Annotated in this window: 56 protein-coding genes and 1 pseudogene (1 of these 57 only partly in view); 24 read left to right on the top strand and 33 right to left on the bottom strand. The window is 60.6% G+C overall.

The annotated features are described in order from the left end of the window. Nucleotides 1-34, bottom strand: the start of a protein-coding gene (gene rdgB / locus AB7E19_RS08370) for an RdgB/HAM1 family non-canonical purine NTP pyrophosphatase (protein ID WP_010675605.1). Its footprint begins 563 nt before the window's first position; the window shows 34 of its 597 coding nt (coding positions 1-34); it begins with the start codon at nucleotides 32-34; its stop codon lies beyond the left edge, outside the window. A 234-nt stretch (nucleotides 35-268) separates the two neighbouring features. On the opposite strand from rdgB, the gene AB7E19_RS08365 reads away from it, so the two are divergent. The 3 genes from AB7E19_RS08365 to AB7E19_RS08355 all read left to right on the top strand — a co-directional run bounded on the left by AB7E19_RS08365 (nucleotide 269) and on the right by AB7E19_RS08355 (nucleotide 3136). After that, entirely contained in the window at nucleotides 269-1432 is a 1164-nt protein-coding gene (locus AB7E19_RS08365; RefSeq protein ID WP_427934943.1) for a multidrug effflux MFS transporter, read from the top strand. Between the two features lie 102 nt (nucleotides 1433-1534). Next, nucleotides 1535-2584, top strand: coding sequence for an oxidoreductase (locus tag AB7E19_RS08360; protein ID WP_316286524.1), 1050 nt, complete (start codon nucleotides 1535-1537; stop codon nucleotides 2582-2584). Nucleotides 2585-2890: 306 nt separating this feature from the next. Beyond that, a complete protein-coding gene (locus AB7E19_RS08355; RefSeq protein WP_010675602.1) occupies nucleotides 2891-3136 on the top strand; it encodes a hypothetical protein in 246 nt (81 codons plus the stop codon). 80 nt (nucleotides 3137-3216) lie between these two features. Here AB7E19_RS08355 and AB7E19_RS08350 read toward each other — a convergent pair whose 3' ends face one another. Together AB7E19_RS08350 and AB7E19_RS08345 are read right to left on the bottom strand one after the other, a co-directional pair. Beyond that, nucleotides 3217-3672, bottom strand: coding sequence for an NfeD family protein (locus AB7E19_RS08350; RefSeq protein WP_010675601.1), 456 nt, complete (start codon nucleotides 3670-3672; stop codon nucleotides 3217-3219). After that, nucleotides 3669-4592, bottom strand: a complete 924-nt coding sequence (locus tag AB7E19_RS08345) for an SPFH domain-containing protein (RefSeq protein WP_029314806.1) — start codon at nucleotides 4590-4592, stop codon at nucleotides 3669-3671. Before AB7E19_RS08345 ends, AB7E19_RS08350 begins: the two co-directional genes overlap by 4 nt. Nucleotides 4593-4789: 197 nt before the next feature. On the opposite strand from AB7E19_RS08345, the gene cysG reads away from it, so the two are divergent. From cysG to cysC, 5 genes are all read left to right on the top strand, one after another. Further along, nucleotides 4790-6208 (top strand): siroheme synthase CysG, encoded by a 1419-nt coding sequence (gene cysG, locus AB7E19_RS08340; protein WP_322131819.1) that lies wholly within the window; start codon nucleotides 4790-4792, stop codon nucleotides 6206-6208. A gap of 104 nt (nucleotides 6209-6312) precedes the next feature. Beyond that, a complete protein-coding gene (cysD, locus tag AB7E19_RS08335) occupies nucleotides 6313-7281 on the top strand; it encodes a sulfate adenylyltransferase subunit CysD (RefSeq protein ID WP_010675598.1) in 969 nt (322 codons plus the stop codon). Nucleotides 7282-7304: 23 nt separating this feature from the next. Continuing rightward, nucleotides 7305-8732 (top strand): sulfate adenylyltransferase subunit CysN, encoded by a 1428-nt coding sequence (gene cysN / locus AB7E19_RS08330; protein WP_042878193.1) that lies wholly within the window; start codon nucleotides 7305-7307, stop codon nucleotides 8730-8732. Between the two features lie 4 nt (nucleotides 8733-8736). Then, nucleotides 8737-10461, top strand: a complete 1725-nt coding sequence (locus AB7E19_RS08325) for an SLC13 family permease (protein WP_322131820.1) — start codon at nucleotides 8737-8739, stop codon at nucleotides 10459-10461. Between the two features lie 233 nt (nucleotides 10462-10694). Next, a complete protein-coding gene (gene cysC, locus AB7E19_RS08320) occupies nucleotides 10695-11288 on the top strand; it encodes an adenylyl-sulfate kinase (protein WP_322131821.1) in 594 nt (197 codons plus the stop codon). A 330-nt stretch (nucleotides 11289-11618) separates the two neighbouring features. On the opposite strand, the gene AB7E19_RS08315 is transcribed toward cysC, so the two are convergent. Further along, entirely contained in the window at nucleotides 11619-11942 is a 324-nt protein-coding gene (locus tag AB7E19_RS08315; protein WP_226044687.1) for a hypothetical protein, read from the bottom strand. 284 nt (nucleotides 11943-12226) lie between these two features. After that, nucleotides 12227-12634, bottom strand: coding sequence for a hypothetical protein (locus AB7E19_RS08310; RefSeq protein ID WP_129146497.1), 408 nt, complete (start codon nucleotides 12632-12634; stop codon nucleotides 12227-12229). Between the two features lie 165 nt (nucleotides 12635-12799). Here AB7E19_RS08310 and AB7E19_RS08305 point away from each other — a divergent pair. Then, nucleotides 12800-12997: pseudogene (locus AB7E19_RS08305) on the top strand (adenylyl-sulfate kinase); the annotation flags it as partial. Nucleotides 12998-13442: 445 nt separating this feature from the next. On the opposite strand, the gene AB7E19_RS08300 reads toward AB7E19_RS08305, so the two are convergent. The 12 genes from AB7E19_RS08300 to AB7E19_RS08245 all read right to left on the bottom strand — a co-directional run bounded on the left by AB7E19_RS08300 (nucleotide 13443) and on the right by AB7E19_RS08245 (nucleotide 25912). After that, nucleotides 13443-15518 carry a pentapeptide repeat-containing protein gene (locus AB7E19_RS08300; protein WP_322131822.1) on the bottom strand — a complete coding sequence of 692 codons (2076 nt, stop codon included), beginning with the start codon at nucleotides 15516-15518 and terminating at the stop codon, nucleotides 13443-13445. Nucleotides 15519-15898: 380 nt separating this feature from the next. Next, on the bottom strand, nucleotides 15899-16786 hold the full coding sequence (locus AB7E19_RS08295; protein ID WP_322131823.1) for an alpha/beta hydrolase family protein: 888 nt from the start codon (nucleotides 16784-16786) through the stop codon (nucleotides 15899-15901). A 171-nt stretch (nucleotides 16787-16957) separates the two neighbouring features. Further along, nucleotides 16958-17356 carry a hypothetical protein gene (locus AB7E19_RS08290; protein WP_322131824.1) on the bottom strand — a complete coding sequence of 133 codons (399 nt, stop codon included), beginning with the start codon at nucleotides 17354-17356 and terminating at the stop codon, nucleotides 16958-16960. Between the two features lie 633 nt (nucleotides 17357-17989). Then, nucleotides 17990-19618, bottom strand: a complete 1629-nt coding sequence (locus AB7E19_RS08285; RefSeq protein WP_322131825.1) for a PAS domain-containing methyl-accepting chemotaxis protein — start codon at nucleotides 19616-19618, stop codon at nucleotides 17990-17992. A gap of 237 nt (nucleotides 19619-19855) precedes the next feature. After that, entirely contained in the window at nucleotides 19856-20704 is an 849-nt protein-coding gene (locus tag AB7E19_RS08280) for a TIGR03899 family protein (RefSeq protein ID WP_042016317.1), read from the bottom strand. 121 nt (nucleotides 20705-20825) lie between these two features. Then, nucleotides 20826-21302 carry a DUF3299 domain-containing protein gene (locus AB7E19_RS08275; RefSeq protein ID WP_010675589.1) on the bottom strand — a complete coding sequence of 159 codons (477 nt, stop codon included), beginning with the start codon at nucleotides 21300-21302 and terminating at the stop codon, nucleotides 20826-20828. Between the two features lie 31 nt (nucleotides 21303-21333). Then, on the bottom strand, nucleotides 21334-22581 hold the full coding sequence (locus tag AB7E19_RS08270) for an ABC transporter permease (RefSeq protein WP_052815241.1): 1248 nt from the start codon (nucleotides 22579-22581) through the stop codon (nucleotides 21334-21336). A 58-nt stretch (nucleotides 22582-22639) separates the two neighbouring features. Further along, on the bottom strand, nucleotides 22640-23326 hold the full coding sequence (locus AB7E19_RS08265; RefSeq protein WP_322131826.1) for an ABC transporter ATP-binding protein: 687 nt from the start codon (nucleotides 23324-23326) through the stop codon (nucleotides 22640-22642). Between the two features lie 4 nt (nucleotides 23327-23330). Then, nucleotides 23331-23915 (bottom strand): DUF2796 domain-containing protein, encoded by a 585-nt coding sequence (locus AB7E19_RS08260; RefSeq protein ID WP_322131827.1) that lies wholly within the window; start codon nucleotides 23913-23915, stop codon nucleotides 23331-23333. 36 nt (nucleotides 23916-23951) lie between these two features. After that, nucleotides 23952-24242 carry a hypothetical protein gene (locus AB7E19_RS08255; RefSeq protein ID WP_080768013.1) on the bottom strand — a complete coding sequence of 97 codons (291 nt, stop codon included), beginning with the start codon at nucleotides 24240-24242 and terminating at the stop codon, nucleotides 23952-23954. Between the two features lie 43 nt (nucleotides 24243-24285). Beyond that, nucleotides 24286-24828 carry a YtfJ family protein gene (locus AB7E19_RS08250; protein WP_010675585.1) on the bottom strand — a complete coding sequence of 181 codons (543 nt, stop codon included), beginning with the start codon at nucleotides 24826-24828 and terminating at the stop codon, nucleotides 24286-24288. Nucleotides 24829-25033: 205 nt separating this feature from the next. Beyond that, nucleotides 25034-25912 (bottom strand): hypothetical protein, encoded by an 879-nt coding sequence (locus tag AB7E19_RS08245; protein WP_010675584.1) that lies wholly within the window; start codon nucleotides 25910-25912, stop codon nucleotides 25034-25036. Nucleotides 25913-26035: 123 nt separating this feature from the next. Here AB7E19_RS08245 and AB7E19_RS08240 point away from each other — a divergent pair, with 123 nt between their 5' ends. Next, nucleotides 26036-26386 (top strand): hypothetical protein, encoded by a 351-nt coding sequence (locus AB7E19_RS08240; RefSeq protein WP_010675583.1) that lies wholly within the window; start codon nucleotides 26036-26038, stop codon nucleotides 26384-26386. Between the two features lie 25 nt (nucleotides 26387-26411). Here the strand turns inward: AB7E19_RS08240 and ppa are convergent, their stop codons facing one another. Beyond that, a complete protein-coding gene (ppa, locus tag AB7E19_RS08235; protein ID WP_005335667.1) occupies nucleotides 26412-26942 on the bottom strand; it encodes an inorganic diphosphatase in 531 nt (176 codons plus the stop codon). Nucleotides 26943-27175: 233 nt separating this feature from the next. On the opposite strand from ppa, the gene mpl reads away from it, so the two are divergent. Continuing rightward, nucleotides 27176-28546, top strand: a complete 1371-nt coding sequence (gene mpl, locus AB7E19_RS08230; protein WP_322131828.1) for a UDP-N-acetylmuramate:L-alanyl-gamma-D-glutamyl-meso-diaminopimelate ligase — start codon at nucleotides 27176-27178, stop codon at nucleotides 28544-28546. Further along, a complete protein-coding gene (locus AB7E19_RS08225; protein ID WP_167826065.1) occupies nucleotides 28543-29154 on the top strand; it encodes a flavin prenyltransferase UbiX in 612 nt (203 codons plus the stop codon). The genes mpl and AB7E19_RS08225 overlap by 4 nt, the downstream gene beginning before the upstream one ends. A gap of 73 nt (nucleotides 29155-29227) precedes the next feature. On the opposite strand, the gene AB7E19_RS08220 is transcribed toward AB7E19_RS08225, so the two are convergent. Continuing rightward, the gene (locus AB7E19_RS08220; protein ID WP_029314803.1) at nucleotides 29228-29842 is read right to left on the bottom strand and encodes a TetR/AcrR family transcriptional regulator; all 615 of its coding nucleotides are present in this window, start codon (nucleotides 29840-29842) and stop codon (nucleotides 29228-29230) included. A 201-nt stretch (nucleotides 29843-30043) separates the two neighbouring features. Here AB7E19_RS08220 and hpt point away from each other — a divergent pair, with 201 nt between their 5' ends. From hpt to AB7E19_RS08205, 3 genes are all read left to right on the top strand, one after another. Then, the gene (gene hpt / locus AB7E19_RS08215) at nucleotides 30044-30574 is read left to right on the top strand and encodes a hypoxanthine phosphoribosyltransferase (RefSeq protein WP_010675579.1); all 531 of its coding nucleotides are present in this window, start codon (nucleotides 30044-30046) and stop codon (nucleotides 30572-30574) included. A 112-nt stretch (nucleotides 30575-30686) separates the two neighbouring features. Then, nucleotides 30687-31604: an ABC transporter ATP-binding protein gene (locus tag AB7E19_RS08210; RefSeq protein WP_045521939.1), complete on the top strand. Its 918-nt coding sequence runs from the start codon at nucleotides 30687-30689 to the stop codon at nucleotides 31602-31604. Beyond that, nucleotides 31601-32374, top strand: coding sequence for an ABC transporter permease (locus AB7E19_RS08205; RefSeq protein WP_010675577.1), 774 nt, complete (start codon nucleotides 31601-31603; stop codon nucleotides 32372-32374). Before AB7E19_RS08210 ends, AB7E19_RS08205 begins: the two co-directional genes overlap by 4 nt. 60 nt (nucleotides 32375-32434) lie before the next feature. On the opposite strand, the gene AB7E19_RS08200 is transcribed toward AB7E19_RS08205, so the two are convergent. The 9 genes from AB7E19_RS08200 to thpR form a co-directional block, all read right to left on the bottom strand. Further along, complete coding sequence (locus AB7E19_RS08200; RefSeq protein WP_010675576.1) at nucleotides 32435-32782, bottom strand: putative quinol monooxygenase; 348 nt, start codon at nucleotides 32780-32782, stop codon at nucleotides 32435-32437. 20 nt (nucleotides 32783-32802) lie between these two features. Next, the gene (gene panC / locus AB7E19_RS08195) at nucleotides 32803-33657 is read right to left on the bottom strand and encodes a pantoate--beta-alanine ligase (protein WP_322131848.1); all 855 of its coding nucleotides are present in this window, start codon (nucleotides 33655-33657) and stop codon (nucleotides 32803-32805) included. Nucleotides 33658-33753: 96 nt separating this feature from the next. After that, a complete protein-coding gene (gene panB / locus AB7E19_RS08190; protein ID WP_042864977.1) occupies nucleotides 33754-34548 on the bottom strand; it encodes a 3-methyl-2-oxobutanoate hydroxymethyltransferase in 795 nt (264 codons plus the stop codon). A 20-nt stretch (nucleotides 34549-34568) separates the two neighbouring features. Then, on the bottom strand, nucleotides 34569-35066 hold the full coding sequence (gene folK / locus AB7E19_RS08185; protein WP_103243684.1) for a 2-amino-4-hydroxy-6-hydroxymethyldihydropteridine diphosphokinase: 498 nt from the start codon (nucleotides 35064-35066) through the stop codon (nucleotides 34569-34571). Between the two features lie 10 nt (nucleotides 35067-35076). Then, on the bottom strand, nucleotides 35077-36576 hold the full coding sequence (pcnB, locus tag AB7E19_RS08180; protein ID WP_052815237.1) for a polynucleotide adenylyltransferase PcnB: 1500 nt from the start codon (nucleotides 36574-36576) through the stop codon (nucleotides 35077-35079). A gap of 101 nt (nucleotides 36577-36677) precedes the next feature. Then, a complete protein-coding gene (gene gluQRS / locus AB7E19_RS08175) occupies nucleotides 36678-37580 on the bottom strand; it encodes a tRNA glutamyl-Q(34) synthetase GluQRS (RefSeq protein ID WP_322131850.1) in 903 nt (300 codons plus the stop codon). 109 nt (nucleotides 37581-37689) lie between these two features. Then, nucleotides 37690-38139: an RNA polymerase-binding protein DksA gene (dksA, locus tag AB7E19_RS08170; protein ID WP_029314801.1), complete on the bottom strand. Its 450-nt coding sequence runs from the start codon at nucleotides 38137-38139 to the stop codon at nucleotides 37690-37692. 119 nt (nucleotides 38140-38258) lie between these two features. Then, a complete protein-coding gene (gene sfsA, locus AB7E19_RS08165; RefSeq protein ID WP_049635991.1) occupies nucleotides 38259-39002 on the bottom strand; it encodes a DNA/RNA nuclease SfsA in 744 nt (247 codons plus the stop codon). After that, the gene (thpR, locus tag AB7E19_RS08160) at nucleotides 38999-39544 is read right to left on the bottom strand and encodes an RNA 2',3'-cyclic phosphodiesterase (protein ID WP_039040852.1); all 546 of its coding nucleotides are present in this window, start codon (nucleotides 39542-39544) and stop codon (nucleotides 38999-39001) included. The genes sfsA and thpR overlap by 4 nt, the downstream gene beginning before the upstream one ends. 184 nt (nucleotides 39545-39728) lie before the next feature. Here thpR and hrpB point away from each other — a divergent pair, with 184 nt between their 5' ends. The 3 genes from hrpB (at nucleotide 39729) to gloA2 (ending at nucleotide 45071) form a co-directional block, all read left to right on the top strand. After that, complete coding sequence (gene hrpB / locus AB7E19_RS08155) at nucleotides 39729-42182, top strand: ATP-dependent helicase HrpB (protein ID WP_322131854.1); 2454 nt, start codon at nucleotides 39729-39731, stop codon at nucleotides 42180-42182. A 123-nt stretch (nucleotides 42183-42305) separates the two neighbouring features. Then, nucleotides 42306-44627, top strand: coding sequence for a penicillin-binding protein 1B (gene mrcB / locus AB7E19_RS08150; protein WP_010675566.1), 2322 nt, complete (start codon nucleotides 42306-42308; stop codon nucleotides 44625-44627). A gap of 42 nt (nucleotides 44628-44669) precedes the next feature. Further along, nucleotides 44670-45071, top strand: a complete 402-nt coding sequence (gene gloA2 / locus AB7E19_RS08145; RefSeq protein WP_042016298.1) for an SMU1112c/YaeR family gloxylase I-like metalloprotein — start codon at nucleotides 44670-44672, stop codon at nucleotides 45069-45071. Nucleotides 45072-45160: 89 nt separating this feature from the next. Here the strand turns inward: gloA2 and AB7E19_RS08140 are convergent, their stop codons facing one another. Both AB7E19_RS08140 and AB7E19_RS08135 read right to left on the bottom strand, forming a co-directional pair. Further along, nucleotides 45161-45481, bottom strand: a complete 321-nt coding sequence (locus AB7E19_RS08140; protein ID WP_042016297.1) for an SMR family transporter — start codon at nucleotides 45479-45481, stop codon at nucleotides 45161-45163. Continuing rightward, nucleotides 45469-45861 (bottom strand): DMT family transporter, encoded by a 393-nt coding sequence (locus tag AB7E19_RS08135; RefSeq protein ID WP_322131851.1) that lies wholly within the window; start codon nucleotides 45859-45861, stop codon nucleotides 45469-45471. The genes AB7E19_RS08140 and AB7E19_RS08135 overlap by 13 nt, the downstream gene beginning before the upstream one ends. Before the next feature lie 157 nt (nucleotides 45862-46018). Between AB7E19_RS08135 and AB7E19_RS08130 the strand changes: the two genes are divergently transcribed. Beyond that, a complete protein-coding gene (locus AB7E19_RS08130; protein ID WP_039040858.1) occupies nucleotides 46019-46900 on the top strand; it encodes a LysR family transcriptional regulator in 882 nt (293 codons plus the stop codon). 42 nt (nucleotides 46901-46942) lie between these two features. On the opposite strand, the gene AB7E19_RS08125 is transcribed toward AB7E19_RS08130, so the two are convergent. Then, nucleotides 46943-47458, bottom strand: a complete 516-nt coding sequence (locus AB7E19_RS08125) for a DUF2937 family protein (RefSeq protein WP_010675561.1) — start codon at nucleotides 47456-47458, stop codon at nucleotides 46943-46945. A gap of 202 nt (nucleotides 47459-47660) precedes the next feature. Here AB7E19_RS08125 and AB7E19_RS08120 point away from each other — a divergent pair, with 202 nt between their 5' ends. After that, nucleotides 47661-48344, top strand: a complete 684-nt coding sequence (locus tag AB7E19_RS08120) for a phosphatase PAP2 family protein (RefSeq protein WP_322131852.1) — start codon at nucleotides 47661-47663, stop codon at nucleotides 48342-48344. Between the two features lie 259 nt (nucleotides 48345-48603). Further along, on the top strand, nucleotides 48604-49506 hold the full coding sequence (locus tag AB7E19_RS08115; RefSeq protein ID WP_042878447.1) for a sulfite exporter TauE/SafE family protein: 903 nt from the start codon (nucleotides 48604-48606) through the stop codon (nucleotides 49504-49506). 46 nt (nucleotides 49507-49552) lie between these two features. On the opposite strand, the gene AB7E19_RS08110 is transcribed toward AB7E19_RS08115, so the two are convergent. Continuing rightward, the gene (locus AB7E19_RS08110) at nucleotides 49553-50365 is read right to left on the bottom strand and encodes a hypothetical protein (RefSeq protein WP_042016292.1); all 813 of its coding nucleotides are present in this window, start codon (nucleotides 50363-50365) and stop codon (nucleotides 49553-49555) included. A gap of 199 nt (nucleotides 50366-50564) precedes the next feature. Further along, nucleotides 50565-51851, bottom strand: coding sequence for a glutamate-1-semialdehyde 2,1-aminomutase (gene hemL, locus AB7E19_RS08105; RefSeq protein ID WP_319892408.1), 1287 nt, complete (start codon nucleotides 51849-51851; stop codon nucleotides 50565-50567). 209 nt (nucleotides 51852-52060) lie between these two features. Between hemL and clcA the strand changes: the two genes are divergently transcribed. From clcA to erpA, 3 genes are all read left to right on the top strand, one after another. Beyond that, a complete protein-coding gene (clcA, locus tag AB7E19_RS08100) occupies nucleotides 52061-53455 on the top strand; it encodes a H(+)/Cl(-) exchange transporter ClcA (RefSeq protein WP_427934921.1) in 1395 nt (464 codons plus the stop codon). Between the two features lie 87 nt (nucleotides 53456-53542). Beyond that, nucleotides 53543-54235 carry a DUF6776 family protein gene (locus tag AB7E19_RS08095; RefSeq protein WP_128343817.1) on the top strand — a complete coding sequence of 231 codons (693 nt, stop codon included), beginning with the start codon at nucleotides 53543-53545 and terminating at the stop codon, nucleotides 54233-54235. An 89-nt stretch (nucleotides 54236-54324) separates the two neighbouring features. Continuing rightward, a complete protein-coding gene (gene erpA / locus AB7E19_RS08090; RefSeq protein WP_427934919.1) occupies nucleotides 54325-54681 on the top strand; it encodes an iron-sulfur cluster insertion protein ErpA in 357 nt (118 codons plus the stop codon). Nucleotides 54682-55137 lie beyond the last annotated feature (456 nt).

Here is a 55137-nt window from a genome sequence, read left to right as displayed (position 1 = left end):
TCTGGTTCCCTGTTGCCAGGACAAGCTTGTTCATCACACACCTCCGCAAAAATAATCTGCGCATTCTATGCGGGGGAGGGGTTTAGTAAAAGCGCCAATTGCCCGGGATCCGGTGCCAACGGGGGATCCTGGTTCCACCCCCTGAGAGGTAGAAGAGATACATGTTTCCAGCAGGGAATAACCGAAGTGATTAAATACCATTTCAATTCATTACTCTGAGTCAGTAGACTCGCGGCCCAATCGATATTCCTAGGGCTTGAGGTGACTGATGCCATTGATTCTTTTGCTTGTACTCCTGGTGTTGTTCAGCCCGCTGGCCATCGACATCTATCTGCCTGCCATCCCCCAGATGGCCGAGCAGCTGGGGGCCGAAGTGACCCTGATGCAGGGCACCATTACCTGGTTCCTGTTCAGCATGGGTCTGGGGCAACTGCTGGTGGGGCCGCTCGCCGATCGCTACGGGCGCAAACCCATTGCCCTGGGGGGCGTGCTGCTCTACGGCCTGAGCGCCCTGGCAGCCGGCTTTGCCGCCAGCCTGGGCGAGCTGATGCTGGCGCGGGTGCTGCAAGGCTTCGGGGCCTGCGCCACCTCGGTGGCCGCCTTCTCGGTGGTCCGTGACAGCTATGGCCCCAAGAAGAGCGGTCAGATGATCTCCTATCTGAACGGTGCCATCTGCTTTATCCCCGCACTGGCGCCCCTGCTGGGTGGCTGGCTCACCGCCAAGGCGGGCTGGTCGGCGAACTTCTGGTTCATGGCGGGTTATGCCGTCGTGGTCGGCAGCTGGCTGCTGTGGCGTATGCCGGAAACCCGCCCTGAGGAGACCAGCAGTGCTGGCCCGCTCATCAGCTGGTCCCGCTACAGCCCGGTGCTGCGCTCCCCGAGCTTCCTGTTCAACGCGGCGCTGTGCATGCTGGCGATGGCGGTGATCCTCGCCTACGTGACGGCGGCACCGGTACAACTGATGGTGACCCTGGGGCTGGACATGAGTGGCTTCAGCCACTGGTTCACCGCCAATGCGGCACTCAACATCCTGGCCTGCTTCCTGGCCCCGCGCTTCATCGCCCGGGTAGGGCCAAGACGGACCCTGCGCATCGGCCTGCTGGTGCTGCTGCTCTCCGCCATCACCCTGACCCTGGCCATGCACATCCCGCACCCGCTGGCCATGATGGGCCCGGTGTTCCTCTCCAGCATCGGCTTTGCGATGATCCTGGGCGCCGCCGCCGGTATGGCGCTGGCCCCCTTCGGCCACTGCGCCGGCACTGCGGCCGCCCTGCTCGGCCTGTTCCAGATGAGCGGCTCCGGCGCCCTGGTGGGGATCACCGGTTGGCTGATGCCGGATCCCCTGAACCAGCTGGCCCTGCACATGTGGCTGTTGCTGCCCCCGCTGGTGATGCTGATGACCCGCCAGGGTCGCCGCTTGTGTTTGCAATAAATCCTGTGCTCTGATGAGCACACTCAGGGGGCCTTGAGCCCCCTTCTCTTTTTCAGGCGACCCGCCTGCCTCGCATGATCACAGACCCGTGGAGAAAACCGGATGAGCCACACAATCAACGCCGCCCTGGTGGGATACGGCTTCGCAGGACAGACCTTTCACGCCCCCTTCCTGGCCACGACCCCGGGCCTGACCCTGCGCTGGGTGGTGAGCCGGGATGCCGCCAAGGTACAGGCCGCGTTGCCCGGCACCCGGGTCGGCACCCTGGAGCAGGTGCTGGCCGATGACAGCCTCGATCTGGTGGTGATCGCCACCCCCAACGACACCCACGCCCCCATCGCTCGCGAGGCCCTGCTGGCGGGCAAGCACGTGGTGATCGACAAACCGTTCGCCCTGGATCTGGCCGAAGCGAAGGCGCTGGTCGAGTTGGCGGAGAAGCAGCAGCGGCTGCTCAGCATCTTCCACAACCGGCGCTGGGACGGGGACTTCCTCACGGTGCGCCGTCTGCTGGCGGAGGGGGCGTTGGGGCAAGTCGCCCAGTTCGAATCCCACTTCGACCGTTATCGCCCCGAGGTGCGCCAGCGCTGGCGCGAGGCGGGCGGCCCGGGCTCCGGTCTCTGGTTCGATCTCGGCCCCCATATCCTGGATCAGTCGCTCCAGCTGTTCGGCCAGCCGGACTGGTTGCAGGCGGATCTGGGCAAGCAGCGCCCCGGGGCCCTGGCGGACGACTACTTCCATGTGGTGCTGGGTTATGGCGAGATGCGGGTCATTCTGCACGGCAGTTGTCTGGTGTCGGCCGTGATGCCCCGCTTCGTGGTGCACGGCAGTCAGGGCTCCTTCATCAAGTTCGGCATGGACGTGCAGGAGGAGCAGCTCAAGGAGGGCAAGCGGCCTCCGGCGGCGGACTGGGGCGTGGATCCCGCCCCCGGCCAGCTCAGCCGGATCCGCGATGGTCAGCTCGTGCAGCAGACCGTGGCTGGCGAAGCGGGGGACTACGGCGCCTACTATCGCGGTGTCTGCGCCGCCATCCGGGGAGAGGGGGAGAACCCGGTGCCGGCCGACGAGGCCCTGGCGGTGATGGCCTTGCTGGACCTGGCCCGGGAGAGCGACCAGCAGGGGCGGCGCCTGCCTTGTCAGAAGCTGTCTGACTGACGGCGTTATCCGACAGCGCCGAGAGCCTGACAGAAAGACAATGGCTGACTGGCAATCGTCAGGTAATTGGCGATTTGTTGTGCGAATGTGGTGATGAATTGGTGTTTTATATTAATATTTGTCGTTGCAGCAGTGTTTCTTATCATGCCAACGAGAAAATATCATTGTGATACGCGTTTTCATCGGCCGCATATGGGGATATATTTCGCGCGCCTTCGGGCTCCAGCGGCCGGTGTGCCGACAGGAGCCGGGGCGTACAGTGATGGTCCCTGCACCATCTCTCCATCTTTTTTTGAGGGTATGCACATGAACAAAGTACTGGTAGCCGGTATCCTGGGTCTGATGTTGACCGCCTGTGGTCAGAAAGAAGAAGCTGCCGCTCCGGCTGCGACCCCGGCCGCAGACGTTGCTGCCACTGTCGAGAAAGCCGCTAGCGAAGCGTCTGCTACCGTCGAGAAGGCTGCTTCCGAAGCTTCCGCTACTGTCGAGAAGGCTGCCGCTGACGTGGCCACCAAGGCTGAAGCTGCCGTGAGCGATGCCAAGGCCAACTAAGCCAGCACCTCATTGAAAAACGGGCCCGGCGCACTCGCGCCGGGCCCGTTTTTTTATGGCCATGGCGGGGCGCTGCCCGGTCAGCCGAGGGGTTCCACCAGCAGGATGTGGGAGTCGGCCCCCACCACCTTGACCCGGCTGCCGGCCGGCAGCGGCGCGTTGCAGCGCACCGTCCAGACGGTGTCGTCCAGATGCACCCGGCTCATCCCCTGGCTGACCTCGTCCAGCAGGGTCAGCTCGCGGCCCATGTAGCTTTGCATCCGCTCGTTGATGGGAGCGGCGGCATCCAGCCCGGAGCGATCCCGGCGATGCTGCCAGCGCCACCAGGCCCAGGTGGTGAGCAGGGATTGCAGGGCGAAGAGCAGCAACTGCGCCTGCCAGCCGAAGGGCCAGACCAGCAGCAAGAGTCCCACCTCCAGGGCGGCGATGCCGGTCCAGAGCAGGAAGCCCACCGACCCCATCACCTCGATGGCCAGCAGCACGAAGCCGAGTCCCAGCCAGTGCCAGTGGGTCAGCCCCTCGAACAGGGCTGTCATGATTTGCCCGCCTTGCCGTCTTTGTTGAACAGCTCGGCCATGCCCGCCACCGAACCTATCAGGCTACCCGCTTCCAGGGGCATCATGATGATCTTGCTGTTGGGGCCTTCACCGATGCGGGCCAGGGCCTCGGTGTATTTCTGGGCCACGAAGTAGTTGATGGCCTGCATGTCGCCCTCGGCGATCGCCTGGGAGACCATGTGGGTCGCCTTGGCTTCCGCCTCGGCGGCCCGCTCCCGCGCTTCAGCGGCGAGGAAGGCGGCCTGACGCTCACCCTCGGCTTTCAGGATCTGGGACTGCTTCTCCCCCTCGGCCTTCAAGATCTTGGACTGGCGCACCCCTTCGGCCTCCAGCACCTCGGCTCGCTTCTGGCGCTCGGCCTTCATCTGGGCGTTCATGGCTTCCACCAGGGCGAGGGGCGGGCGCACATCCTTGATCTCGATCCGGGTCACCTTGATGCCCCAGGGGGCGGTGGCCGCATCCATGGTGCGCAGCAGCTTCTCGTTGATGGTGTCGCGCTGGGAGAGCATTTCGTCCAGCTCCATGGCGCCGAGCACGGTCCGCATGTTGGTCATGGTGAGATTGCGGATGGCACTGGTGAGATCGTTGACCTCGTAGCCCGCCTTGCGGGCATCCACCACCTGCACGAAGCTGATGGCGTCGATGGTGACGTTGGCGTTGTCCCGGGAGATCACCTCCTGGGCCGGGATGTCCAGCACCTGCTCCATCATGATGATCTTGTGGCCGATGCGGTCGATGTAGGGGATCAGCAGGTTGAGGCCCGGGGAGAGGGTGCGGGTGTAGCGGCCGAAGCGCTCCACGGTCCAGTTGTAACCCTGGGGCACTATCTTGATGCCGGCACTCAGGGTGGCGAGTACCAGGAATATGAAGATCCCCAATACAATCAATGACTCATTCATGATTAAGCTCCTTATGAAACACTTTCACTAGCCTAGGGTCTGGTGCCATCCACCACAAGCAGATTCGCTTCTCTATTGCCGCTACACGGCTTTACTAATTACCAAAACGCATTAAAGAGCATTTTTTATTATTTTGAGGGATAAGCGCTCCTGCCTATAGTCGCCCCAGATGTCGCGATGCCGAGGAGCGGGCCCTGATGGATTATTTACCTATGTTTGCCAGGTTGGAAGGCCGCCCGGTACTGCTGGTGGGCGGGGGCGAGGTTGCCCTGCGCAAGGCGCGCCTGCTGCTGGCGGCAGGTGCCCGGATCACCCTGGTCTCTCCCGCGATCGAGCCCGAGTTCCATGAATTTGCCGGTCGCTTCACCCATGTGGCGACGCGTTTCGACCCGGCCCACCTGGCAGGGCAGATCCTGGTGGTGGCCGCGACCGACGATCTCGAGGTCAACGCCCTGGTCTACCAGAGCGCCACCGAGCGCGGTCTGTTCGTCAACCTGGTGGATGACCCCGAGCGCTCCAGCTTTATCTTCCCCTCCATCATCGATCGCAGCCCCATCGTGGTGGCCGTCTCCAGCGGCGGCAAGGCCCCCGTGCTGGTGCGTCTGTTGCGCGAGCGACTCGAGAGCCTGCTGCCCCGCCATCTTGGCGGTCTGGCGGAGCTCTCCGGCCGGGTGCGCCGCCGGGCCAAGCAGGTGCTGACCTCCCTCTCCGATCGCCGCCGCTTCTGGGAGCGCGCCTTTGCCTCCAACACCCTGGCCGGTCTGATTGAGAAAGCCGATTGGCAGGGTGCCGAGCAGTGGCTGAACGAGGGACTGGACAAAGCCCGTACCGAAGTGGGAGAAGTGGTGCTGGTAGGGGCGGGCCCGGGAGATCCTGGCCTGCTGACCCTCAAGGCGCTGCAACAGATCCAGCAGGCCGAAGTGGTGCTCTATGACCAGCTGGTCTCCCCCGAGATCCTGGACCTGGTGCGCCGCGACGCCACCCTGGTGTCGGTCGGCAAGAAGGCGGGTGCCCACAGCGTGCCCCAGGAAGAGACCAACCGCCTGCTGGTGGAATACGCCAAAGCGGGTAACCGGGTGGTGCGCCTCAAGGGGGGCGATCCCTTCATGTTCGGTCGTGGCGGCGAGGAGCTGGAAGTGCTGGCCGAGGAGGGCATTCCCTTCTCGGTAGTGCCCGGCATCACCGCCGCCGCCGGTGCCACCGCCTATGCGGGCATTCCGCTCACCCACCGCGACCATGCCCAGAGCGCCGTCTTCATCACCGGCCACTGCCAGAAGGAGGGAAAGGAGCCCGACTGGCAGCAGCTTGCGGCCACCAACCAGACCCTGGTCATCTACATGGGGCTGATGCGCTCCGAGCATATCCAGCAGCAACTGGTGAGCCATGGCCGACGCGCCGCCACCCCCATCGCCATCATCGAGCGGGGCACCACGGCCCGTCAGCGGGTGCTGACCGGCACCTTGGCGGATCTGGCCGAGCTGGCCCAGCAGGCGGTGAGCCCCTCCCTCATCGTCATCGGTGAAGTGGTGGCCCTGCGCCAGCAACTCGCCTGGTTTGGCGAACAGGGGCAGGAGGCAGAAAGCGGCCACGAGCTCAAGCTGGTGAGCCTGGCCTGAAGGGCGAGACCCGAATCGATTTGACGGTGCGGCCAAGGCGGCACCGAACTGAACCAACACCGCGCCCCGAGCAGGTGCGATAGCAATGAACCGAGGACCCAGACATGGACCGTGAAAGACTGACCCAACTGCAGCCATCCGATGCACAGAGCATCCGTGCAGGTGTCACCCGCGAGCGACTGACTCACCTGCAGCAACTGGAAGCCGAGAGCATCCATATCATCCGCGAGGTGGCCGCCGAATTTGAAAACCCGGTGATGATGTACTCCATCGGCAAGGACTCCTCCGTCATGCTGCACCTGGCCCGCAAGGCCTTCTACCCGGGCAAGATCCCCTTCCCCATGCTCCACGTGGACACCAACTGGAAGTTCAAGGAGATGATCAAGTTCCGGGACGAGACCGCCAAAAAGTTCGGGCTGGATCTCATCGTCCACAAGAACCCGGACGGTCTGGCCATGGACATCAACCCCTTCGTGCACGGCAGCAGCAAGCACACCGACATCATGAAGACCGAGGGGCTCAAGCAGGCGCTCAACAAATACGGCTTCGATGCCGCCTTCGGTGGTGCCCGTCGCGATGAGGAGAAATCCCGCGCCAAGGAGCGCGTCTACTCCTTCCGTGACAAGTCCCACCGCTGGGATCCGAAGAACCAGCGCCCGGAGCTGTGGCGCGTCTACAACAGCCAGGTCAACAAGGGGGAGAGCATCCGTGTCTTCCCGCTCTCCAACTGGACCGAGCTGGACATCTGGCAATACATCTATCTCGAGAACATCGACATAGTCCCGCTCTACTTCGCGGCCATGCGCCCCGTGGTGGATCGCGGCGGCATCAAGATCATGGTGGATGACGATCGCATGCCCATCGGCCCGGAAGACGAAGTGAAGCAGGAGCTGGTGCGCTTCCGTACCCTCGGCTGCTACCCGCTGACCGGGGCCATCGAATCCAATGCCACCACCCTGCCGGAGATCATCGAAGAGATGCTGATCACCACCTCGAGCGAGCGGCAAGGGCGGCTCATCGACCACGATCAGGCCGGCTCCATGGAGCAGAAGAAGCGTCAGGGCTATTTCTAAAAAATGTTCTAAGGAATCGCAACATGAACAACCACATTCAGACCGCCATCAGCGAACAGGGCATTGAAGCCTACCTGCACGCCCAGCAGCACAAGAGCCTGCTGCGTTTTCTCACCTGCGGCAGCGTGGACGACGGCAAGAGCACCCTCATCGGCCGCCTGCTGCACGACTCCCAGCAGATCTATGAAGATCAACTGAAGGCACTGGAGTCCGACAGCCAGAAGCTCGGCACCACCGGCGAGAAGCTGGACCTGGCCCTGCTGGTGGACGGCCTGCAGGCGGAGCGCGAGCAGGGCATCACCATCGACGTGGCCTACCGCTATTTCTCCACCGCCAAGCGCAAATTCATCATCTCGGACACCCCGGGCCATGAGCAGTACACCCGCAACATGGCCACCGGCGCCTCCACCTGCGATCTGGCCATCATCCTGATCGACGCCCGCAAAGGGGTGCTGGATCAGACCCGCCGCCACAGCTTTATCGCGAGCCTGCTCGGCATCAAGCAGTTCGTGGTGGCAGTGAACAAGATGGACCTGGTGGAGTTCAGCCAGGAGGTGTTCGAGCGCATCAGCTTGGAGTACCGCGAATTCGCCAAGAAGCTCAGCGTCGACACCATCCACATCGTGCCGGTCTCGGCCCTAGACGGTGACAACGTGGTGAACCCGAGCGACAAGCTGGCCTGGTATCAGGGTGAGACCCTGCTCTCCTTGCTGGAGTCTGCCGAAGTGGAGCGCGAGCTGGAGCGTCACCCGGTGCGCCTGCCGGTGCAGTACGTGAACCGCCCCAACCTCGATTTTCGCGGCTTCGCGGGCACCCTGGCCTCCGGCATCCTGCGGGTGGGCGACAAGCTTGCCGTGCTGCCGTCCGGCAAAGAGAGCACGGTGACCCGCATCGTCACCTTCGACGGGGATCTGGAGTACGCCCTGCCGGGTCAGGCCATCACGGTCACCTTCGCGGACGAGATCGACATCAGCCGCGGCGACCTGCTGGTGGATGCGGCGAAAAAGCCCCAGGTGACCCAGAACGTGCTGGCTCACATCGTCTGGATGGGGGAAGAGTCCCTGCAACCGGGCCGGGTCTATGACGTCAAGCTGGCCACCAAGAAGAGCCGTGGCCAGGTGGAGGCCATCCGCCACCGCATCGAGATCAACAAGCTCGACGAGCTGCCCGCCTCCGAGCTCAAGCTCAACGAGATCGGCCTGTGCGAATTCAGCCTGACCGACCCGGTGGCGTTCGACCCCTACAAGGAGATCCGCGACACCGGCAGCTTCATCCTCATCGACCGGCTGACCAACGTCACCGTGGGCGCCGGCATGATAGTGGAAGGGCTCGCGGCCAAGGTGATGGCAGGGCAATACAGCGAGTTCGAAGTGGAGCTCAACGCCCTGGTGCGCAAGCACTTCCCCCACTGGCAGGCGCTGACCATCAGCAACGATTCCGGCAAGGAGTAAGCCCATGACCTGGCAACAATCCCTGGTGCTGGGTCTGCTGGCTGCCCTCGTCGCCCTGCTGATCCAGGGCAAACTCCGGCCGGCGCTGCTCTTCTCGGGCGCCGTGCTCATCACCTACCTGAGCGGCCTGGCGGACATCAACGCCGTGGTGGCGGGCTACACCAACAGCGCCCTGCTGACCCTGGTGTTGCTGCTGCTGGTATCGCTCGCGGTGGAGAAGACCCGGGTCATGAGCTGGTTTGCCAACCTGGTGGGCACCGGCTCCTTCAACAAGGTGCTGGTGAAGGTGTGGTTTTCCACCGCCTTCCTGTCGGCGTTCGTCAACAACACCGCCGTGGTGGCGTCCATGCTGGGGGCGGTCAAACGCAACCCCAACCATGCGCCCTCACGGCTGCTGTTGCCCATGTGCTTCGCGGCGACCTTTGGCGGTGTGCTGACCCTGATCGGCACTTCCACCAACCTCATCGTCAACAGCTTCCTCATCAAGATGGGGGCCAAGCCGCTCGGCATGTTCGACTTCTTTATGGTGGGAGCCGGCACATTGTTGACCGGTCTGGTGGCCGTGCTGCTGTTTGCCCGCCACCTGCCGGAGCAGGACACCGAGATGAGCCGGGAATCCGGCTATTTTCTCGAGGCCAAGGTGGGCCCCGGCTCGCCCATGGCCGGGCGCAGCGTCAAGGAGAACGGCCTGCGCAGCCTGAAAAGCCTCTATCTTGCCGAAATCATCCGGGGCAACCAGGTGATCTGCCCGGTGCAGCCGGAACACGAGCTGCACGAGGGGGACATGCTGCTGTTCTGCGGCGACGTGGAGAGCGTCGGCGTGTTGCAGGAGCTCAAAGGGTTGGATCTCTACGGCCAGCACCGCCTCAACGGCCAGCACCTGGTGGAGGTGATCGTCAGCCACAGCTCGCGCCTGGTGGGTCAGACCATCAAGGACGCGGAATTTCGCACCCACTTCGATGCGGTAGTGCTGGCGGTGCGCCGGGGCGAGACCCAGCTCACCGGCGGCCTCGGCCAGATTGAACTGCACGCAGGGGACACCTTGCTGCTGGCCCCCGGCCCCAAGTTTGCGGGCAACAAGTCCCTCTCCCGGGAGTTCGTGGTGGTGAGCGGGCTGGAGGCCTCCACCCGGCTCGATGCCACGCGCAGCGCCGCCGTGGTGGCGGGGTTCCTCGGGGTGCTGACCCTGTCTGTGCTCGATCTGGTGCCGCTCTTCAAGGGGCTGCTGGTGATGCTGGTGGTGCTGCTCTTCTCCCGCATCCTGACCCTGGACGAGATCCGCCGCCGCTTTCCGCTGGATATCTGGCTGGTGGTGGGCGGGGCGCTGGCCATCGCCGATCAGCTGGAGAAGAGCGGCCTGGCCAAGCTCATCGCCGACTGGCTGATGGGGGAGTTTAACGGGGCCAGTCCCTTTATCGCCTTTATCGGCATCTACCTGTTTACCCTGGTGCTGACCGAGCTGATGAGCAACAACGCCGCGGCGGCCCTGGCCTTTCCCATGGGATTCCAGCTGGCGCTCAGCATGGACGTCTCCACCATGCCATTCATTCTGGCGGTGCTGTTCGGGGCGAGCTCCAGCTTTATCCTGCCCTACGGCTACCAGACCAACCTGATGGTCTATGCGGCGGGCAACTACAAGATGCCGGATTATCTCAAGCTGGCCCTGCCGGTCTCCCTGGCCTACAGCCTCGGGGTGATCGTCATGGTGCCCCTGCTGTTTCCGTTTTAAGGTCTGATACCGGGGAATGTGTTAAGGGCTGCTTATGTTAACGCAGCTTTTATCAAGGCTGCTTATGATGCAGGGGAGTGCCAGGGCACTGGCATCCAGGCGTGAGCGCCAATCAGGGGGTTGCATGCGCAATATCAGGGCATCAGCACCTTGCCGCCTCATCGCGAGGCGGCTTCCCGCGGTAGCGGACAGTTTTCAGTATCGCGGCGTGAGCGCCAATCAAGGAGTGTTGGATGAGCAATATCGTGTGGCATGCCCATGCCGTCGACAAACAGAGCCGGGCCGAGCAGAAGGGGCAAAAGCCCCTGGTGATCTGGTTCACCGGACTCTCCGGGGCGGGCAAGTCCACCCTGGCGGGGGCGCTGGAGCAGGCGCTGGCCGCCTCGGGCAAGCACACCTATCTGCTGGATGGGGACAATGTGCGCCACGGCCTCTGTGGCGATCTCGGCTTCGATGACGCCGCCCGCCAGGAGAATATCCGCCGGGTCGGCGAAGTGGCAAAACTGATGGTGGATGCGGGACTGATCGTCCTCACCGCCTTTATCTCGCCGTTCCGTGCCGAGCGGCAACTGGTGCGCAATCTCGTGGGTGAAGGGGAGTTTGTCGAGGTGTTTGTCGATGCGCCCCTTAGCGTGTGTGAAGAGCGTGACCCCAAGGGGCTCTACAAGAAGGCGCGGGCGGGCGAGATCCGTAACTTCACCGGTATCGACTCCGCCTACGAGGCGCCCGAGCAGCCGGAAATCCATCTGCTCAACGCCGGCAAGCCGGTGGCGGTGTTGGTGGATGAGCTGCTGACGGCTCTGCGGCAGCGGGGGTTGATTGATTAAGGTCGGTTGTCAGCGTCGAATTTTGATAAACAGGGGGGCGTTTGCCCCTTTGTCTATTGCTGGCTGAACTTGGGCGCAATAAACGTGAAAATAAAGGATTCCCTCCGCAGATTAGCTCTATATTGTCGAGCGCCTCTAATTCCCCCTGATAAAGTTCCGACAGTGTTGGTCAAAGGGATTACATTTACTTCCATCTCTCGAAATTCCTGTCTCACGACACTGCATTGTTGCCTCAGTGCAGGTGGTCAAGGAAAAGAAAATCTGTCTGTGACCGAGATGAGTACTTACCAAGCTGTATGCCAGATTGTTGCATTCAGACGGTGGAGGAAACTAGGTTTTTTTCAGTGTCTTTGTGATTTCGCATGATATTTTGGCCATTTCAATAATGAATTCACCCTCAAGTTCATCATCGATAAATAAGGGCTTGATATTATCTAGTTTCCTCCATGTCTCATGCTGATAGATGAAGTCAAGGTAATTTTTAAGTAAGGATTGGTTGGTTGTTTTTCTTGATAACTGTTTTTTTAGCGAGTCAATGGTGAGCTTTGATTTATATGAGTGATACTTATCATACTCCATGACAAAATCATTAAGGCTCCAGCCGATCCTAGACATCTCATTTTTAATTTTTACTGCAAAATCATCTGGTTGCATCTTTGTCTCCAAATGTCCCCCACATCATCATTAATGTTTACATGTCCAGTATGACTCTGGATATGTGAACTTATATAGGGAGTGATGAGATATGGCAAAAGGTAGCACTTCACATTCAGGTAATGCAGGTAATGCTGGTAAGGGGGGCAGTAGTCGAGGCCCTTCTTCACACACAGGAACAGGTGGTAACTGGCCGTCGACGACGGGCAATCCCTCAGGAGGAGGAAGAGGAAACGCACCTTCAAAAAGTGGCAAATAACTCTAGATAAGAAAAGGCGGTGAAGCTAGCCTTCCCGCCTCATACACTCATTAGAGTTTTTTCGAAACGCTGATAAAAAGCTTTCTTTATCAACCTTGTATCTGATGTATGAGATCTCATTCATAGTGCCTTGCATTGCACATAAACAAACATTCCTTCTATCAATATAGATATTTTTACTTATCAGCTCAGGACTTGAGTTGGCACATGCATCAACAATAGAATACTCGACGTGCATTGGATATCGATTATCAAACAAAGCATAGTCAGCTATTTGTCCACTCACTAGGCCAATAACTAATATAGCGCCGCCTGACATAATCGGTTTTTTGAAAGTGCTTCCTGTTAATTCTTCTTGGCAATGACCACATTTAACTTTTGCCTCTAGATGTAAATCATTTTTCTTAAAACATTTCGGGCATTCAATTATCATAATTATTCCATGTATTGGTGGTGTGTCAAGATAAGGCTCTCATAATTCTCTTCCTGATAGGTTTTCCTTTACCTTGTATCAGCTAATTGGAGGTGAAAATATTGTGCTTACAATGATGAAGGAGGACCTGCAAAATTAGATAAACCCATCAACTTGACTGATGGTTTTATCGAGGAGAATGTCGATGCACTGCTCGCGGCTATCCCAAGGGGCCTACAAGAAGGCGCGAGGGCTAAATCCGCAATTTCACCGGTATCGACTCCGCCTACGAGGCACCGGAGCTGCCGGAAATCCACCTGCTAAACGCCGGCAAGGCTGGTGGATGAGTTGCTGACTGCCCTACGACAGGGGAACTATCTGTAGTTGTTGAGTGGCGCCGTCTTACATTAGTTGTGGCGTCTGGAGCCGGTGTTATCCCGGCAACCGGGTAATCACCTGGGCAGTAAGCCGTAAGCAGCAAATAGAGCGCAGATGGGTGTCGCAAGGGTAAAGCGACCCTCTTTTTTTCTGAGCGTGTCATGGAATCGGCAGCACATCTGACAAGCGGCCTGTGGCCGATAAGTGGACCGCAACAAGCATTTGTGTGCTGGCGGCAGCCACTATAAGCAGAAGTTGGGTCATCAGCGGAAAACCCATAAATCCAGCTTATAGTGACACCGACGAGCCTTGGCTATTCCAAGGCTGCCGATAGCAACCCTGCAAGGAGACCTTCCGACCATTGCTTATATCGTGGCAGGGTTATTCGCGATTGTCAGAATGAGCTTTACTATTCGAATCTACGGGGTTGAGAAATTAAATTTAAATATTTTCATGGCATTATCTCATGCTTCTTTTCATTTTCATATTTTCTAAAAACAGCTGAATTTCGTTGGTCGTTATTTATATTTGAACCAGTTAGACGAGCTTGAGTTAAATCGCTACCTGTCAGTGTGGCATCTTGAAAATTTGCATTTGTAAAATCAACTCCACCAAGATCTGATTGGGTAAGATCAGCATTCTCAAGATTGGCTTCAATTAAAATCGCCCCCTTAAAATCAGCGCCACTAAGTCGAGCATTCCTTAAATTTGCTCGAGAAAGTAATGAATTATGAAGCTTTGCATCTGTTAAATATGCTTCAGTTAAATCGGAGCCCTCTAAGTTTGCTTTACTTAAGTCTGCCATTTGGAAATTCACATTCTTTAGGCTGGTATTATTCTGGTTATGTGTATCTGAAGTTAATGTGGTTAATTGTGCGTCAATTAGGATTGCGTGACTTAGACTTGCGTCATCAAGAATTGCTCCATTAAAACAAGCACCTTGTAAATTTGCCTGATCTAAATTTGCATCTTGTAAATTGGCCCCCCGAAAACTTGCACCTTGAAGATTAGCTCTTTTTAAATTTGCACCTTTTAAATTGGCTTCATCCAAGTTTGCCCCTTGAAGGTTTGCGCCCTCCAAATTTAAAGAGTTAAATGATGCCTTTCTTAAATCACTATATTCTAAAGATGCATGTTTTAAATTTAAGTTTCTTAGTTGATGGCTATCTAGAAGCTTGAAACCAGTTAATAAATATCCCTTTTTCTCATTGAAGAATAGCCCTACTTTGTATTGATTTACAGTTTTAATAAATTTAAGAATGTTATCAGTCTTATTGAATGGATCTCTTCCATCTGTAAGAATACCAAGTTCAACGCCATAAACTATCAGGAACTCTCTAATGCTTAAATGTGAGAATCTAAATTCACCGTATGAATTTCTATTTAGCAGAGAGTTTGTACCAATATCTATATGGTCAATTCCCTCGATAACTCGCTCTGCGGGATCATTTAATAAAATAATATGAGATTCACGATGACATAATTGCTGAATATGCTTTAAAGCTACGGTGTGAGTACCTTGTCGCTGCATCGTTTCAGCTAACCAGATACAAGCTTTAAGCAAGTCTTCCTTATTAAGTCGTTTGTTGTGATGTGTTCTTAATTTGATGACTTCACGATTTAACCATGTATCTACTAAACCTTTATATAATTCATACTCGGTTGCTCCCTGTCGGTGGCTTTCCAATAAGGTCTCTATATGGGACAATAAAAACGGTCTGAATTGAAGTGAACCTATACTTTTTATCGATTGCTTAGCATCATGTAACTTTGGATTTTGAAATTTATTAAATATGAACTTTAATCTTCTGGGGTAACGCGCTTCCAAATACGCATCCACCTGTTCATCTGTAAATAAAGAAAGATAAATCAATGGGCAATCATAATTATTGAATGATATCTTCCCCATAGTATTGAATGCAGATTCTGCTATTGCAGGAAAAAACTGTGTGCGACAAGTAATTATTACACGGTAAAAACAACTAGTTGCTTCAAGTATCCTTGTTAATCGATTAATTGTACCTCCTTGCTTACACTGAGTATCTTCATCCAATGAATCTAACAAGAGAACAGTTTGAGTTTTGTTTTCTATTTTACTAATGTCACTTAAGGTCGTTTCTCCTAATTTTAGGAGTTTACATTGGTAAGTTTTTGGCCAGAAAGACATTAAATGGCTAAGCTTAATCATCATCAACAAGGAGGTTTTCCCCATACCAGCATCGGCGAGGACAAACATCTGGCTCGCACCATCTCTAGTTAATATATCTCGATTAAAAAATTTGTTTATAGTTTCAAAAATCCCAGCTCTTATTGATGATATAGTTTCATCCTCAAGCTCATCTGCAGGATTAACCTGTTGACAGTCAGGTTGAATGTAAAACTTAGCAAGTTCTTGACAATCTCCAAAAACATCATTAATTCTAATTAATTCTCTATTTCTATTGTCAATGTTGTTTTTTAATACGCTAGTTAGTGCCTTTAATAATTTAGTCGCCACTTTTGTAGAAATAAAACTAGTTGTTTCCATGGGGCCTCAAAGGTTGCTAAGGATGAAAATAAAATATAGAGCTTTGATGAAGCTAGAAATCATGTTTAAGTCGTCATGTAGAGGCGGTAAGCAGTTAATGCCGTACTCCATGAAAGAGAATTGAACCATAATAGGTGTCATATAAACATATAAAAATTACTTCTTATTTCAGAGAAACCATCAGCACGGTTCAAAAAAGTTAATGAATCGGCAATGGAGAGGATAGGTAAGTCTACAGCCCCTGAATATCAGCCTCCAGTTTGTTACGTTTTCTCTGTGGTGTGGCTCTGGTCTGACTCATAGCTGACTTCGGCAAGAGGAGAATTAACAAACTGCTATCACGGTATAAATAGGATATTCACCAGCCAGTCTACCTTCAATCAGTTGTCGCTGGATTTATTGGCTGGATTGCCTAGCTTTGATCTTAACCATATATTTATATCGCGGATAACCTCTTTGCGCAGGCTTTTCCCGTCGCTGTCTTTCAACCCATGATCCAGTGCTTCGTAACGCCGATACTCGATATTGTTCTTCCCGAGTTCTTCAAGGCGCTGCACCAACTCATCTGTTTTTTGCGGTGATACCGAAGTATCCATTCCCCCCTGCACGATCAGCAAAGGAGACTTTACCTTTTTAAGGATATCAAACTGATCGATGGAGAGCATCTGCTGCCACCAATGATAACCGTGTCCACTCACGTCAAGCTCAAAGGGTTTGCTGTTAAGAACATGCTCGGCAAACCCTTTGAAATCGTCGATCTCTTTTCTCGCCTCATCGGGGTTGTTATGTTTGACAGCGATACTGTGTGAGACGTCATCGATAAACCAGCGGCCACCACCATTAAAGGCGATGGTGGCATCGATAGAGTCAATATCTGCGCTCACCCGGTTGGCGATAACGGCACCTTCACTGCCGCCCAAGAGGATAAATGTCTTGTATTGCCCATCTTTTCTAACGATATCGAGCACTGTTTTGATATCCGCGACCCGCTGCGCAGGGTTGTCCTTTTCAAGGTACTGAGCAGGGCAATCCTTGCGTTCGGCATCTTTACTGTATTTTAATTTGCGATTAATGCCGTACTTTTCGATTAGCAACACATCAGCTTCTGGCCAGACATTTTTATACTCGGTGAGTATGGACTCTATTTTCAAGACACTATTGCAATCAGAGCCTTGCAGGATCAACAGCAGTGTATCTGTGTCATGGATATGTTGGACAAGATAATAGGAGATAAACGAACCATCATCCCTGCTGGCTGTGCGAGTCATGATCTCCTGAGAGTTCACCGAACTCGTCAAAAAGAGAAAACCAAAAAATATTAATAGAACTTTCATGTTGAATATTATGGTTGTATTTTTTTAATGATTGATACCAAGAAGAATGTGGCAATCACATGCTATCAATCTTATCGGTTTATCTATTTGGGAATATTGAATTATTTAAATTTCATAGGCTAAACCTTGCTTGTTTCTGAGCACTAGCTGATAGGCGTGATCTCGCAATAAAAACATCATCAACTCAATATCCTTAAGTTGGGATAATTTGATAGGATGGGCTTCCCATCGAGGTGGGGGGTGACCGGCATCGTTACAATGAGCAAGATATATTCGTTGTTTGCTCCGATACAGGGCGAAAAAGCTCATGTTACATTGCTTAGCTATAGATAAATAAGGCTCAAAAGAAAGTTCATACAAATTCATTTCATCATATTCAGTTGAGCTTATATAACGAGACATCTCGTAATATGAATCAGGTAAGCTCGCGTCTTGGCTTATTGAATCAAATAACTTGATAACTTCTTGAATATGAGAAAGCTTTATTATTGGTTTTCTTTTCAAACTTTTACCTCTTTGGTCGTGATCTTCCCAACATTCAGGCAAGGCTACCGCCCCTGAATTTCAGCCTCCAGCCTGCTGCGCTTTCCCTGTGGCTCCGGTCTGGTTCATGGCTGACTCCGACAAGAGGTGATCCCGATTGCCATGTTACCGAACGGAGCTGGTTAGGGAAGGGGGAGCGGGCGATTTCTCGGGCAAGATCAATAAATTGGGGGGGGGGGCTGCGGGGGCCTGCGGCAGGTTGGATAAGAGGGATCTCAAGGCCGACGCTTTCCCGCTTCCCGCTTCCCGCTTCCCGCTTCCCGCTTCCCGCTTCCCGCTTCCCGCTTCCCGCTTCCCGCTTCCCGCTCAACGCTCAAGGCCCAACGCCCAACATTCACGGTGTATGGATGGGGGAGTGAGCAAGGCCATTGCCCTGCCGAGGGCCATGCGGTGCAGCCGAGAGGGTCGGCCTGGCACGGACGAGCAGGTGGTTGGGACGGGGTGAAAGACCCGCGGGTTCAGTCGACGACTCGAATTTGAAACCCGCTCAGACGCCCATGCACCACCCAAAAGAGGGGCCCGCTGCCGGTGACGGCAGGGGCCCGTTTTTATTGTTAGCGCACGGTCTTTGGGTCTGGTTTCCTCCGTGAAGGCTTAGCGGGCGAGCAGGGGTTGGCCGCTGGTCAGGGCGGTGCTGGTTGGCCGGGTGGCGGGATGCTGCTGGAACTGGCGTACCAGCCGCTCCAGATCCCCGAGCTGCTTCACGAGGGCAATGATGCCCTGCACGGCGTGGCGGCTGCCCTGGCTGGAGTCGTCGGCCAGACGCTTGATGTCCAGTACGCTGTGGTGGATGTCCTGGGTGACCAGGGACTGCTCCTGCACCGCCTGGGCTATCTGGTTGCTGCCTGCGGTCACCTGCAACAGGCGTTCGCTTATCTGTTGCAGGATATCGCCGGTGGCGGCGGCCTTGAGGCGGCAACTGGCGGAGAGCTGCTCCCCTTGCGCCATGGCCTGCTGGGCATCGTCGGCGCTGGCCTGCAAGAGGCTTATCATCTGCTGTATCTCGCCGGTGGAGGATTGGGTCTTGATGGCCAGGGTGCGGATTTCGTCCGCCACCACCGAGAAGCCGCGACCGGACTCGCCCGCCCGGGCCGCCTCGATGGCCGCATTGAGGGCCAGCAGGTTGGTCTGGTTGGCGATGTTGTTGATGACGTCCAGGATGCCGTCGATGGCGCGGCACTGGCTGGCCAGCGCCTCTATCACGGCGCGGGAGGTGAGCAGCTCGCCGTGAACCCCTTCCACCGCCGCCACGGTATCGAGCACGCTGCGATTGCCCTCCCGAAACAGCACGGCGGTGTTGTCCAGGCTGTCCGAGGAGGCGCTCGAGCTGTGGGAGACCTCGCGAATGGACGCCGTCATCTCGGTGATGGCGGTCGCGACCTGGTTGGTCTGGGCCTGCTGTTGTTGCAGGTTGCCGGTGATGGACTCGGCATTGTTCAGATCCGTCTGCGCCGCCTGCACGATCTGCTGGCAGGTCTGCTGGGTGCGGGCCAGCACCGCATTGAACTCGGCCTGGTTCATCTTCATGGCGAGCTCGACGGCAGCCAGACGATCGACCCGGCCGGTATACAGCAGTTGCATCAAGGGGTTGTCGAAACGGTGGCGGGCCAGGGTCTCCAGCCGGGCGAGGCGCCGGGAGAGGGTCTGGCAGATGATGAGCGCAACCACCAGGGGCAGGGCGCCGATGAGCAGAGGCCAGCCCGGGCCGTGCTGATAGCCGAGGGTGACCAGGCTGGCCAGCAGCGCCATCAGGCAGAGGTGGATCCCCAGGGTGTGGCAGCAGGGGGGCAGGCGCAGGGCCCGGGGGGTCTTGCCGCGGCGCATTTCTTCATAGACCCGCTCCGCACGCTGCTTGATCGCGTCGTCCGGCGCCGTGCGCACCGACTGGTACTCCACCACCTTGCCGCTTGCGTCCTGAATGGGGGTGACGAAGGCGTTGACCCAATAGTGATCCCCGTTCTTGCAGCGGTTCTTGACCGGGCCCATCCAGCTTTTGCCTTCCCGCAGATGGCGCCACATGTCGGCAAACGCCTGGGGCGGCATGTCGGGGTGGCGGACCAGGTTGTGAGGCGCCCCTTGCAGCTCCTCCAGGGTGAAGCCGGCTATCTGGCAGAACTCGTCGTTGGCATAGGTGATGCGGCTCTCCAGATCCGTGGTGGAAATCAGGTTCTGATGCGACGGGTAGAGGCGCTCACGCTGGGTAACGGGTTGATTGACTCTCATGATACTTCCTGCCTGACAGGGGAAAGAGAGTCTGGTTGCAATTCGTACACCAGAGTGCCCAAAAACGCTTAAATTGCGTTCTATATGTCTCTTTTGCGCTCAAAACCCGCAGAGGGCCGTACATGGCCCGGGCTCGCGTCTGCCCCTGCCGTCAGGATTCGCTTTTTGGGAGCCGTTTTGGCAATGGCGGGGCGGGTTTCGCAATTTGGCAAGGCGGGGCCTGGGCCTCCGCCAGTCTCAGGCGGGCAGATCCGGCTCGCTGACCGGGGCCGGCATCTGGGTCTCTATCTGCAGGTGGGTGGAGAGCAGGGTTTTCAGATCCTGCAGGTACTCCTCCAGGGGGGGCTCGTCCAGCAGCAGGGCAAGCTCGTTGCCGATGGGGGTGAGCCGGTAATAGAGCAGGGTGAGGTTGCTCTGGCGTTGGCGCAGACGCCAGCGCTGGTTGCCAAAGGCCAGCTCGACCCCGTCGGCGGGCAGGGGACCGGATTCGAGCTCGCCACGGTGCAGCAGCCCGAGATCGCACAACAGCAGGAGGGCGCTGTAGGGCACCCGGTATTTACCGAGCCCCATCCGGGTGACCTTGGCGCGACTGAGCAGGCTGGCCCCCTTGTGCATGCCCAGCAGCAGACGCTGCTCGTCGCTGCCCTCGTAGTGACAGGAGAGGGCGCAGATGCGCTGGAACAGCTGGGCTTCGCGCTGGGTCATCTCCTTGAGGGTGTTGAGGGCACGGATGGAGAAGCGGCCCGGGGTGGCGACTTCCAGGGCGAAGATGCGGCCCCACAACTGCTGCATGGGGGTCATGCTGATGTCTTCGGCCAGTTGCAGGAAGCGGGTGAGCCAGTCGCTGTCTATCTCGCCGCCGGCGGCAGTCTCTTCGCAGTGGCGCGCGGCCATCACCATGATGGATTCCAGATTGCGCTGGCGGGTGGCCTGCTCCGCCAACTGGCGAAAGGTGGCGCGCTGCTCGAAGGTGCTGTCGCTGTTGCGGGTGAGCATGCCATCGATGCCGCGGCTGCGGGCCAGGCGCAGGGTCTGCTCCTGGCTGCTCAGGATGGAACTCTCTTTCTTGGGGGGCAGGTCAGCCATGCTGGCTCCGTGATGGCAAGGTCTGGTAGTGAATGTTACTCCAACCAGATCCATGAACAATCCCTTTGCCGGGGTCGTCACGGGATAAAAAAATGGCCTCCCGGGGGAGGCCATCAGGGGCTCACTCTTCGTAGACGCTGACCTCGACCGCGTCCATGGAGTAGGAAGCGGTGGCCATCTCGTGGCTGGAGCTGACGGTGTGCATCTTGCCCTTGACCCAGATGGCGTCCCAGAGGTCATCCACCGGCGCCCCCTTGGGGTAGCTCACGTAGATCACCTGGTTGGTGGGCGGGGGCGGCACGTGAATGCAGGCGCCGAAGTAGGGGACCAGCAGGAAGGCGGTGATGGTCTTGGCATCCCCTTCCAGGGGCACCACGAACCCGGGGATCCGCACCTCCTGATTGTCCAGCTTCTTGTTGACGCCCCCCACCGGCTGCGGCACCGAGGAGAAGTCCCCATCATGGCTGACCTGGGGCGGTGGCAGCAGTTTTTCCCCCTCCGGGATGAGGATATCCCAGTCGATGGTCTTGTAATCTGCGGCCATGGCAGGCAGCACCAGCAGGCTGGCCAGCAGCGCCACTATTTTCCACTTCATCATCTGTTCTTCTCTCTTGGTCGGATGCGTCGGGTCAGACGCGAATGCTCATGCCGTCGCTCAGGCTGTAGCGGTAAGCGCGGGCGGCAGGCAGCAGCCCGATCACCATGCCCGCCAGCCAGACCAGGCCCAGCAGTTGCCACTCATAGGCGCTCGGCAGACCCAGGCTCATTTGCAGGCCATAGTGGCTGAGCAGCCAGGGGCTAGCAAGCCCCTGACCGAGATAGAGCGCGGCCACCCCGAGGGCGATGCCCGCCGTGGTGAGCGCCATCGCCTCCAGCGCCAGCAGCAGGAAGAGGTGGGCAGGTCCCGCCCCCAGGGAGCGCAGAATGGCGAGCTCGCGGCGCCGCTCGTTGAGGCCGGCGAGCAGGGTGGTCAGCATGCCGATGAGGCCCGCCACCACCACGAAGCCCGCGATCACCGACAGGGCGGTCTCCGCCACGCTCATCAGCCCCCAGAGCTCCTGCAGAGCGGCTCCCGGCAGGATGGCCATCAGGGGCTCTCTGGGATAGGTGTTGACGCTGCGCTGCAACTGGAACGCCAGGATCCGGTTGCTCAGCCCCACCATGAAGGCGGTGATGGTCTTGGGGGTGAGATCCAGCGCCATCGCCTGTTCCGGGGTCACGTTCTTGCTGTGACGACCGGTGTCCCAGCCCAGGTGGATCGCCTCTATGCCCGCCAGCGGCACATGAATGGTGCGATCGATGGGGGTGCCGGTGGGGGCCAGGATCCCCACCACTTTGAACGGCATGTTGTCATGCTGGCTGAACGAGGTGTTGCCGGCGCCATGGGCGATGACGATGGATTGATCCAGGTGATAGCCGAGCTTTTCGGCCACCTGGGCACCCAGCACCGCTTCAAACGGTGTTTCGAAGGGGCGACCTTCGCGCATGACGAGCGCCTGCTGCTGGCCGTACTTCAGGTGGGTGAAGTAGTCCCCATTGGTGCCGAGCACGCGAAACCCCTTGTGGGAGTCGCCAAGGGAGAGGGGGATGGTCCAGGCGATACCGGGCCTGGCCTTGATGGCCTGGTAGGAGTCCCAGCCCACGTTGTTGGTGGGGTTGCCGATGCGAAACACCGAATAGAGCAGCAGGTTCACCTGGCCGGAGCGGGCGCCGACGATGAGATCGGTACCCGAGACGGTGTTGGCGAAGCTGTCCCGTGCCTGACTGCGCACCCGCTCCACCCCGAGCAGCAGGGTGACGCTGATGGCGACGGCCAGCAGGGTGAGCCCGGCGGTGAGGCGACGGGCCCAGAGACTTTGCAGGGCGAGTTTCAGCATGAGAGCCTCCGCAGTGAAGGGGAGATGGCCGGACGGGCTGCGAGATGATGGCGTGTGGTCATGCCGCCCTCCGGTTGAGCTGTTGCAGGTTCTCCACCCGGGGGAAGAGGGGCTCCAGATAGGGATCGTGACTGACGAAGACCAGGGTAGATCCCTGCTTGTCACACTCCTCGAACAACAGCTTGATGAAGGCGGCCCGGTTGTCGGTATCCAGGGCCGAGGTGGGCTCGTCGGCGATCACCAGCGGCGGCGAGCCGATCAGCGCCCGGGCGGCGGCGACCCGCTGCTGCTGGCCGATGCTGAGGGCATGAACGGGTCTGTGCAGCGCCTCGTCCGGCAGTTGCAGCTCCCCTAGCAGGCGGCGCGCCTCCTGCTCCGGGCTGCCCTGCAGACGGGCGCGCTTCTCGGGGGAGAAGCTGAGGGCTGCGGTGACGTTGTCCAGCACCGATAAAAAGGGCAGCAGATTGAACTGCTGGAAGATGTACCCCAGATTGGCCGCCCGGAAGTGGTCACGGGCACGGCCGGAGAGCCGGGCCAATGGCTGGCCCAGCACCTCCAGGGTGCCGTGGTTGGCGGTCTGGATACCGGCCAGCAAGCCGAGCAAGGTGGACTTGCCGGAGCCTGACGGGCCCTTGATAAACACCCGCTCGCCTTGCGCGATGCGCAGGGCGGGCAGATCGAGTACAGCCTCGCCACCTGGCCAGGCAAAGACCAGATCGCGGATCTCAACCACGGCGTTTTTCATGGCGTTACCAGCTCAGTTTGTTGGCGGACGGGGTCAGCTCGGCCGCGGTCTGGCCGGTGGGCAGTATGCCCTGCACGCTCAGCTTCTCCAGGCTCGGGTAGAGGCTGAACAGGGTGGCCTCGAGACCGGTGAGCTTGGCCGGGGTAGCGCAGGTGTAGGTGTACATGGCTCCCATGTCCGCATGGCCCGCGTCGTCGTGATGGTGTTCATCGTGAGCGCCATCAGCCTTGTCGTGCTCGTGCTCGTGCTCGTGCTCATGGTCATGATCTTCCTTGGCGGCCTGCAGCTCTTGCTGGGTCAGCTTGCAGCCGGCGGCCGGGTCGAAACGGAAGAGGGCGTCGGGCTGCTGGAGGCGGGCCACCGCCTTGGCATACTGCGTTTTCTCCTCATCGGTGTTGGCGGCATGCTCGAAGCCCACCAGATCGGCGGCAGGGGCCTGCAACTCGATCATCAGCTGGTTGCCGTCGAGTACCAGGTTGAGGTGGCCGTGACCGTGCTCATGGGCACCGTGGCTGTGGCTTTCGTGTTCGTCGTGATTGGCCTGGGCGCCGAAGGCGGCAGCGGCCAGCAACAGGGTGACTGCTTTCATCGTTAATCCTTTTGAATAAATAGAGAAAAGATTGGTTCAAAAAAAGAAACAATGAAGGGGCGGCGGGGCGCGGATACGGCGATGTCCCGTGGTGCCGGTGGCCGCCCTCGGTTGGGGAGTGCCGATATACCGGTCGATGCCAGAGGAGAGGGGAGGGAGTACGGGGGTCGGCGTCAGTGCCAGCTTGCCATCCAGATGCAGGACGCAGAGGGTGCAGGCATGACCGTGATCGGGCAGGGCTGCTTCAAGAGGGTGCTGTGCCAGCGCCGGTTGCATCCACAACCAGCCCAGCAGCAACACCCAGATTGTCAGTGTGGAACGACCCATAGACCCTTGTGGAAAGGGCGCCATCAGCGCCCTTCTCTCTGATTCAGAGATGGGACTGGATGAGCCCCATCACCTTGGTTATCTCGGCGGCATCGAGCTGGCCATCTTTGGCAAACAGCACCTTGCCCTCTTTATCCAGCAGTATGATGGCCGAACTTTCCGGGGTGAGCGCCCAGGCGTTGCGGGCCATCCCCTTGGCATCCAGCACCATGGCGGACCAGGGGAACTCTTTCTTGCTGTCCTCGGCACTGCTCTTCACGAAACCGGACGTGCCCCAGATGGCGTCATTGCTGTTGATGATGGTGACGGTCTGGTACTTGTCGTGGGGCAGCTTGGCCGCCTTGATCGCCTCGATCATGGGGGCATTGAGCTCCTTGGCGCTGGAGCGCCCCGCGATGTGCTGGATCAGGAAGACCTTGCCGGTCAGGACCTTGCTCTGCCAGGGCTGATAGCTGATCTCCTTCTCCTTGAGCACCAGCTCCCCCTTGTCGCTGATGTTGACCAGCGGCACCTGGGTTGATTCCTTGATGTTGTGGGCCATGACCAGGGTTGGCAGCAGCGCCAGAGTAAGCACGAGATGTTTCATCCAGATGACACTCCTTTGTGATGTTATAACGATTTTTGGGTCGAGGGAATGGGACCCTGAACATCCTAAACTGATCGGATCTGTTTAAAAAGTGTTAAATAATGCAGGGTGCGACGGTGATCTTGTCAACATGGGCGCCATCCCCCCAATGACGGCGGCAAGGATGGCATGTCATCCATCAAAAGCAAGTGATGGTCAGAAGAGGCTAGTAGAGCGGTTCGCTGATCAAGGGAATCTGGGCCATCGTCATCTGCTGGGCCAGCAGGGGAGAACCGGTGAGCAGCACGTGGCGCTGATTGCCGATCACCAGGGTGTCTCCCTCAAGGCCGCTGTCGGCCGTGATGGCGAGCCAGGCCGGCGAGACGCTGCCGATGCTGATGTTCGGATAGATGATGCTGAGGCTGTACTGGGGCGCCAGCTCCGCCAGCAGACTGGCCATGAGCAGCGCCTTCTCGTCGCTGTCGGCCTTGTTGTCCTGCAGGGCCTGCAAGGGCGGAGCGAAGTGGTCCATCTGCTCGGGGGGGGTGGGGATGCCGCTCAGCCACTCCTGCAGCAGGGTTACGCTGGTGGCGAGATCCTTGGCCGAAAACTGCTGTGCCAGGGGTTTGAGGTCTCCCTTGAACTGATAGAACAGCTGGGAGTAGTTGGGGCGCACACAGGGCAGCTTCTGGTTGGCCGGGTGCACGCAGGGCTGGACCCGCATCTCGTAGAAGGCGTCCTCCTGATATTGCCGGTAGGCCTGCCAGAACTGGGCGGATTCGAGGCTGCTGTCGTGCAGGGTAAAGGCCTGTTCCAGGTTGCGGAACTTGGTGGCCGTCTCCGGGCTGTGCTGGTTGATCTGGTTGATGCTGTTGTAGAGGCGCGGACTGATGTAGGAGTAGAGTGTTTCCAGCGGGAAGTTGAGGGCGGTGTCGAGCTGTGTCATCTCGTGACGGCTGGCTGAAAAGGTGCGCTCATCCGCCGTCAATTGCAGGTGCTTTTGCTGACCATCCGCAGATTGCCACTGCCAGCTCAGGTTGATCTCGTTGGCCTGCGCCATGGTGCCGAAGAGCAGACTGCACAGAAAGCCTTGTGCCAGTTTCATGGTGCGCCTCCGCCTGGGTTGATAATAAACAACTAGGTGAGTGACCGGCATTTGGATTGGTCTGGTGACAGATATATTGGTAATTATCTGATCTGACTTTAAATTTAATTCAGGAAATAAGTCATGGGGGAAATCATCATGAAGCTTGTTTCACGGTTTCTGCTGATATTGGTGGCCACGCCGGCGCTGGCGGGGCAGGTCATCGTCAATCAGGGATTGTCCAGCGCGGATACCTTCGCCCTGCGGGATCAGCTGGCCCGGGAGCATGAATGGCAGGAGTGGCTGCGCTTCCAGCAGGCCATCAAGTGGCTGGAGGTGCTGCCGGTCAACTGCGATCTGGTGGGAGGTGCCGGTCAGGAATATCGCTGCGGTGATGACTATTACCGCCCCTATCGGCAAAACGGGCGCGACCTCTATATCCAGGGGGATCCCCCCGGAGCGTCCCCGCAACGACCAATAAAAAAGGCGCCATAAGGCGCCTTTTTTGCGAGGAATACGCTTATTTTGCAGCGTAACGCTCGGCAGAGGTCTTGATTTCGGCTTCGGCAGCGGCCTTGTCGCCCCAACCTTCCACTTTGACCCACTTGCCCGCTTCCAGCTCTTTGTAGCGCTCGAAGAAGTGCTGGATCTGGGCTTTCAGCAGCTCGGGCAGATCGTTCACATCCTGGATGTGATCGTACTGCTTGGTCAGCTTGGAGTGGGGTACGGCCACGATCTTGGCATCTTCGCCAGATTCGTCGGTCATCTTCAGCACGCCGACCGGGCGGCAGCGGATGACGGAGCCGGCCAGCAGCGGGTAGGGAGTCGGAACCAGCACGTCGACCGGATCCCCGTCCAGGGACAGGGTGGCGTTCACGTAACCGTAGTTGCACGGGTAGAACATCGGGGTGGACATGAAACGGTCAACGAAGATGGCGCCGCTGTCCTTGTCGACTTCGTATTTGATCGGGTCGGCGTTCTGCGGGATTTCGATGATGACGTAGATGTCGTCAGGCAGGCTCTTGCCGGCCGGTACCAGGTTCAGGCTCATGACGTTTCCTTTGAGTGTTGGAGTCAAGTTTGCAGGCCGACATTATAGCGATGTCCCGTCAAATGACCATATTTCAAGGGCCGGGTGGCGTGCTGGAGGGTGGCTTTTACCCGCGCTTGCCCGATTTCTGTCGTCTGCGGGCGCGGATGCCTTCGCTCCCCATGGGCGCGGCTTGTGCCATCGGGTCAACAGACCCTAGAATGCGCACTCCCTTTACTGGAAAAGGCAGCGGTATGCACATTCACATTCTCGGGATCTGCGGCACCTTCATGGGTGGTCTGGCGGTGTTGGCAAAACAGCTTGGCTATCGGGTGACCGGCTCCGACGCCAACGTCTATCCCCCCATGAGCACCCAGCTCGAGCAACAGGGCATCGAACTGACCGAAGGCTACGACCCCTCCCAGCTCGATCCGGCGCCGGATCTGGTGGTGATCGGCAATGCCATGAGCCGTGGCAACCCCTGTGTGGAATATGTGCTGGACCGCAATCTGCCCTATATCTCCGGCCCCCAGTGGCTGCTGGAGCACGTGCTGAAAGATCGCTGGGTGCTGGCCGTCGCGGGCACCCATGGCAAGACCACCACCGCCAGCATGCTGGCCTGGGTGCTGGAGTATGCCAAGCTGGAACCCGGTTTCCTCATCGGCGGCGTGCCGGGCAACTTCCCGGTTTCCGCCCGTCTCGGCTCGGCTCCCTTCTTTGTGATTGAAGCGGACGAATATGACTGCGCCTTCTTCGACAAGCGATCCAAGTTTGTCCACTATCACCCGCGCACCCTGGTGATGAACAACCTGGAGTTCGACCACGCGGACATCTTCCCGGATCTCGCCGCCATCCAGCGCCAGTTCCACCACCTGATGCGCACAGTGCCGAGCAACGGCCGGGTGCTCTTCCCCAAAGGTGATGACAACCTTACCGCCGTGCGCGAGATGGGCTGCTGGAGCGAGGTGGAGCTGGTGGGCCAGGACGGCGCCAAGTGGAAGGCGGTGAAGCTGGCCGATGACGGCTCCGCCTTCGAGGTGTGGCTGGATGGCGTGAAACAGGGGGAGGTGCACTGGGAGTGCATCGGAGAGCACAACGTCAACAACGGTCTGATGGCCATCGCCGCTGCCCGCCATGCCGGTGTCATGGTGGAGCACGGGATCAACGCCCTCTGCCAGTTCAAGTCCCCCAAGCGGCGCATGGAGCTGAAAGGGGAAGTGGCCGGCATCAGCGTCTATGACGACTTCGCCCACCACCCCACCGCCATCGAGACCACCCTGGGTGGACTGCGCGCCAAGGTGGGCAAGGCCCGCATCCTGGCAGTGCTGGAGCCCCGCTCCAACACCATGAAGCTCGGGGTTCACAAGGAGGAGCTGGCCGGTTGCTTCGACGGTGCCGACGAGGTGTTCTTCTTCCAGCCCCCCAACATCGGCTGGGATCTGGGGGAGGTGACGGCCCACATGACCCGGCCTGCCCGGGTATTCGAGGCCCTTGATGCCCTGATTGGCGCCCTGGTGGCCGAGAGCCGCCCAGGGGATCATATTCTGATCATGAGCAACGGCGGGTTCGGCGGCATTCACGACAAGCTGATCGCCCGCCTCAAGGAGCTGCAGAGCGCATCATGAACAAGGCCATCACCCTGGCGCTGACCGGCGCCTCCGGCGCTCCCTATGCCCTGCGCCTGCTGGAATGCCTGGTGCAGGCGGACTATCGGGTCTTCCTGCTCGCCTCCTCGGCGGCCAGGGTTGTGCTCAAGACCGAGCAGCAGCAGGATTGGCCGGGCTCCCCCAAGGAGCTGTCGGCGTACCTCTGTCGCCATTATGGTGCCAAAGAGGGTCAGATCGTCGCCTGTGGCAAGGAGGAGTGGTTCTCGCCGGTGGCTTCCGGCTCGGCGGCCCCCAAACAGATGGTGGTCTGCCCCTGCTCCATGGGCACCGTCTCGGCCATTGCCAACGGCACCTCGGACAACCTGCTGGAGCGCGCGGCGGACGTGGTGATCAAGGAGCGGGGCCAGCTGATTCTGGTGCCCCGGGAGAGCCCCTTCTCGGCGATCCATCTGGAGAACATGCTCAAGCTTGCCCGTCTTGGCGTGACCATCATGCCGGCGGCGCCAGGGTTCTACCATGAACCCAAAAGCATCGAAGATCTGGTGGACTTCATGGTCGCCCGCATCCTCGACCACCTGGGTGTCGAGCATGAGTTGACCAGTCGCTGGGGTTATGCAAACCACTGATACGGCGGGGAGCGGACAAAAAAGCGGCGCCGGGCTGTAAAGCCCGGCGCCGCTTTGTCAACATCTGCACGAGTCAGCTGGCCTGGATGGGGGCCGTCACGTACTTGAACAGGAAATCAGTCACCTCTTCCCGGCTCGGACGCTGCGGCTGATTGATCATCTGCATCATCACATAGCCAAAACCGGTCAGGGAGCGGGCCAGATCCTGCGCCGACAGCACGCTCTGAATCTCGCCGTTGTCGATGGCCCGTTGCAGGTGGGGGGCAATGCGCTCCAGCGCCTTGTCCAGCAGCCGGGTGTAGCGAGGCCACACTTCTTCCCGCACCGAGGAGCTCCACTCCAGCCAGATGCTGGCGTGATCGGGCTTGTCATAGGCGGCGTCAACGAACAGCTTCACGTGGCGGTGAATGCTCTCCCTGGCGGAGCCCTGACCGTTGTAGGCCTGTTCGAGGATCTGCTGTACGAAGGCTTCGATTTCTGTCAGCACTTCGTCGACCAGATCTTCACGAGTATTGAAATAGTTAAAAACGGTCGCAACCGAGACCTTTGCCTGTTCGGCTATTTCGGCATGCCCCGCACGGCCGATGCCGCGACGGGAAAATACCTCGACGGCACACTCCATCAATTGATCACGGCGAGCCTCCGGTGAAAGCCGGGTTCGACGTCTTATTTCTGCGCGTGGTTCCATAGTTTTTTCATCTAATAGTTATTGATTATGGTGTTTATAGTATTGTCACCGATAATGCCCGAAGGCTTGCTAACTCTATCAATTAAAATAAGCCGATAAAAGCATCACGTATGCCTGACGCCCACTGGTTGGAGTGGTAGAATCCTCGGTTTTGACGTTAATGAACGGCCAATAACCCTTTGGTCATTATTGGAGTATGTGATGAAACACATTGTCGAGGTGATGATCCCCGAGGCCGAGGTTGCAGCCCGGATCGCCACGCTGGGTGAAGAGATTACCGCCCGTTACCAGGGCTCCGAGGAAGTGGTCATGATCGGCCTGCTGCGCGGCTCCTGCGTCTTCCTGGCGGATCTCTGCCGTCAGTGCCAATTGCCCATCACCCTGGACTTTATGACTGCCTCCAGCTACGGCTCCGGTATGCACAGCACCCGTGACGTGCGCATCCTCAAGGATCTGGATGACGACATCAAAGGCAAGGACGTGGTGATCGTGGAGGACATCATCGACACCGGTTACACCCTCAACAAGGTGCGCGAGATCCTCTCTCTGCGCGAGCCGAAATCCCTGGCCATCTGCACCCTGCTGGACAAACCGTCCCGCCGCGAGGTTCAGGTGCCGGTGGACTGGCTTGGCTTCTCCATCCCGGACGAGTTCGTGGTGGGCTGTGGCATTGACTACGCCCAGAAGTACCGTAACCTGCCTTTCATCGGCAAGGTGGTACCGCAAGAGTAAGCCGGGTCCGAAGTAGCAAGGCAGGCTGGCCGGCCCGCCATCGACTGTCTTCAGGCGGCGTCACAGCCGCCTTTTCTGTCTCGAGATGGGCTCATCCATCACAGGGGTTGCAATGAACGCATTGGAAATCAGCGGTCTGAAGAAGACCTATCAGGGGGGCGTCGAAGCCCTCAAGGGCATCGATCTCACCGTCAAACAGGGGGATTTCTTCGCCCTGCTCGGTCCCAACGGGGCGGGCAAATCCACCACCATCGGCGTGATCAGCTCACTGGTCAACAAGAGTGCCGGCAAGGTGAAGGTATTCGGTCATGACATCGATACCGATCTGGAGCTGGCCAAGTCCCAGCTCGGCCTGGTGCCCCAGGAGTTCAACTTCAGCCAGTTCGAGAAGGTGAGCCAGATAGTGACTCACCAGGCCGGTTTCTATGGAGTGCCGCGGGCCGAGGCCAAGGTGCGCGCCGAGAAGTACCTGCGTCAGCTCGATCTGTGGGACAAGCGCGACATGGCGGCCCGCACTCTCTCCGGTGGCATGAAGCGCCGGTTGATGATTGCCCGCGCCCTGATGCATGAGCCCAAGCTGCTGATCCTGGATGAGCCGACCGCCGGGGTGGACATCGAGATCCGCCGTTCCATGTGGAGTTTCCTCAAGGATCTCAACGAGCAGGGGGTGACCATCATCCTGACCACCCACTACCTGGAAGAGGCCGAGATGCTGTGCCGCAACATCGGCATCATCGACAAGGGCCGTCTCATCGAGAACACCAGCATGAAGAGCCTGCTCGGCAAGCTGGGTCGCGAGACCTTCCTGCTGGATCTGGTGCCGGGCTCCAGCGTTCCGGCCCTGCCCGAGTTCAACGGCCGGATGCAGGATGAGAACACCCTGGAAGTGGAGCTGGAGAAGAGCCAGTCCCTCAACAGCCTGTTCGAGCAGCTCTCCGCCCAGGGTGTGAAGGTGCTCAGCATGCGCAACAAGGCGAACCGGCTGGAAGAGCTGTTCGTCAATCTGGTAGAGGAGGGTCGCAAAGCATGAACCCCATGACCTATTACATCGCCTTCAAGAGCATTCTGGCCAAGGAAGTGAGCCGCTTCACCCGGATCTGGATCCAGACCCTGGTGCCGCCCGCCATCACCATGAGCCTCTACTTCGTCATCTTCGGCAACCTCATCGGCTCGCGCATCGGTGACATGGGTGGCTTCAGCTACATGGAGTTCATCGTGCCCGGCCTCATCATGATGTCGGTCATCACCAACTCCTACTCCAACGTCGCCTCCTCCTTCTACAGCGCCAAGTTCCAGCGCAACGTGGAGGAGCTGCTGGTGGCGCCGGTGCCCAACTACATCATCATCGCGGGGTATGTGGGCGGTGGCGTGGCGCGCGGCCTCTGTGTCGGCCTCATCGTCACCCTGGTGTCGCTGTTCTTCGTGCCGCTGCAGATCCATCACCTGTTCAGTGTCTGCGTGACCGTGCTGCTCACCTCCATCCTCTTCTCCCTGGGGGGGCTCATCAACGCGGTGTTCGCGAAGTCGTTCGATGACATCAGCATCATCCCGACCTTCATCCTGACTCCCCTGACCTATCTGGGGGGCGTCTTCTACTCCATCACCCTGCTGCCGCCGTTCTGGCAGGGGGTTTCCCAGGTGAACCCCATCATCTACATGGTGAACGCGTTCCGCTACGGCTTCCTCGGGATCTCAGACGTGCCCCTCGGCACCGCCTATCTCATCATCATCGGCTTCATCCTGGTACTCTACGGGATGGCCTGGTGGCTCATCTCCCGCGGCACCGGTCTGCGCCACTGAGGCGCACACCCGCCAGCAAAAAGGCGCCCTCGGGCGCCTTTTTATTTGCACGTTTCGGCCTCAGAGGGCCGGGGCATCGTAGTCCGCGGGCTCGTCGCTGTAGACGCAGACGTTCCACTTGGCCGCGAGGCCATCATCCGCGAGGCAGTAGCGCTCGAAGAAGGCCTTGATACCGGCGCGCTGGCAGTGGGCCTCGAAGCTCGCCATGTCGCGCCAGATCTCGTTGAAGACGATGGGGAAGCTCTCCCCCTCGGCAAAGGGGCTCTGGATATGGCGGGTGACGATGTACTGCAGGCAGCCATCTTCACGCAGGGTGTCGGGCTCGAGCCCTTGCAGGACGCGGAACAGTGCCTGCTCCTGGCCCGGCTTGGGCTGGAACTGGGCGATGCAGTAAACCTTCTTGGACATCGTGGTCTCCTTGCCGTGTCTCAACCCCGCAGGGCGACGACCCGGTTGTCGATGAGGCGGGCCTTGCCCAGATAGGCGGCCATCAGGATCACCAGGCGCTGGCTCTCGGCGCTGGCGGATTCCAGGGTGTCGGCATCGACGATGTCGATGGCATCCGTCCTGAATCCCGCGTTGTCGAGGCGTTGGCTGGCCTGGGCAACCAGGGAGGGGAGGTGACTGTTCCCCGCTTCAATCTGCTCGGCAATCCAGTTCATGGTGCGCGCGAGCTCGGGGGCAATGGCCCGTTCGGCAGCGGTCAGATAGCCGTTGCGCGAAGAGAGGGCCAGCCCGTCTTCGGCCCGCACGGTCGGCACGCCCACGATCTCGATGGGCATGGCCATGTCGGCCACCATCTTGCGAATGAGCGCGAGCTGCTGGTAATCCTTCTCGCCAAAGCAGGCCACGTTCGGCTGTACCAGATTGAACAGCTTGGTGACCACGGTGCTGACCCCGCGAAAATGCCCCGGACGCAGCGCCCCTTCCAGCAGGCTGGAGATGCCGGGCACCTCGACGAAGGTCTGGCTGGCGAGCCCCTGGGGATACATGATCTCCGGCGTCGGGGTGAAGACCAGGTCCACACCGGCGGCCTCCAGGGCGGCGCAATCCTGCTCCAGGGTGCGGGGGTAGTTGGCGAGATCCTCGGCCTTGTCGAACTGCAAGGGGTTCACAAAGATGCTGACCACCACCTTGTCGCCATGGCGGCGGGCCACCTCGACCAGGGTGAGATGACCCTGATGCAGATTGCCCATAGTGGGCACGAATGCGATGGCGCGGCCTTCGCGATGCCATTGACCGATCTGCTCGCGCAGCGCGGCGGGATTGTTCACAACCAACATCGTCAGTTCACCTTCAGATGAATCAATAAAAGAGGGGGCCGTCAGGGGGGAGGGCGAGACGGGGGCACAGGCCCCCGCGCGCATGACGACAGAAAGTCAGTTGAAGCAGTGCTCGGGGCCGGGGAAGGTCCCCTCGCTCACCTGCTGCACGTAGAGACGAATGGCGGCACGCATGTCACCGGTCTCGGCCAGGAAGTTCTTGGTGAACTTGGGCACATAACCGGAGGTGATGCCGAAGGCATCGTGCATCACCAGGATCTGGCCGTCGGTGGCAGGGCCGGCACCGATGCCGATCACCGGAATGCGCAGCGCCTTGGTGATGCGCTCTGCCAGAGAGACGGGCACGCACTCGAGCACCAGCAACTGGATGCCGGCCGCCTGCAGCTCCAGCGCCTGGCGGTAGATCTCCTGGGCGTGGAACTCGTCGCGCCCCTGCACCTTGAAGCCGCCAAACACGTGGACGGATTGCGGGGTCAGGCCGAGATGGCCGCACACCGGCACCCCGTTGCGGGTCAGGTGGCGGATGGAGTCGCACAGCCAGTCCCCCCCTTCCATCTTCACCATGCGGGCACCGGCCGCCATCAGGCGCGCCGCGTTCTGGTAGGTCTGCTCCGGGGTGGCGTAGCTCATGAACGGCATGTCGGTCACCACCAGGGCATTGGTGGTGCCGCGCACCACGCAGCGGGTGTGATAGACCATCTCGTCCATGCTGACCGCCAGGGTGTCGTCTCCGCCCTGCAATACCATGCCGAGGGAGTCGCCGATGAGCAGCACCTGGGCGCCCTCGTCGTCGAACAGCTTGGCGAAGGTGGCGTCATAGGCGGTGATGGCGGTGATTTTCTGTCCGTCCTGCTTCATCTTCTGCAGGTGGGTAATGGTGATCTTGCTCATTACGTTGTTCCTACTCTTCTCTACTCGCCTGCTGCATCGGCCAGGATCGCGAGTCCATTGCGCGGGCAGCGGGCAACCAGTTCGGTGAGCGGGGTGCCGCAGGGCAGCACCAGGGAGGGGGCTATCTCGGCAAGGGGCAGCAGGACGAACTCCCGCTCCTTCATGCCATAGTGAGGCACCGTCAGGCGCTCATGTCGGATGACCTCGTCGCCGTACAGCAGCAGATCGAGATCCAGGGTCCGGGGGCCCCAGCGCTCATCTTTGCGCACTCGTCCCTGTGCCTGCTCGATGCGCTGCAGCTCGTCCAGTAGCGCCAGAGGGCTGAGGCGGGTAGCAAGGCGCGCCACGGCATTGATGTAGTCCGGCTGATCCGCAGGGCCCATGGGGCGGCTGCCGTAAAGGTGGGAGGTCTGCAGCAGCTCTGACTCGGGCAGGGTCGCCAGCGCGGCGATGGCGCGACGAGCCTGGCCGAGGGGGTCGGCCAGGTTGGAGCCGATGGCGACGAAGACCTCGATCATCGGCGGATCCTTACTCTGCCGACTTCGGCTTGCGGCGACGGGGGCGACGGCGGTTGCGGCCATTGCCGCTGCGCTTCTCGCCATCGTTGCTGCGGGCCTCACCGGCCTGACCGCGCTCACCGCTTGCCGGGCGGCGGGTCGCCTCCCGTTGCAGTTGCGGGCGCACATCCGGGTTGGAGGCCACATAGCGCTCCCACCAGCTCGCCAGCTCGCCGAGGCCGCGCTCGACCCGGTTGCGCAGCAACAGGAAGTCGAAGGCCGCACGGAATTTCGGGTGCTCCATGGCGCGCTCGGGGTGCTTGCCCTGGCGGCGGGTCAGGCGCTGCTGCAGGGCCCAGATGTCGCGCACGTCCGTGGTGAAGCGGCGCGGCACGGCGATGATCCGCACCTGGTTGTCCAGCACCTCGTTGATGGCCAGCATGAAGGCATCGTACCAGGGCAGACCGCTCTCGTTTTCCAGCACGCGGCCGCGGGCCTCGACGGCGCCCCACAGCAGGGTGGCGTAGAGGAAGGCGGGGGTGACGCGCTTCTCTTCACGGACCCGGGTATCGGTGTCCATCAGCGCCTGCTCGATGAACTGCTCGTAGGGCGAGTTGCCGTGGGGCGTGAACAGGGCGGCTACCTGGGGGAACAGCGGCTGGAACAGCCCGTATTCCCGCAGCAGCTTGTAGGTGGCCAGACCGTCCCCCGCCAGGAACAACTTGAGGGTCTCCTCGAACAGGCGGGCGGCCGGGATGTCCTGCAGCAGCGGGGCCAGCTCCCGGATGGGCGCGGCGGTGCGCGGGCTGATGGTCATGTCCAGCTTGGCGGCGAAGCGCACGGCACGCAGCATGCGCACCGGATCTTCCCGGTAGCGGGTCTCGGGGTCGCCGATGAGCTCCAGTCTGCGCGCGGCCAGGTCTTCCAGCCCACCCTCGAAATCGTGCAGGGTGAAATCCTTGGCGCTGTAGTAGAGAGCGTTGACGGTAAAGTCGCGACGCTCGGCATCCTCTTCGATGGTGCCGTAGACGTTGTCCCGCAGCAGCATGCCTTCATCGGACTGGGCCGACACATGCTTGCTGGTATTGACCTGATGGTGGTGACCCCGGAAGGTGGCCACTTCGATCACGTCACGACCAAAGACGATGTGGGCCAGGCGGAAACGGCGGCCGATGAGGCGGCAGTTGCTGAACAGCGCCTTGATCTGCTCCGGCGTCGCGTCGGTGGCGATGTCGAAATCCTTGGGGGTCTTCCCGAGCAGCAGGTCACGGACGCCGCCGCCGACCAGGTAGGCCTCATAGCCCCCCTTGTTCAGGCGATAGAGCACCTTGAGGGCATTCTCGCTGATCTCTTTGCGCGAAATCGGGTGCTGGTCACGGCTCAAGGTACGGCGCTGTCCGGCGACACGGGCCGGAATGGGGGACTCCACCGACTGCTCGCCGTCTTCCTTGCCGAGCACTTTGCGGCAAAAGTTTGCGATCTGGGAAAAAATGGTACACCTCGTTATGACTTCAAATTGACGGGAGGCCAAAAAAATAGCGGCCTATCATAGCTCAGCCCCAACCAAATGAGAAACGGTGTGGCCTGCTTCCCCTTGATTGGTCCTTTTGGGGCAAGAAATGCAGCCGGGGGCTAGCTTTGCCCTTGCGGGATCTTCTGCTGGCGGGGTACCCGGGCCAGCTGCCAGTGGGCGATGCCCCAGCCGATGATCTCGTCGATCCGGCTCGCCATCAGCTCGGGCGGCGGGCACTGACCGAGAAAATGCAGTGCCTGCCACAGGGCCGGTCGTACCTCGTCCTGCGACAGCGCCGGCGCATGGTTCTGCTTGGAGAGCTTGTTGCCATCCGCTTGCACCGCCAGCGGCAGGTGCACCCAGGCGGGCACCTCTGCCCCCAGGGTCTGGTAGAGGGCTATCTGGCGCACCGTGGGCTCCAGCAGATCGGCGCCGCGGACGATCTCGGTGATGCCGCTGTCCATGTCATCCACCACCACCGCCAGGTTGTAGGCGTAGAGCCCGTCCCGGCGGCGCACGATGAAGTCCTCCTCCGCCAGCGCCGCGGGGACGGTGATCTCTCCCTGCAGCGCATCCTCGAACCGATAGACCGGGTGGTGCTGGCGCAAACGGGCGGCACACCCCTCGGCGGTCAGCCCCAGGGTGCGGCAATGACCGTTGTAGACCCCCCCTGCGGCCATGATTTCGCGTCGGGTACAGCGGCACCAGTAGAGATCCCCGGCTCGATAGAGCTGATCGATGATCTCGTCATAGCGGCCATGGCGCGCGCTCTGGAACATCACCTCCCCATCCCAGCCAAGACCGTGTGCCTCCAGGGTGGTGAGGATAAGGTCAGCCGCTCCCGGCATCTCCCGCGGGGGGTCGATGTCTTCGATGCGCACCAGCCAGCGTCCCTGCTGCGCCCTGGCCTGCAAGAAGCTGCCAAGGGCGGCGACCAGGGAGCCGAAGTGGAGCGGGCCGGACGGTGAGGGGGCGAAGCGGCCCACATAGGGGCGTCGGGAGGGGGGGGATGTCATGACCATGGCAATTCGGGTAGGCGATGCATTGAGGCTGCATTCTGGGACGGCCCGACCAAAAGCTCAATAAAAAAGGGAGCCTGGGCTCCCTTTTCGTTTCTGTGGATGGGCGGCATCAGCCAGCCATCTGTTTTTCCTTGATCTCGGCCAGCGTCTTGCAGTCCACGCAGAGGTCTGCGGTCGGACGGGCTTCCAGACGGCGGATGCCGATCTCGATGCCGCAATGCTCGCAGTAACCGAAGTCATCTTCTTCGAGCAGCAGCAAGGTTTTCTCGATCTTCTTGATCAGCTTGCGTTCACGGTCGCGGGTGCGCAGTTCGAGAGCAAACTCTTCTTCTTGCGCGGCGCGATCCACGGGATCCGGGAAGTTGGCAGCCTCATCCTTCATGTGGTCGACGGTGCGGTCAACTTCCTGCATCAGTTGGTTGCGCCAGGCTCCCAGGATCTTGCGAAAATGTACCTTCTGTTGGTCATTCATGTACTCCTCACCGGCTTTCATCTGGTAAGGCTCTACACCCGCAATGGCCAGGGGGCCCAGAGATTTCCTGTTTTCGCCTGTTGGCATGCCCTGTCTCCTAATTCAGCACGCTACCCGTGCCATCCATAAATTGAGGGCGACATCTATAGCAGAAGGGTCAACGGGAGGCAAACAAGCCTTATCAATAATGTTACCCACTTCTGCATTTATTCTCTGCCCTCGGGTAGCATATGGTCAGATTCAAATGGGATAAAATCCTGAGCCACCATGCCCTGCACCCCAACATGGGGGCGATAGCATAAAATTTCAACCCCTGCCGCCATCGCCTGTTCAACAAGCTGACTATAGTGCGGATCGATATGGGCTGCAGGGCGCATTCTCGCGATGCCGGAGTGCAATACCATGAACAGCAGCACGGCCCGGTGCCCTGCCGCCTTCATGGCCATCAATTCACGCAAGTGCTTGGCGCCGCGGGTGGTGACCGCATCGGGGAAGTACCCCATGCCGGGTTGCTCCCGCTCGTCGAGCAGGGTGACGGATTTCACCTCGATGTAACAATCCGGTCTGTGGTCATCTTCCAGCAGCAGGTCGATGCGGCTGTTCTCTTCCCCGTATTTCACTTCGGTGCGCAGCCTGGCATAGCCTGCCAGGGGGGCGAGGGCGCCCTGTTCGATGAGCTCCCGGGCGATCTGGTTGGCACGGGCCGTGTTGACGCAGATGAAGTGACCCGCCGGGCTCTCGGCGATTTCCCAACTATTTGGCAGCTTGCGCTTGGGGTTGTCGGATGTGGAGTACCAGACCCGGGTGCCCGGCAGGGCGCAGCCGGTCATGGCACCGGTATTGGCGCAGTGGATGGTGATCACCTCGCCGTTGTCGAGCGTGACATCCGTCAGGAAGCGCTTGTAGCGGGAGATCAGCTGCCCGGACTGCAGGGGGGGATCGAAGATCATGGGGTGAGCTCCTCGCGGTGCGGGTTTTTGACGCGGGCCCGCAGGGGCCAGCAGGCGAGCGGTTCGTAGTGGACGCCGTCCGGCGTGCTGACGGATTGATAGAGGCAGAAGCGATCGGCCCTGAGCAGAAAATCCGGCGCAGGCAGCTCGCCGGGGGCCTCGCCCGCCTTGCGCGACAGGGTGACGTGGGGGCGATAGCCCTGCTCGCCGTTGCCCAGCCCGAGTTTTTCACCGTGGCGGCGCAGTGCCCTCGCGAGCACAGTCAGCTCGTTCGGCCACTCACCGGGCCCCACCCAGGCGGCTTTGGCGCGCTGAAACCAGCCGGTCTGATCCAGATGGACGCTGAAAGGGGGGCAGTGCTGTCGCTCGGCGGCCGCGATCAGGCGAGCCTGGGTCGTTTCGTCGGCCTCCCCGAGAAAGGCCAGGGTCAGGTGCAGGTTGCTCTCGGGCACCGGTTGGCCGGGCCAGGGGCGCTGGTCTCGCCAGGTCGCAAGCTCGGGGGCAAGCTCTGGCAGGGGCAGGGCAAAGAAGAGTTTGGGCATGCGGCGTGTCGGTCCTCGTGATGGGCATCGGATAAGGGCCATTCTATGGCAGCCGCTCCCGGGATGTCTTGCCGTGTTGCACCTGACGCTTCCTGCCCCTGTCCGGCAGGGGCGCTTACGATGGCCGGGAGGCTGTGGCAGAATGGACCCCTTTTCAGAAGTGTCACAGAAGGTGCCCATCGCTTTGTCTTCCCTCCCCATCGTCCCGGTGTTGCCCGAACTCTTTGCAGCCCTCGACAACCATGCCAGCGTGATCCTGCAGGCGCCCCCCGGCGCTGGCAAATCGACCCTGCTGCCCCTGGAGCTGGTGCGCCAGCACCTGCTGCCCGGGCGCATCATCATGCTGGAGCCCAGGCGCCTTGCGGCGCGCAACATCGCGAGCTTCCTCGCGCGTCAGCTGGGGGAGAAGGTGGGCGAGCGCATCGGCCTGCGAGTGCGCGGGGAGAGCCGCACCAGCAGCCAGACCCGGCTCGAGATCGTGACCGAGGGGGTGCTGACCCGGATGCTGCAGCAGGATCCTGAGCTCACCGGCGTGTCGCTCGTCATTTTTGACGAGTTCCACGAGCGCAGCCTGCACGCCGATACCGCGCTGGCCTTCGCCATCGAAAGCCAGCAGGGGTTGCGCGATGATCTCAAGCTCTTGGTGATGTCCGCCACCCTGGATGGCATGGCCCTGGAGCACCTGCTGCCAGGTGCTCCCGTGGTGCGCTCCGAGGGGCGCGGCTTTCCCATCGAGTACCACTATCGCCCCGCCAATCGCCAGCAGTGGTTGGAGCCCCAGGTCGGCGCCGTGGTGCTGGAGGCGCTCGCCAGTCAGGCTGGCAGTGCCCTGGTGTTTCTGCCGGGACAGGGGGAGATAGAGCGGCTGGCACAGTGGCTGGAAGGGCGGTTGCCGGGGGATGTGACCCTGGCTCCCCTTTATGGCCGTCTTGACCTCGCGGCCCAGCAAGCGGCCATCGAGCCTGCGCCTGCGGGTCGTCGCAAGCTGGTGCTCACCACCAACGTGGCGGAGACATCCCTCACCATCGAGGGGATCTCCGTGGTCATCGACAGCGGGCTGGAGCGGCGCGCCACCTTCGATATCAAGAGCGGCGTCACCCGGCTGGAGACCCGGTCCATCGCCAAAGCCTCCGCCACCCAGCGGGCGGGTCGTGCCGGTCGTCTCGGCCCCGGTGTCTGCTACCGGCTCTGGAGCAGCGAGGTGCAGGAGCGCCTCGCCGAGCAGAGCCCGCCCGACATCCTCACCCAGGAGCTGACTGGCCTGTTGCTGGACGCTGCCCAGTGGGGGGCCAAGGTTGAAGAGCTGCCGCTGCTGGACATGCCGCCCCCTGCCGCCGTGGCCAGCGCCCGGCGGTTGCTGGTGGCCCTGGGCGCCATGGCCCCGGAGGGTGAGCAACAACTTACCCCGGCAGGCCATGCCATGGCGGCCTTCGGCACCCATCCCCGCCTCGCCCGCATGTTGCTGCGGGCCCGGGAGCTGGAATCCGAGGGTCTGACAGGGATTGTCGCCGATGCGGCTTTCCTGGTGGCGTTGCTGGAAGAAGATCTGCGAGGATCGGAGCGCCTGTCCGTGCTGTTTCACCGCCGTCAGGGCGCCCTGCGCCAGGGGGCGGCCCGCTGGTTCGAGCGGCTCGGCGTGCGGGCAAGCAGCCCGCAGGGTCAATGGCTGGGATTGCTGTGCGCCCTCGCCTGGCCCGATCGCATCGGCAAGCTGCGCAGTGGCAGCCGCTATCAGCTCAGTGGCGGGGTGAGCTGCGATCTGGTAGAAGGGCATCCCTGCCAGGGGCAGGGGGCCATCGTGGCCGTCGAAATGGGTCAGAACGAGCGCGGCAGCCGCATTTTCATCGCCGAGCCGGTGGCGCTGGATGAACTGGTGCGCCAGCTGCCCGAGCTGGTCGGCGAGCGCCAGTGGTTCGACTGGGACGATCGGGAGGAACGGGTGCGGGCGGAGCGCCAGCAGGTGCTCGGCGAGCTGGTGCTCGGCCAGCGGCCGTTGACGGATCTCTCCGATGAACAGAAGGGGCGCTGCCTGCTGCAAGGCATTCGGCGCAAGGGGCTGCACGTGCTGCCCTGGGACGAGAGCAGCGAGGGGCTGCTGGCCCGCTTGCGCTGCGCCCGCGACTGGCTGCCCGACGAAGCCTGGCCCGCCATGGATGAGGAGAGCCTGCTGGCCGACCTCGAGCAGTGGCTGCTGCCAGCGGTGAGCGGCATGACCCGGCTGGAGCAGTTGAAGCGGCTCGACATGAGCGACATCCTGCGCCAGTCTCTGCCCTGGCCCCTGCCAAGGCGGCTGGACGAGGCGCTGCCGAGCCACTTCACCGCACCGACCGGCAGCCGGGTGCGGATCCGCTACCAGCCGGGTCAGGCGCCGGCGATCCCGGTGCGCATCCAGGAGATGTTCGGGCTGGGTGCCACCCCATGCGTGGCCGATGGCCGGGTGCCCCTGGTGGTGGAGCTGCTCTCCCCGGCCCAGCGCCCCTTGCAGATCACCGCGGATCTCGCCGCCTTCTGGGCGGGATCCTATGAGCAGGTGAAAAAAGAGATGAAGGGGCGCTACCCCCGTCACTACTGGCCGGACAACCCGCTGGAGGCGATGCCGACCCGGGTGACCAAGAAAAAGATGGGATTGCAGGAGTAGCCGACGGGGCAGTGATCGGTCGGCACGACCAGAACAAGATGGCGGTGGCACAGTCCCCCTCCACCACAGGCATCGCAGGCCGCTCGCATCAGCGGGATGGCGAGGAGAACGACAAGAGGATTTATGGCAACCCAACGACGCAAGCGCACGCCCAAGAAGGCGGCGCCCAAACGCACCATCTGGCGCACCCTGTTCTGGCTGGGCTTCAAGCTCTCTCTGGTGGTGGCGGCCTTCATGGTGGTGTTTGGCATCTATCTCGACACCAAGGTGCGCGAGCGCTTCGACGGCGAGAAGTGGCAGTTGCCTGTGATGGTCTACAGCCGCCCGCTGGAGCTCTATCCCAGCCAGCGGCTCTCCCAGACCCAGATGCTGCGCGAGCTCAACATGCTGAGCTACAAGCAGGTGCGTCAGCCTCATACCCCGGGTGAGTACGCGGTGAGCGGCAACCGCATCGAGCTGGTGCGCCGGCCGTTCGAGTTCCACGACGGTGCCGACGGCGCCCGTGGCCTGCGTCTCACCTTCAACGGGGCGCGCCTCGAGGGGATCCAGTCCCTGGAGAACCAGCGTCAGCTCGGCTATGCCCAGATGGACCCGGTGCTGCTCGATCGCCTCAACACCGAGGATCGGGAAGACCGCCTGCTGGTGCGCCTTTCCGAGGTGCCGGACAGCCTGCTGGTGACGCTGCTCACCACGGAAGACAGGGACTTCTACCAGCACGGCGGTGTCTCGCCGGTGGCCATCATGCGCGCCATGGCAGCCAACCTGCTGGCGGGTCGCACCGTGCAGGGGGGCAGCACGCTCACCCAGCAGCTCGCCAAGAACTTCTTCCTGACCCGTGAGCGCAGCCTGTGGCGCAAACTGCAGGAAGCCTACATGGCGGTGCTCATCGACTACCGCTACAGCAAGGACGAGATCCTGGAGGCCTACCTCAACGAGGTCTATCTGGGGCAGAACTTCTCCCAGGGGGTCTACGGCTTCGGGCTCGCCTCCTACTTCTACTTCGGTATTCCGGTCAACGAGCTGGACATCGATCAGGTGGCCCTGCTGGTGGGCATGGTGAAGGGCCCTTCCTATTACGATCCCTGGCGCTTCCCGGACCGGGCCAAGGCGCGCCGGGATCTGGTGCTGAAACTGCTGGCGGATCACGGCAGCCTGACCCAGGCCGAGTATGACCTGGCCAGCAAGCAGCCCCTTGGCATCATCGCCCGCGGCCAGATGAGCTATGGCCGTACCCCGGCCTTCATGGGGCTGCTCAAGCGGGAGATCCAGAACCGCTTCGGCCCGGATCTGCTCAAGCAGTCCGGCCTCAAGATCTTCACCAGTCTGGATCCCATCGCCCAGCACGCCGCCGAGCAGGCGGTGGAGTCGGGTCTGGCCACCATCGAGAAGCAGCGTGGCAAAAAGAAGCTGGAGGCGGCCATGGTGGTCTCCGATTGGCACAAGGGCGAGGTGGTCGCCATGGTGGGGGGACGGGATCCCCGCTACGCCGGCTTCAACCGGGCGCTGGATGCCCGCCGTCAGATTGGCTCCCTGGTCAAACCGGCGGTCTACCTGACCGGCCTCTCCAACGGCCTGACCCTGGGCACGCCGCTTAAAGATCAGCCGATCCGCATTCGCGGCCAGGATGGCCAGATCTGGACGCCGCAGAACTACGACCGCAAGTTCCGCCAGAGCGTGCCCCTGATGGAGGCGCTTGCCAGCTCCCTCAACGTGCCGACCGTCAACCTCGGTATGCAGATAGGCCTGGACAAGGTGGTGGACACCCTGCACAAGCTGGGGGTGCAGCAGGAGATCCAGCCCTATCCGTCCCTGGTGCTGGGGGCGGTGGCGCTCTCGCCCATGGAGGTGAACCAGATGTACCTGCCCATCGCCAACCAGGGGTTGACCCAGCCCCTGTCGGCCATCCGGGCCGTGGTGAATGGCGAGGGACGCCAGCTCTACCAGCATGACGAAGCGGCCAAGCGAGTGACGGATCCCCAGGCAAGCTGGCTGACCCTGTTCGCCATGACCAAGACGGTGAGCCAGGGGACGGCCCGGGCGCTCGGTGCCAAGTTCCCCGGGGCCACCATGGCCGCCAAGACCGGTACCACCAACGAGCTGCGTGACTCCTGGTTTGCCGGGATGGACAACAACGAGTTGGTGAGCGTCTGGGTCGGCCGTGACGACAACACCCCGGCCGGCTTGACCGGTGCCAGTGGCGCCTTGCAGCTGTTCAGCGGCTACATGAGCCAGCGAGGGGTCAACAGCCTGGGGCTGAAGATGCCCGAAGGGGTGAGCTGGGCCAACTTCTCCCGCTCGAGCGGTGCCCGGGTGGCCAGCGATTGTCCCGGCAGTCTCCAGGTGCCGGCCAAGCTGGCCGGTCTGGCCGAGCCCATGAGCTGTGCCAGCCCGGTCTCGGACCCGGCGAATGCCCTGGACAACTGGTTCAACGGTTTCTTCAACTGACGAAGACGGGCAGCGCAGGCTGCCCGTTTTGCAAGGATTGCCATGACCCATCCCCTGTTTGAGGCCATCCATCACGTGGCCATCATCGCCAGCGACTATCCGCGCTCGCGCCACTTCTATCACCAGGTGCTGGGGTTGCCCATCATTGCCGAGACCCTGCGGGCCGAGCGTCAGTCGTGGAAGCTGGATCTGGCGCTGCCGGACGGCAGCCAGCTGGAGCTGTTCAGCTTCCCGGCGCCGCCGCCGCGCCCCTCCCGGCCGGAAGCGTGCGGGTTGCGCCACCTGGCGTTTCGGGTGGCGGATCTCGACCGGGTCATCGCCCACCTGGAGCTGCACGGGGTGGAAGTGGAGCCGGTGCGGGTGGACGAGCTGACCGGCAAGCGCTTTACCTTCTTCGCCGACCCCGACGGCCTGCCGCTGGAGCTGTACGAGGCAGCGCGTTAGGCTGCCTGTTGCAATCTGAGTGATCGGTTTGACCATGAAAAGGCCGTCCTGGGAACAGAGCGGCTTTTTTCATGGGGTTGGAGAGGGGATCATGCTGTGGTCAGCAGGGCGACCGCCACCGCCATCACCATCATGCCGAGCCAGCCGACGGGTCTGAGGCGCTCGCCGAACAGCAGCAGGCCCCCGAGGGCGGTGCCCAGAATGCCGATGGCGCCCCAGGTGGCATAGGCCACGGCCAGATCGATCTTGCCGGTACTGACCGCCTCGCTGAGCAGAGTGAAGGCACAGAGCACCAGCAGAATGCCGAGGACGCCCCACCCCTTGTCGCGAAAACCGATGGAGCGGTTGATTGCCATGTTGGCGCCGATATCCAGCAGGGCGGCGCCCAGTACGATGATCAACGGGTGCATGGGGCTTCCCTCCTCTGGCGGGTGGGGGCTGGTGCATCATGGGTCTCGCCCAGGGTCACCATGACAATCCCCACTATGGCCAGCGCCAGTCCGATCCACTCCTGGATGCTCAGCTCGTAGCCGAGGAACAGGACGGAGACGGCGGTGATGAGGGCGATCCCCAGCCCTTCCCACAGCGCAAACGCGATACCAATGGAGATTGTCCTGGCGGCCTTGGCGAGCAGCAGGTAGGAGAGGGTGATGAGGAGCCACATCGGCAGATAGTGGATCCAGCCGCTCGCGCTCTCTGGAATCAGGGCCATGGAGGAGGTGCCGGCGACCTCGGTCAGGATGGCCCCCGTCAGAAAGAGGCGGTCCAAAAGCAGGGGACGGGATGACATGCAGTTTCCTTCTGTTGCTGCGACGAAGAGAAGATAACGGCACCCGAAACGGGCAAGGTTATCGCTGAGCGTCGAGAAAGCTGTCGCTGCTTGTTTGCCTTGGGGGCGGACCAGGGGATAAGGTGGTGATGGAATAATCTGCCACCAGTTTGAAGCCATGAAGCTAAATCAGATACAACTCTTTGTAGAAACAGCAGACAGTGGTTCGATAGCCAATGCCGCCAGACGACTTGGCAAGAGTCGCAGCGCCGTGAGCTCGGCGATTGCAACCCTGGAAGTGGAGCTTGGCGTCGAACTTTTCGAACGAGGGGCGAACCAGAGCCGGCTGACCGAAATCGGCGAGCAAGTGCTGGACGACTGTCGGCGGCTGTTGCAGGCCGCCAACAGCCTGAAGCTCAAGTGCGAGCACCATGCCTCCGGTGCCGAGGTGGCGCTGCGGGTAGCCCGGGACGACGCCATTCCCGAGGTGGTATGGCGCGAGATGCTGGGGGCGCTGCGTCGCCAGTTTCCGGGCACCAGCATCTCCCTGGTGCTGGCCTCACCGCCGGAGCTGCCGGCCCTGGTGGAAGAGGGGTTCGTGGATGCCGCCTTCGGCCTCATCACCGAGGAACAGGAGCGCAGCGGTCTTTGCATCGACGTGCTCAACCCGATCCGCACCCTGATGGTGGTCGCGCCAAGCCACCCGCTGGCTGGGCTGAAGCGGGTGTTGCAGCAGGATCTGACCGATCACACCCAGGTCACCCTCTCCTATGTGGACGCGTTTTCGGTCAAGAGCCTGCTGCCCATCGGAGGGCAGCATATCGGGTTGTCGAGTTTCGAGCTGATGCGGGATGCGGTGCTGGATGGTCTGGGCTGGGCGGTGCTGCCTTCACCCCTCATCCAGAGCCAGCTGCGCCAGGGGGAGCTGCTGACCCTGAAGCACAAGTTCAGTCTGCAGTGGCGCGATTACGGAGTCTATCTGTCGGAGAACGCCCATCACGGCAAGGTGCTGGCCTGGCTGAAGAAGGCCATAGAAGCCTATCTCGAACCCTTCGAGTAGCCGCCAACCGGGGCGGGCACCCCGGTTGGCAGTGAGAGGGGATCAGCGCAGGCCGTGACGGGGGACGCGCTGGCGGGAGCGAAATGGCAGCAGCAGGAGGCCGAGCAGCAGATCCCCCGCCAGGGAGGCCAGCAGACCCGCCGCCACGCCGCAGAAAATGGCGGCCTGTTTGAGGGGGACCACATAGCCGTAGTTGTGCAGGGTATCCTGCCAGAGGGCGGGATCGGCGCGCAGCAACAGGTGGGAGAGCTGCTGGTACCAGGGACTCTCCCGCACGGCGATCTCCCCCTGAAGGTGCTGCTGCTGGTTCACCAGTTGCTGGAGGCTGGTGGCATCCTGGGTGAAGACGGGATCCTGGCTGGCACCGTAATGGGCGACCAGCGCCTGCAGATCGCCATTGAAGTGCTGGTCCGCCGTGCGCTGGAAGGGGGCCAGCGCCAGACCGGCTTGCTGCAGCCGGGCATCCAGCCGCTGGAAGTAGAGATCGACCAGCCCGGGGATCTGTACACCTGCCAGCAAACCGAGGGCAAACAACATCATGCGAAGGTAGCTGCGCATCATCATCATCCTGAACGAAGGGAGCGCCCATACTAGCCGCAACCGGTGGGAGAGCCAAGGAGGGGACGCGCTTGCCCACCCGGTCGGCGGCGCCAAAAGAAGAGCCGATGGAATACCTTTGTTACACGAATTCTTACACTTTTGTGATGCAAGTCATCTTGCGGCTGGCCTAGAATGAGCGTTTTTCGAAGGACACGTCGGCATGAGCAAGTTCATTCCTTTCTATCTGGCCGGGGGCCTCATCGCCTTCAGTTGGGGCGCCCTGCCTGAGCACGGCCCCTGGGATGGGTGGGATCTCGCCCTCTTCCAGCTGGTCAATGGCTGGATTGGCCACTCCCCCCGTTGGGCCGATCTGGTGGCCATCACCAACAACCGCCTGTTCGATCTGGCCGCGCTGGCCTGCATGGGCGGGATCCTTGCCAGTTGCTTCTTCCGTGCCGACGGGCAGGAGCGCCGTCGTCTGGTGGCCATGGGGGTCGTGATGCTGCTGGGGGCCCTGGTGATCAATCAGCTCGGGCATCTGTTGCCGGTCAGCCGTCCCAGCCCCACCTTGATGGTGGACGGGGCACTGCGCCTGACCGAGATCAGTGCGATTCCCACCAAGGACTCCGCCGGTGACAGCTTCCCCGGTGATCACGCCCTCTTCCTGATGATCTTCGCCGGTTTTTCCCTGCGCTATCTGCCGCGCTGGGCCGGGGTAGTTGCGGTGGTGATGGTGCCCCTGTTTTCGGCGCCCCGCATCCTGGCTGGTGCGCACTGGATGACGGACGTCTATGTGGGCGCTCTTTGCCTCTCCCTGATCTGCCTGCCGCTGCTGTTGCTCACTCCCGTGTCGGATCGCCTGATCGACCGCCTGGCTCCCCGGCTGCCACGCTGGATTGCCTGACGGAGAATGAAAAAAGAAGGCGGGTCACCCCGCCTTCTTTCGTTTACGCCTCACCGGTGCTGTGGTCGTCGCGAAATGACCAGGACTACGCCCGATGAGCCCGGGCTGTCGCCCTCCCAACCAGTATGGATAGCCCCATTCGGGTTCTGCCAGCCAAAATAGTCGGGGCCAAACGTTTGCACCCGTCGTCTCATGATCCTGGCCAGGATTTTTTCCCTCCGCTGCCTTAGAATCGCCGCCCGTTGTTGGAGGTCTCCCCATGCTTGTCACTTTTCTGCGTCTCTTGTTTATCGGTTGTGCTCTGGTCTTTCTCTTTATGCTGGTCCGTGCCTGGTGGCACAAACGGCGTCATGGCCAGCTCGAAGCCACCCCTTTCTGGCCGGTGGCGGCCATCGGTTTTGTGGCCAATTTTCTCGATACCCTGGGGGTGGGGAGCTTTGCGGTGAAGACCGCCTGCTACAAGCAGTTCAGGCTGATCGATGATCGGGTGCTGCCCGGTACCCTCAACGGCCAGTGCGTGCTGCCGACCGTGACCCAGGCTCTCATCTTCATCGGCGTGGTCAACGTGGATCCCGTCACCCTCATCAGCATGATGGCGGCGGCGGCGGCCGGTGCGGCCTGGGGCGCCCGTTACGTGGCTTCCTTTGATCGCCAGACCATCCGGCTGGTAATGGCGGTCTCCCTGCTGGTGGTCGCCGGTCTCATCTTTGCCGGTCTGCTTGGGCTCTTCCCCCTCGGTGGCGAGGCCATGGGCCTGAGCGGTTACAAGCTGGGGATCGCCCTTGCCGGCAACTTCCTGTTCGGAGCCCTGATGAACGTCGGTATCGGCCTGTTCGCCCCCTGCATGACCCTGGTCTATCTGCTCGGCATGAACCCGCTGGTGGCCTTCCCCATCATGATGGGATCCACCGCCGTGCTCAGCGTCTTCTCGGCGGGGACCTTCATTCGCAAGGGGGCTTTCGATGCGCGGGCCGTGCTGGCGGTGGCCATCTTCGGCCCCATCGGCGTGGTGCTGGCGGCCATGCTGGTCAAATCCATGGAGATGGAGATGCTCAAATGGCTGGTGGCCTTCATCGTCATCTATACCTCCTGGACCATGTACGCCTCCTGGCGGGCGGCGCGGCGACAGCCAGCGCCCGCGCTGGCAGAGGCGACGAGCTAGCTGGCGTCGGCGAGGCCCGCCTGCACGGGCACCCCGCGTTGGTATGTCATCCCGCTCGCCCGGTCCTGGCGCGTCTTCTGATGCCCCTGGCAGCCCCCTCCGAGTGGGCAGTTTGCTGGCTGGAGGCGACCAGTGCGGCTTCCGCCCTGGCACCGAGAAACACATAGAGCCCCAGCGCCAGCAGCAACCCCACGGCGCACCCCATCACCCCCACCGCAGGCCAGAGCAGTTCGCTCTGGCCGAGGGATCCCTTGAACAGCAGCAGCAACCCCTCGATGGAGACCGCGATCAGGATGGCGGCGATAAAGCGGGTAATGGTGCGCCGGATGGCGCTGTGGCGGAAGATGTCCTTATGCAGCAGCACCTCCTCTTCGAGGATGGTCTTGCCGAGATCGAACACCGCCAGCGCGAGCGTGAGGAAGATGATGGCGCTGAAGGCGCCGAGCCGGTTCTGCTGGGTGCCGCACAGGAGCAGATAGAGCTGTTCCAGCCCGTGCCAGATGAGGGTGCCGACGATGAGAAACAGGGCCAGACTCAGGACGACGTAGACGGCCCTGAACCAGGGAATGGCGCGCCGCCGCTCTCTGTCCCCCATCAGCCAGGCGATCAGCTGGTGCAGGTTGATCTCCAGCTCCCGGCCATGGCCCTGCACCAGCAGGCGCAGCTGCCCCTGGGCCGCCGGAACGGGCGCCAGTATGGCTGGCCTGATCTGGGGGGCCAGGCTCTTCACCTCCTCGACGAAGGCATAGGTCTTGAGAGACGCCTCGGGGAGGGTGAGCAGCCCCAGCAGCAGGGGGGCCAGCTCGGTTTCGTACTCCTGATAGCGCCGCAGCACATCGATGGGGCTCATCTCTGCCATATACACCTCGGTCCAATGGGCTCCTGAGCAGGGGCCTGCAAATTGTGGGCCCGATTTATGACAGCCCGTGTACGGCGCGGCGCACCAGCAGGTGGCAAGGTTCCGGTGAGGGACTTAAAGATGCACCACTACGGTGCCTTGTCGGGACGAGCAAACAAAAAAGGGCCCCATCGGGGCCCTCTGCACATCTTGCTGCTTGTCAGCCAGCCAGCTTGGCGAAGCTGCGCTCGGCGGCCGCCAGAGTGTGTTCAATCTCCTTGTCGCCGTGGGCAAGCGACAGGAAGCCCGCCTCGTAGGCGCTCGGTGCCAGATAGACGCCCTCCTCCAGCATCAGATGATAGAAGCGCTTGAAGCGTTCCATGTCGCAGCGAGTCACCTGCTCGTAGCGGGTGATCTCGGGCTCGTCGGTGAAGAAGAAGCCGAACATGCCGCCCACGTAGTTGATGGCAAGCGGGATGCCGTGCCTGGCGGCGGCCGCTTTGAGCCCCTCGGCGACACGGGCGGTCTTGGCGCTCAGCTGCTCATAGAGGCCCGGCTCCAGCAGCAGGTCCAGCATGGTGAGGCCGGCGGCCATGGCCACCGGGTTGCCGGAGAGGGTACCAGCCTGATAGACGGGGCCGGTCGGGGCGATGTGCTGCATCACCTTCTTCTTGCCGCCGAAGGCGCCCACCGGCATGCCGGCACCGATGATCTTGCCGAGGGTGGTGAGATCCGGGTCGATGTTGTAGTGGCCCTGGGCACCACGCAGGGAGACGCGAAAACCCGTCATCACCTCATCCAGGATCAGCAGGGCGCCGAACTCGTCACAAATGGCGCGAAGCCCTTGCAGGAAGCCGGGCACCGGCGGGATGCAGTTCATGTTGCCTGCGACCGGCTCGACGATGATACAGGCGATCTCGCTGCCGTACTGGGTAAAGGCTTCGCGCACCGAATCCAGATCGTTAAAGACACAGGTGAGCGTGTGTTTGGCGAAATCGGCCGGTACGCCCGGGCTGTTGGGCTGACCCAGGGTAAGGGCGCCGGAGCCGGCCTTGACCAGCAGGGAGTCGGCGTGGCCGTGGTAGCAGCCTTCAAACTTGACGATCTTGTCGCGACCGGTGTAGCCGCGGGCCAGCCGGATGGCGCTCATGGTCGCCTCGGTGCCGGAGTTGACCATCCGCACCTGCTCCATGGAGGGGACGATCTGGCGCACCTTCTCGGCCATCAGCACTTCGATCTCGGTCGGGGCGCCGTAGCTAAGTCCTTTTTCCACTGCCTTGATGACGGCGGCCTTGATGGCCGGGTGGTTGTGGCCCAGCAGCATGGGGCCCCAGGAACCGATGTAATCCACATAGGCCTGGCCGTCCACGTCATAGAGGTAGGCGCCATCGGCGTGATCGATGAAGCGGGGTGTACCGCCGACCCCGTTGAAGGCGCGGACCGGTGAGTTGACGCCACCGGGAATGGTCTGGCGGGCCTGTTCAAACAGCTGATCTGATTTTGACATGGATCATCCTTAATGGGATTTTGGTCGTTACCCGGGCACAGGCTGCCGATTGCGGCTCGGCAGGGGATGGCGGGAGGAGTATGCTTTGCGCTCTCGCCCCGGACTCTCGCCCGTGATACATGAAACGGGCCGACTATAGCAGAAAGGCCCAGAGCTGGGCAGCCGAGGCCGAGGTGTGTCTGGTCCTCGTTAGATGAGCGTGATTATCCATGGAGCAACAAGCCATTCCTTCCGCCGACGCGGCCTCGCTGCGTCATCCTCCAGTCTTGCAGCGCCTGATACGGCGGGACAAGATGCCGCTGCTGGTGCTCCTGTTGGCGGCCCTGGTCGGCCTGCTGGCAGGCCTGGTGTGCGGATTGTTCGAGTCTTGCGTTCACTGGCTGGCCCAGCAGCGTGTCGACTTGCTGGCCGATCGCCCCTGGTGGCAGCTTGGCCTGCTCGGCTTTGGTTTCAGCGCCCTGCTGGGGTTGGTTGGCTATTTCCTCACTCATGCCTTTGCCCCCGAGGCGGGGGGATCCGGTATCCCGGAAATTGAAGGGGCCATGGACGACCTGCGCCCGGTACGCTGGTGGCGGGTGTTGCCGGTGAAGTTTTTTGGCGGGGTCTGTACCCTGAGTTCCGGCATGGTGCTGGGGCGGGAGGGGCCCTCGGTGCAGATAGGGGGCAACCTCGGCAAGATGGTGGCGGATATCTTCCGGTTGCCCAAGGAGCATGGCCACGCCCTGCTGGCTGCCGGTGCGGCGGGTGGTCTCGCTGCGGCCTTCAATGCCCCGCTGGCAGGGATACTGTTTGTCATGGAAGAGATGCGACCGCAATTTCGCTACTCCTTCCTCGCCATCAAGGCGGTCGGTATTTCGGCCGTCATGGCGACCCTGATGCTGCAGAACATGAAAGGGCAATCCCCCGTCATCATGCTGCCTCACTACGACGCTCCGGCCTTGAAGGCGCTCTGGCTGTTTCTCTTCATGGGGGGCTGCTTTGGTGTGCTGGGGTTCGTCTTCAACAAGCTGGTGCTCGCCTGTCAGGATGGTTACCTGGCATTGCATCAGAACAAGCGCCACCGCTTCGTCATCATCGGCATGGGGGTGGCTGGAACCTTTGGCATGCTGTCGCTGTTCGCCCCTTCGGTCACTGGAGGGGGAATCGAGCTCATCCCGCATCTGACGGGGGGAGACTATGCGATGGCGACGCTCTTCATCATCTTCTCGGTGCGACTGGTGGGTACCCTCATCTGCTTTTGCTCGGGGGCCCCTGGTGGTGTCTTTGCGCCGACCCTGGCGCTGGGCACCCTGTTCGGGGTGATCTTTGGTCACCTGTTCCACTCTGCATTTCCCGATCTCGGCATCGAACCGGGCGCCTTTGCCATCGCCGGCATGGGGGCGCTCTTCGCCGCCACCGTACGTGCCCCCATTACCGGCATCGTGCTGGTGACCGAGATGACCGACAACTATCAGCTGATCCTGCCCATGATGATCACCACCATAGGGGCAACCCTGGTGGCGCAATGGTTGGGGGGGCGTCCCATCTATTCCCAGATCCTGGAGCGAACTTTACGGCTTGCTGCGCGTCAAAACCGGGGTGAAAGCAGCATCGCGACCGGTTAACTCTTTGTTTATCCGTATCAATCCGGCATGGTCGCGTATAGTGAAAAGAAACCGGCCGTGTTGATGTCGGCATATAGAAGAGGCCTTATGTCCCAAATCGTGAAGTTATTGGTGGTGCTGGCCGTGGGGGCATGTATCGGTTATGTCGTCGGGAACAGACAGGAGCTGGCTCAGAGCAGCCTGATGACGGTGCAGCAAGAGACGTTGGAGCGTCAGAGCAAGGCCATTGCACAACTGAAGACGGATCTCGGCGTCAGGGAGACCCTGCTGGCGACCCAGAAGGCCGCCTTCGAGCAACTTCAGCAGACGCTCAAGGATCAGGAAGCCCAGGTACAGGAGCAGAAACGTCAGCTCGCCTTCTTCGAGCGCATCATGCGTCCCACCGGCGAACAGGTGGGGGTATCCATCGACAATCTGACATTGCAGGAGACGAGTGTGCCGGGTCGCTACCACTATCGCCTGGCGCTCACACAACCCGCCAAGAAGCGGGAGCTGTTTCGGGGGCAGGTGCAGATCCGGCTCGAAGGCAGTCTGGCTGACAAGCCCAGGATCCTCAGTGGCCGGGATCTTGGCATGAAGGTGGGGGAGGGACGCTACGCGTTGCGATATTTCCAGCTCTTGGAGGGCATTTGGCAGCTTCCCTCAGGCTTCATCCCGGACAGGGTGAGAATCCTCATCCCGAAGGAGGGTCGGCAACCGGCCCAGGAGCTGGTTGCTGAGTGGAACGAGGTGCTCAAGCCTCTGGTCGCTCAACCAGCCCCCTTGCCGGCAGCACAGTAAGAGAGTGGTGAATACTTGAACTAAATGGTCGGGTATTGGATAATTTCGCGGTTTCCATGTTTGTGGATGTAACGGTTGTGAGGTCAGCAATGAGTGCAGTAGCAGAAGCAGAAGCTCCCTTGCCCATCCAGATGACGGATGCGGCAGCCAACAAGGTAAAGACCTTGATCACCGAAGAAGAGAATCCCGAACTCAAGTTGCGGGTCTACATCACTGGGGGAGGCTGCTCCGGTTTCCAGTACGGTTTCACGTTTGACGAGAAAATCAATGATGGCGATACCGTGGTCGAGAAGAGCGGCGTCACCATGGTGATCGATCCCATGAGCCTGCAATACCTGGTCGGCGGCAGCGTGGATTACACCGAAGGCCTAGAAGGTTCCCGTTTCACCGTGACCAACCCCAACGCCACGACGACCTGCGGTTGCGGTTCCAGTTTTTCCATCTGATCTACAAGCAGCGTGATATGAAGGGCCCCGAGGGGCCCTTTTCATTTTTGTATGCCTGGCGTGGCTGGCATGTAGATCTTGACGTGGCGAAAACGGGTACCGATTGGTAGCGATAGAGAAGGTGTGCAGGCTCATTTAGATGAATCGTTGATGGTTTTTTAGTCTTATCGGTTGTTGATTAAACACCTGAACGTCTTTTTCAAATAAACACGTAGTTTTCGCTTGTCAGCGAGAATCATATCCCTATAATGCGCCTCCATCAGCACGGCGCAGTGCGCGTCTGGTCCACCTTGCAAAGCAAGCTGGTGAGGGTTATAGTTTCAGGCCCTGCTCTTTAACAATTTGAATCAAGCAATCTGTGTGGGCACTCACAGCATCGAGCATCAAAAACAATTTTTGATATCAATGTCTGATGAAGTGACCAAAGCAACTTTTAGTTGCAGCAGTTAATTCAGC

Source organism: Aeromonas sp. (genome assembly GCF_050252055.1).
In the GTDB taxonomy this organism is placed as follows: Bacteria; Pseudomonadota; Gammaproteobacteria; order Enterobacterales; family Aeromonadaceae; genus Aeromonas; species Aeromonas caviae.
The sequence above is the reverse complement of the archived record's forward strand: the minus strand, read 5'-3'. Positions and strand labels throughout refer to the sequence as shown.

Bases quoted from the DNA above. Each gene is read 5' to 3' on its own strand.
- clcA (WP_427934921.1), top strand. From the start codon at position 52,061: ATGGAGCAACAAGCCATTCCTTCCGCCGACGCGGCCTCGCTGCGTCAT.
- AB7E19_RS08140 (WP_042016297.1), bottom strand. From the start codon at position 45,481: ATGCACCCGTTGATCATCGTACTGGGCGCCGCCCTGCTGGATATCGGC.
- AB7E19_RS08325 (WP_322131820.1), top strand. From the start codon at position 8,737: ATGACCTGGCAACAATCCCTGGTGCTGGGTCTGCTGGCTGCCCTCGTC.
- AB7E19_RS08310 (WP_129146497.1), bottom strand. From the start codon at position 12,634: ATGATAATTGAATGCCCGAAATGTTTTAAGAAAAATGATTTACATCTA.
- cysC (WP_322131821.1), top strand. From the start codon at position 10,695: ATGAGCAATATCGTGTGGCATGCCCATGCCGTCGACAAACAGAGCCGG.
- AB7E19_RS08200 (WP_010675576.1), bottom strand. From the start codon at position 32,782: ATGTCCAAGAAGGTTTACTGCATCGCCCAGTTCCAGCCCAAGCCGGGC.
- cysG (WP_322131819.1), top strand. From the start codon at position 4,790: ATGGATTATTTACCTATGTTTGCCAGGTTGGAAGGCCGCCCGGTACTG.
- AB7E19_RS08120 (WP_322131852.1), top strand. From the start codon at position 47,661: ATGAGCAAGTTCATTCCTTTCTATCTGGCCGGGGGCCTCATCGCCTTC.
- AB7E19_RS08350 (WP_010675601.1), bottom strand. From the start codon at position 3,672: ATGACAGCCCTGTTCGAGGGGCTGACCCACTGGCACTGGCTGGGACTC.
- AB7E19_RS08095 (WP_128343817.1), top strand. From the start codon at position 53,543: ATGTCCCAAATCGTGAAGTTATTGGTGGTGCTGGCCGTGGGGGCATGT.
- dksA (WP_029314801.1), bottom strand. From the start codon at position 38,139: ATGCCAACAGGCGAAAACAGGAAATCTCTGGGCCCCCTGGCCATTGCG.
- AB7E19_RS08345 (WP_029314806.1), bottom strand. From the start codon at position 4,592: ATGAATGAGTCATTGATTGTATTGGGGATCTTCATATTCCTGGTACTC.
- cysD (WP_010675598.1), top strand. From the start codon at position 6,313: ATGGACCGTGAAAGACTGACCCAACTGCAGCCATCCGATGCACAGAGC.
- AB7E19_RS08205 (WP_010675577.1), top strand. From the start codon at position 31,601: ATGAACCCCATGACCTATTACATCGCCTTCAAGAGCATTCTGGCCAAG.
- AB7E19_RS08260 (WP_322131827.1), bottom strand. From the start codon at position 23,915: ATGAAAGCAGTCACCCTGTTGCTGGCCGCTGCCGCCTTCGGCGCCCAG.
- ppa (WP_005335667.1), bottom strand. From the start codon at position 26,942: ATGAGCCTGAACCTGGTACCGGCCGGCAAGAGCCTGCCTGACGACATC.
- AB7E19_RS08300 (WP_322131822.1), bottom strand. From the start codon at position 15,518: ATGGAAACAACTAGTTTTATTTCTACAAAAGTGGCGACTAAATTATTA.
- hemL (WP_319892408.1), bottom strand. From the start codon at position 51,851: ATGTCAAAATCAGATCAGCTGTTTGAACAGGCCCGCCAGACCATTCCC.
- thpR (WP_039040852.1), bottom strand. From the start codon at position 39,544: ATGCCCAAACTCTTCTTTGCCCTGCCCCTGCCAGAGCTTGCCCCCGAG.
- folK (WP_103243684.1), bottom strand. From the start codon at position 35,066: ATGATCGAGGTCTTCGTCGCCATCGGCTCCAACCTGGCCGACCCCCTC.
- AB7E19_RS08125 (WP_010675561.1), bottom strand. From the start codon at position 47,458: ATGCGCAGCTACCTTCGCATGATGTTGTTTGCCCTCGGTTTGCTGGCA.
- mpl (WP_322131828.1), top strand. From the start codon at position 27,176: ATGCACATTCACATTCTCGGGATCTGCGGCACCTTCATGGGTGGTCTG.
- cysN (WP_042878193.1), top strand. From the start codon at position 7,305: ATGAACAACCACATTCAGACCGCCATCAGCGAACAGGGCATTGAAGCC.
- AB7E19_RS08115 (WP_042878447.1), top strand. From the start codon at position 48,604: ATGCTTGTCACTTTTCTGCGTCTCTTGTTTATCGGTTGTGCTCTGGTC.
- AB7E19_RS08130 (WP_039040858.1), top strand. From the start codon at position 46,019: ATGAAGCTAAATCAGATACAACTCTTTGTAGAAACAGCAGACAGTGGT.
- AB7E19_RS08315 (WP_226044687.1), bottom strand. From the start codon at position 11,942: ATGCAACCAGATGATTTTGCAGTAAAAATTAAAAATGAGATGTCTAGG.
- AB7E19_RS08355 (WP_010675602.1), top strand. From the start codon at position 2,891: ATGAACAAAGTACTGGTAGCCGGTATCCTGGGTCTGATGTTGACCGCC.
- AB7E19_RS08240 (WP_010675583.1), top strand. From the start codon at position 26,036: ATGGGGGAAATCATCATGAAGCTTGTTTCACGGTTTCTGCTGATATTG.
- AB7E19_RS08265 (WP_322131826.1), bottom strand. From the start codon at position 23,326: ATGAAAAACGCCGTGGTTGAGATCCGCGATCTGGTCTTTGCCTGGCCA.
- AB7E19_RS08270 (WP_052815241.1), bottom strand. From the start codon at position 22,581: ATGCTGAAACTCGCCCTGCAAAGTCTCTGGGCCCGTCGCCTCACCGCC.
- AB7E19_RS08110 (WP_042016292.1), bottom strand. From the start codon at position 50,365: ATGGCAGAGATGAGCCCCATCGATGTGCTGCGGCGCTATCAGGAGTAC.
- AB7E19_RS08135 (WP_322131851.1), bottom strand. From the start codon at position 45,861: ATGTCATCCCGTCCCCTGCTTTTGGACCGCCTCTTTCTGACGGGGGCC.
- AB7E19_RS08360 (WP_316286524.1), top strand. From the start codon at position 1,535: ATGAGCCACACAATCAACGCCGCCCTGGTGGGATACGGCTTCGCAGGA.
- gluQRS (WP_322131850.1), bottom strand. From the start codon at position 37,580: ATGGTCATGACATCCCCCCCCTCCCGACGCCCCTATGTGGGCCGCTTC.
- AB7E19_RS08295 (WP_322131823.1), bottom strand. From the start codon at position 16,786: ATGACTCGCACAGCCAGCAGGGATGATGGTTCGTTTATCTCCTATTAT.
- panC (WP_322131848.1), bottom strand. From the start codon at position 33,657: ATGTTGGTTGTGAACAATCCCGCCGCGCTGCGCGAGCAGATCGGTCAA.
- gloA2 (WP_042016298.1), top strand. From the start codon at position 44,670: ATGACCCATCCCCTGTTTGAGGCCATCCATCACGTGGCCATCATCGCC.
- sfsA (WP_049635991.1), bottom strand. From the start codon at position 39,002: ATGATCTTCGATCCCCCCCTGCAGTCCGGGCAGCTGATCTCCCGCTAC.
- AB7E19_RS08220 (WP_029314803.1), bottom strand. From the start codon at position 29,842: ATGGAACCACGCGCAGAAATAAGACGTCGAACCCGGCTTTCACCGGAG.
- erpA (WP_427934919.1), top strand. From the start codon at position 54,325: ATGAGTGCAGTAGCAGAAGCAGAAGCTCCCTTGCCCATCCAGATGACG.
- AB7E19_RS08255 (WP_080768013.1), bottom strand. From the start codon at position 24,242: ATGGGTCGTTCCACACTGACAATCTGGGTGTTGCTGCTGGGCTGGTTG.
- panB (WP_042864977.1), bottom strand. From the start codon at position 34,548: ATGAGCAAGATCACCATTACCCACCTGCAGAAGATGAAGCAGGACGGA.
- AB7E19_RS08280 (WP_042016317.1), bottom strand. From the start codon at position 20,704: ATGGCTGACCTGCCCCCCAAGAAAGAGAGTTCCATCCTGAGCAGCCAG.
- AB7E19_RS08245 (WP_010675584.1), bottom strand. From the start codon at position 25,912: ATGAAACTGGCACAAGGCTTTCTGTGCAGTCTGCTCTTCGGCACCATG.
- AB7E19_RS08250 (WP_010675585.1), bottom strand. From the start codon at position 24,828: ATGAAACATCTCGTGCTTACTCTGGCGCTGCTGCCAACCCTGGTCATG.
- hpt (WP_010675579.1), top strand. From the start codon at position 30,044: ATGAAACACATTGTCGAGGTGATGATCCCCGAGGCCGAGGTTGCAGCC.
- AB7E19_RS08365 (WP_427934943.1), top strand. From the start codon at position 269: ATGCCATTGATTCTTTTGCTTGTACTCCTGGTGTTGTTCAGCCCGCTG.
- AB7E19_RS08225 (WP_167826065.1), top strand. From the start codon at position 28,543: ATGAACAAGGCCATCACCCTGGCGCTGACCGGCGCCTCCGGCGCTCCC.
- AB7E19_RS08210 (WP_045521939.1), top strand. From the start codon at position 30,687: ATGAACGCATTGGAAATCAGCGGTCTGAAGAAGACCTATCAGGGGGGC.
- AB7E19_RS08285 (WP_322131825.1), bottom strand. From the start codon at position 19,618: ATGAGAGTCAATCAACCCGTTACCCAGCGTGAGCGCCTCTACCCGTCG.
- mrcB (WP_010675566.1), top strand. From the start codon at position 42,306: ATGGCAACCCAACGACGCAAGCGCACGCCCAAGAAGGCGGCGCCCAAA.
- AB7E19_RS08275 (WP_010675589.1), bottom strand. From the start codon at position 21,302: ATGATGAAGTGGAAAATAGTGGCGCTGCTGGCCAGCCTGCTGGTGCTG.